Here is a 42567-nt window from a genome sequence, read left to right on the forward strand (position 1 = left end):
CCACGACCCCCGCCCCCGACGTCGACGAGTGGGGACACACCGCCGAGCTGCGCGCCGCGCAAGACGCCGTGAACGCTGCCGCCCAGACTGGCGAGATCCGCGCCCTGCACGCCGCGGTGCGCGTGCTCTTCACCGCTGCCGCCCGGCACGCCTGGCCGACCGCCACGGCTCTCGTGTTCAAGCGCGAGAGCGTCGGCACGTTTTCCGGATACTGGGCGCTCTGCCGCGTCACCGACGCGGGGCATCGGGTCCTCCGCGAGTGGGAGGACGAGCCCGACGAGATGAGCGACGAGAGCGACGAGGAGCGCGTCGCGCTCGACCTCATCACGAATAGCCACGAGACGCAGGACTACGCCGACACCTTCGGCCCGCTCCGCGAGGGCGTGGCGGTCGGATACCACCTCTACATGCTCTGAGCACGCGCCTGCGGGTCGACCCGAAACGGGCCGGCCCGCACGAGGGGGAGACCCCCCTCGACCCCCCCGATCACACGCGTGGACCGGCCATTCGCGCTCGAGCGGTGGTCAGCGGCGGGGCCGCGGTTTGCGCGTCTTTCCCGCGCGAATGTTCCGGTTCTCGATGACGCCGACGACGGCCAGGCCGATCGCCACCGCAACGAGGAGCACCCAGCCGAGGACGTTGAACCACTGCCCGGTGAATGCCGCATACGTCTGCCCCCCGGCGATGCTCGCGAACATCAGCGACAACCCGAACCAGACCATGCCGTTGCTGATCAGCGCCGCACGCGCCAGGGGATTCCGGGGAGTGGCCATGGCGTCACTGTGACACCGGCGACTGGGACTGCCCCCAAAGCGGGCAGCGTTCTACGCTGACGAGGCGGCGTCGAGCGGGACCGCACGTCCCGGCTCCGCTGCCGCGGACCCCGCCATTCGCCCCGGTTGGCCGAGGGACCGCCAGTAGCCCCCGGCGCGCACTCCGTTTCGCGGCCCGCCGGGGGCTACCCGCGGCGCCGCTCCACCGAGCGTCAACGGTGACGCCGCCCTAGTGGGCGTCGTCGTACGCCTTCTGAACCTCAGCAGAGATGCGGCCGCGATCCGACACGTTGTGCCCGTTCTTCGCCGCCCACTCCCGGACCGCCTTCAACCGCTCCGGGTCGCTCTTCGCCCGAGCGGGAGCCGAGGAGCCGGCGTTACCGTCTCGACGCACACGACGGCCGGCGTCCACGTACTTCTCGAACACGGAGCGCAGCTCGGCCGTGTTCTTCGCCGATAGATCGATTTCATAGTTCGCGCCGTCAATCGAGAAGGTGACGGTTCCACCGTCACCCTCAATTGCAGAGCCGTCCAGGTCATCGATCAGAGAGAGCTTCTGTGCCATCGGGTATCTCCAAGCAGAGGGAATCAGTGATCGCTCTGTTTCTACCAGCCAGCCGCTTACAGGCGGCGCACCATGAGCGAGTGTCTGGCGTCCGCGCTCACCCCGCCGAGAGGCCCCGGTCAGGGGTAGTAGATCGACCACTCCGTCTCCGGGAGCTCGCGCACGTCATCGATGACCCGCACCCGCCAGCCGGCGTCCGTGCGGTCCTCGATTTCGCCGCGCACGATCTCGGGCGTCCACCCGTCACGAGTGCTCACGTACCGCACGAAGCGCATGTGCTGGCCCGGCATCGGGTTGGTCGGACCGCCTCTAGACATGGCCTCATTCTCGGCAACCCAGGTTTCGGAAAGCTGCGTCGCGGGTGCTGCTCTCGGCCGCGCCATGCACGCGGCCGAGAGCAGGGCGGCACCGGAGCCCCTTGCACCGGTATGGCCGTCGCGGCGTCAACGAAGTCCCCACTTCTCGACCGCACCGCACCATTAGACACGACGTGCCAACACGACGACGCCCAGGGGAGCGGGTCGAGCAGGTGGGGTCCGTTGTCGCGGACGCTGTTCACATCTCGAGAAACCTCGTAGTGCTCGAGGTCGAACGCGACCGCGCTCGACTTCTACTCGAGCAGCTCCTTCAAAGCGTCGACGTCCAGGTGCCCACCGAGCCAGTCGTCGTACCCGTCCGGCGTGGTGCACGCCGGCATCCGGTTTTGGACCTCACCCGGCGCCAAATGCGAGTCGCGGGTGACGATCGCCGTCGACAGCCGCAGCACTACAAGAGTTCGCCAGCGAGGTGGACAACCAAGCCAAGAACGAGGAGGAGAGCGCACGCTACAACGGTCAGCCGATCGGTCCGCGGTCGCGACCCCCGCGGGCAGGCCGAGCGTGCTCGCGCGATCGTCGCTGACATTGATCGCCAGCTCGACGCGAACACCGCCGCCGGCCGACGGTCTAGGTAGCGGGTCGTCTCGCGTCCGATAGGGGCGTTACTTGGTCAACTTAAAACTCCGCGGACGGCAACGCGGTCCAGATGATCACTCGACTGGCAGCGAGTTGCCAATGAGGCATTTACCCGTCGAGATGGGTTGGAACAGCGCCCCGACATATTTATTGTCGCCGTCTTCCCCGGAAGCTTTGTGACGATACTGACCGACGAAGCAGGAACCATTAGACTTAACCGCGATAAAAATCGCGTCAGCTGTTTCGCCCGCGGTCGTCGTTTCGACAGTCGTCTCCATTTGCGTCTGGTCGAACCCGCTGTTGATCAGAGCCTGTGCTAAGTCCGTCCCGTTCGGATCGCCGACTGACGCGACCGTTCGCTCGTTGACCGAGTTGAAGACGGCCAGATTTTGATCGGTGCTCTGACTGGGATCGTAAGCAGTCGCAGTCGCCTCGGGAGCTGCCGATGACAAGGCCGGGGCGGATGCCGATGCCGAGTCGGACGTGACGTCTCTGGGTGTGCAGCCAGAGAGGATCGCAATCGTCGCTGCAATTGTGGCGATGGTGCAGAGTGTCGTTCTTCGGGAATCCACACTCTGATCCTGCCATGCGGAAGGCCCGGGCCGATCGCCGAGGCGAGCGACCCGGCCTGATCCTGTCATGCGGAAGGCCCGAGCCGATCGCCGAGGCGAGCGACCCGGGCCTTCCGCATGGCCTAACCCTTCGATGCGTCCACGAGGTAGCCGTACCCCGGAACGTAGGGGCAGTTCTTGAGAATCGTCCACCCGTCCGCACGATAGGCCTGAACCTCGGCACGGCAGGCGGAGTATGTAGGGAAGTACCCTCCGCTGTACTGCACGGCGCTGGCCGGCGTCGCCGTCGCGAAGAGAGCGGCGCCGGCCAGAAGACCGGCCGCCGCTGCCATGGTCATCTTTCGAGTTGTGACGAGTCGCATGGTTTGTCCCCCCAAGGCTGTGATAGGTATCTCCTATGAGCCCTGATGTAGACAATATCCCAAAATCATCAAACGCGACGCGAACGGCCGGTCACAAATTGATAACGTAGCTGTCTTTTATTCTTTCCGAGCGGCCGCATAGTCGAGGCCGCTTCTGGCAAGAAGCGACCCCAACCCATTGCAACAAATTTTCTTGATTGGAACTAATCTGTTGCAGTGGCCTCTAGCATCGCGACATCATCATCGTCCATCGGCCCCAACGGGCCACGCATTGCAGTCTCTTCTCGAGCGCAACAACAGATCGGAACCGTCTCGTATGGGAATGGTTGATTGAGTGTCTAGCTGCGGAACGGCAAAGAAGGGGGGAGGGGAAGCGCGAGCGCTTCCCCTCCCCCCTTCTTTGCCGTCTTGCCAGACGTCTAGGCGCAGCTTCCCTGCTTCACGATCGCGTGGGCGCCCGCGTCATCGATCTTGTGCCACCGGCTGGATGCCTGTCCGACGCGGCTTTCGGTGCTGCGGAAGTAGTACCCGGCTCCGGTGTAGAAGGTGCCGCAGTAACCCGCGGGGATGAGCACCGCATCCCAGTCGTACGGAGCGCCGGCCTCCACATTGGGTGCGATCGTCTTCTGCACCGCACCCGCGGCGACCTGCCCGTTGGTCGTGTAGTCGGTGGAGACTCGGAAGGAGATGGACCCCTTGTTCACGATCCGGCCGCACAGCGGCTTCGTGCAGGTTCCGCCCACCGCTGCGGCCGACATGCCCTCGTCGTATTCGATCCACTCGGGTGCGCCCTCTTGAAGGTACGCGGCCGGAACTTCGGTCGTGAATCCCTCGTCGGTGGTGAGGTAGCCGACCGCGGATGAGCCCTCAGGCGCCGGAGCCGGAGCGGCCTGGGCCCCGGCCGGTGCCACGGTCGCGAGGAGTGCGAGCACTACACCGGCGATCGCAGCGCGTCCCATGAACCGCTTGCTGCGTGTCGTTTCGGCGTGACGAGCGAGTGAAATTGACATCTGGAAGTCCCCCAACTTTGAGTCTCGACGGCGGCATTGCCGTCTGAGACATCAGAGTGGAGGGCAAGGACGCTCAGAGGAAGCTTGCCTGAAAAAGTTCACCGACAGTTCACGGCCTGAACGTAAGGTGGGGCCATGACGCGACTCAGGAGCTACTCACGGGCCGTCGGAACGCTCCTCATTTCGGCGGGAGTCGTCGGCGCTGCCGCCTTCTTGCTGCACTGGGGGCAGTGCTTCGGTGGCCTGACGGACGGCTGCTACGCCGCCACCCAGTCCGACTTCCCTTGGGTCGCGATGTCCGTTCTCTGGGTGATCACCTTCCCTCTCGCCATCGTCGGCGCGTTCCTCTTCTCCCCGAAGCAGCCCATCACGCTGATCGGGGTAGTGCTCCTCATGCTGATCAATCCGCTGACCGACCATGGACTCTTCTTTGTCCCCTGGGACGTGGCCGACACCCTGCCGTTCACAGGTTTGACGATCGCCTTTGCGGCGATCGCTGCGGGAGCACTTCAGATCGTCAGCTCGCAGAGAGTTGAGCAACCGCTGCTTCGCGGAAGCTCGCCAGAACAGCACCAGGGTCACCCGTCATACGGCGAAGGTACCCCCGCCTGAAGGTCTCGCCTACCGGTCCGTCGTCGTTCGCGGCGATGATTGCGGGTAGCTGTACTCGGCTGCGATCTGAGTCTTCAGCGCATCAAGGTCCCAAACCGCTGCCCACGATGTGCCAGCCAGCAGCTCCACAAGTTCAGCGTGCTTCTCCAGCGCGTCGGCCAGCTTGCGGTAGGCGGATTCGATCTTCTTCGACATGCCTCCATCTTCCCGTGCTGACGTTGCGCAGCTCAACGCGCGACCGTCCGATGAGGGATGGGTAGACGGGACGGTGCTCGACTCAGCTCTCGGTGGTCGGCTTCGAAGCGGCTGAGCCCGACGAAAGGCCGAGCACTTTCAGCGGTCCATCGCCGAGGGCACCGAGGGCGTCTGCAACATCATTGGTGAGCAGGGAGTCGATCAGTTCCGGGGCCAGTGGGAGATCCCCGGAATCGATCTGCTCGAGGACGCGGGCGCGGACACGCTCGCGGAAGATGATGCCGTTTTCGTACTCGCGGACTGCCGCTCGGTTGAGCTGTTGACGGTCAGGCCAGTCACGGAGTAGGCGGAGCAGCGCGTAGACGACGGTTCCGCCGGCGAGGATCACCAGTTCGAGCGGGTTCTCGTACCGGAGGCTCTGGACGGTGATCTGAGCGTTTGCGTCCGCTTCGCGGCCAGCGATGCGCTCGAACTCGTCGATCGGCTGAGGAAGGTCTACGGGTTCCAGGGCCGCGAAGAAGAGCGAGCCATCGCTCCAGGCAAGGTCACCAGCGCGGCCGAGTCCGCGCCGTCGCGAACGCATTCGCGCAGCGATGAGCGCGCCTCGATCTGTTCGGCGCTGCAGGGCGCTCGCGAACTCGAGGACACGCCTCACATCATCGACCGCCGCCCCAAGCGCGGCGATGGACGCGTTCGGGCCGAGATTCAGGGTCAAGGTGATCGTCTCTGCCATGGGATGAACGTAGCGGGGCTGGTCGAGTGCTGCTGTCGTTCGACTAGGGGCGAGAGCTACCAGCGGCGGGACGTCATGCTGAGTTCGTCAGCCTCTTCCTCTGTGAGGACTCCGACGAGCTCGGCGATCTTGACGATGATGCTCTCCATCGGCTCCTCCGCCGTGCTGAACCCGCCTCGCGACGCGAGAGTCGGCGTCACCTGGTCCAGCTCTTCGAACGTCACGCCGTGCATCACTGGCACCAGAAGGCTCCGCCGGAGGAGGGCGCTGAGTTCGTTGCTCGCGATGCTCCGATCGGTGCGCAGCTTCTCGAGCATCGCGGGCGTGACCAGTACGATGCCCATCCGAGAACTGACCAGACCACGATCGATCGCGACGCGCATGTCTGTACCAGGCCGGAGGCTGACCTCGCTGAACCAGACCGTCACGTCGTTCGCGAGCAGCTGCTCGTAGACGTCTTGTGCGTCGGCCTGACGATCCGGCCACGCGTGGCAGAGGAACACATCGTTCTGCTGAACCGTGCGCACGACTGTTGCCTGACGAACGGGCTCCAGGTCGCGGACCTGCTGCGGCGTGTACGAGACGGTCGACGTCCTCGGCTGCCACGACGGACGAGCACTGCGCCCGCCGCCGCCAGACACGCTCCCGCTCCGGCGCACGGGCGCCGGAGCCGCAGGAGGCGTGTGCGGCCGGTAGGGCCGCGGCTGCTCGTAGTAGCTGTAGCCGCCGCCGCGACCGTGAACTGGGCAATCGGCGCCGCCGCCGCGAATGTGGCCCCGTACGGGCGCTGTGCACTGAGACATGTCGCAGATGGTAGCTCCGACCTCCGACATGCTCAGAGCGGTGTGGGAATGGTGTAGCAGGCGCCAAGGGAACGTCCACGCCTGATCGGGAGGTCAGCGCTGGTTCTGCCGCGCGAAGGCGAGCGCGCTGAGTGGAACGCAGGCGGCCTGATCGGCTGCCGGGTGATACCAACGCCCACAACCGAGTGCGATGATTCCAACGACACTTTAAGCTATAGGCGAAGGAGCCTCATGATTAAAGCACTTTCATCAACCGCAATGTTTTGGATTGGCATCGGCGGCATATCGTTAGGTTTATTTTTCGGATTGATAGTGCCGATCTGGATCGCTCCCTATCAAGCTGACGGGTCCCCTACAATCAGCCAAATTCTTTCAACGGTCCCAGTTCTTACTCGCATAGCTGAGGGAATTGGGTACTCTTTCATTGCGGGAGCTTTTGTAGTACGTCATTTCGAAAATTGGCAAGCTACAGATGCTCGTCGATCCGTTCACTTCGTCGGACGCGCAGCCCGGAAAGATGAAGATTAAGGATTATGCGCCGTGCTAGCAGTATTCCGCTTAGCGCCAAAAGATTCTGCACAAAATGACTTGATGTCGGAATCATACTTCGTCAGTGCGGCTGTGAGAAGTAGGTCATCCTGTATGGCGGCTTCCGCCCCGTCGCGAGTGGCCTTAGATGCCACAGACGAAACGAGGTCATGTAGACCCGGGTAGCTGGCGTAATATTGCTGGAGGTCGACAGTGTCGCCAGTGTGTAGATACTGTGTTGTGACGCCGTAACTGATAGAAGAACACAAGGCCAAATTTGCTTCAGCGGAGGTTGGCTTTGTACCGGCCGGCGCAAATGTCTGAGGCCCGCGAGGGTTAAATTCACCGAAGAGAGTTTCGAGCGTCGTTGCGGGACCTGTCGCAAACCAGTAATCGCCGTAGACTAATTGGTTATCCTCAGTAATGAGGGCAGACCAATCGTCAATAAGCTTGAGGGTGGCGTCCGGTTCATCATAAATTCTTAGAACAACGCCAGTCCCGGATTCGGGTAGGCAGTACAACCCCGCTGCCGATCCCCAATAGTCAGGGTCTCCGCCCATCAAGTGAGGGTTCGAACATGCGTTATTGCTGGCAATTTCGCCAATGTCGCTCGTCGTCAGGCTCTTAGTTGTACTTGAAGATTCGGCGCATCCGACTAGGGCGCACGCCACAACGAGGCTGCTGACCGAAGCGGCCAGCAGCCTCGTCGCGATGGAGTGAGTCACTTCCAGCGGACGTACCCGATTGTTCCCGGGGCGCTCGAATACCCACGGATCTTGGCCACGGTCGCGCGGTTCCCGATGAGGGCGTTTGCTGAGCCGGAGCCACCGCAACCGGCCGTGTACCACACCGGCGTCGAGACGCTCGGCGTTACCGAGTATCCACGGCCCTGCACACAAGAGGGGCCGCTGTTGAAGGCGAACTTGTCCTGTGTCCAGGAATAGCTCCACCGAGCAGTTGAGTCATAGCCGATGATGCCGCATCCGTCAGTGGATTCCACCCATCCCGACACGTTGACGAATGAGGCGTTTCGGTAGCTGCACGCTGCGGCGACCTGAGCGGACTCGTTTCCGGCCGTACCGGAAGTTCGAGCCTCACTTGGAGCGTCATCTCCGATGACCTCGACGGTTTCACCCTTCGAGCCGAAGACGATGACTGAATCGGAGCTGAGAACTGCATCATCCGCGATGACGATATCGGGATGCTCTTCGAGATATTGCGAAACAGAGTCTGTGTTTCCTGTGCTTATCGTTTCGGCCGCGTTGACCGGCGATGACGTTGCGATGAGCGCCGCGGCTAGACATGTAGCTGCGGTCATCGCGAATCGAGTGCGCATTCGTTCCCCATTGAACATATGGACTACTACAACCTTAGTGATCTAGAATAGATTCACTCGTCGGCGAGGTTCGCCCCCAACCCCGTAGGAGCAGGAGACCATGATTGAGGCCAGCGCGTCAAGTCTTTTTTCGGTGTCGTCAGTGCTCAACGTCGTTCAGATTGGGTTTTGGGTCTTGTTTGCTATCGGTGTCGCCGTACGCGCTGTACGAATTTTGGTCCTCAAGAGAGGTGACCGACTGCGGAACGTCGCGCGACCGTTCGCCGACGCCGGTGCGGTCCAGTCGAGTGCGTTCGGTTGGGCTCCTGGCGAGCAACTGCGTGCGGATGGAATCTCAGCGCCTGCAGAGAGTGATCGAGACGTGGATCGAGGGCGGTCGGGTAACTCGTCGGTCTGAAAGTACGGACGGGTGATCTGGCCACCGGAGCGTAGTCTGCCCAGGGGCTCCTGCCTGACGGCAAGCGCGGGTCTTCGAGCATGGTCTGGTTAGCCACGCCGCGCTTCACGGCCTCGGTTGCAGCGCCCGTGCTCCGGTTTCTCGCCGGCAGATGACCCGTCTGGTGGGGAGACCGTAGCTGGACCCGTCCTGTAGGGGAGGGGGCGGACCGGCCATTAGCGATCCCGTCCGGTTGGGCCCATGAGCACTGACGTCTGGCGGTGTCCCATTAGGGGGTCGTTGACCGGTCGCGCGCAAGTCGGCTGTGGGGCCGCGCAGTGGCGCTGGGGGTGTCGTCTCGTTTGACCCGGCCGTTAGCAGTTCCGCTGAGGGGGCGTGAAACGAGGCGCGGGGCCCAGGTTGTCTACTCCGGGTCGGGTGGTTGTGGGGCTGTGTCGTTGAGGCGGCGATAGTAGGCGACGTCGAGTGCGCTGAGGTGGGTGAGGAGGCGTCCGGCGCGGTCGTGCATGGTCATGGAGCCGTCGTGGAGGCTCGCGATGGCGCCGATGCGGTGCAGCATCAGTACCGTGGCGAGGCGTTCGGCGTAGTGCAGTTCCAGGAAGTACACCAGCGGCGGGTTGCCGGTGCGTCCCGGGGTGAAGAGGGCGGTGGGCTGGTGTCGGGTGACGCCGGTGTCGCGGTTGAGTTCTCGGAAGATGTATCGGTCGCGCAGCCACGGCCCGCCGAGGATTGCCGCAACGATGACGACGGCGCCGAGGATGACGAACGGGTTGAGGAGAACGGCGAGGTCGTTGCCGGTCATCATCCGAGCATGTCCCGGGTGCGGTCGCGGTCCTCGGCCGCTTCGGTGTCCGCGGCGAGCTGCGCGACTCGCGCTTCGATGTAGACGGTGCGCATCGTGGCGTCATGGTCGAGTTGCAGGACTCGCAGGAGGCGATGCAGTTGTACGGTGCCGGCCGAGGTTTTACCGGTCAGGATGCGTCGGACGGTGCGCGGTCGGAGCCGTGCGAACACGGCTACCTTCTGTGCGCTCCAGCCCTGCGCCTGCATGGCTGTGGTCAGTACCTCGCCGAGCGCGGTGTCAAAGTGCTGGGGCGTCAACCCAATGAAGTCCACCCGGCCAGGGTAGCCAGCACCGCGCCAGCCTAGGCGGAGGGCGTTTCACTGGTACGCAAGTAGGCGTAGACGGTCTCTCGGCTGATGCCGTATTCCTTCGCCAGCGTCGTCTTCGGCACGCCAGCGGCAGCACGTTCGTGTAGCTCGGCGATCTGGGTCGGGGAGAGCGACCGGCGGCGCCCGCGGTAGGCGCCGCGTTGCTTGGCGAGGGCGATGCCCTCGCGTTGACGCTCCCGGATGAGTTCGCGTTCGAACTCTGCGAACGCGCCCATCATGTTCAGCAGCAGGTTCGCCATCGCACTGTCCTCACCGGTGAAGGTGAGCTGCTCCTTCACGAACTCGACCCGGACCCGCTTGTCCGTCAGTCTGCGCACGAGCCGGCGAAGATCTTCGAGGTTTCTTGCGAGCCGATCCATCGAGTGCACGAGCACCGTGTCTCCGTCGCGGACGAACCCGATCATCTCTTCGAGCTGCGGACGGTTCACGTCCTTGCCGGAGGCCTTGTCCTCGAAGACTCGATCCAGCGTCACGCCGTCGAGCTGGCGCACCGTGCTCTGATCCAACGTGCTCACCCGCACGTACCCGACCCTCTGACCCGACATGCCGCCTCCGACCGCTACTTGTCCAGTTGAAGTCTAAGAGCCGCAGGTGCAAGTGTCAGACAAGGCCCGACATGGCCCTATTCGGACGCGCTTCGGCGATGGTGCCTGACGTCCGGTTGGGGTGTACCTCAGGTTGGCGGGCAGGGTGGCGGCGCCGCCGGGACTGGGCATCGCCACCCATGCGGGATACGACTACTAGCTCCGTCGCTGGTTGAAGGTGAGCGGCACGAGCACCAGGCCTCGCGGCAGGACTGCTACGAACGGTCCCAAGTCGCGTCGACGTCGCGGCCACGATCTTGCACGATGTCGTTGATAGCGAACCCCAAAACGAGCCACCCCTGCGAGCTGTCGTCGGTCAGGTCGCCCGAGTACTTCCGCAGGAGGTCAGCGACGTTCGCCCACGAGGAGAGGTAGTCGGCCACGTCCTCCTCAGCAGTGGCGAGCGACGCGATGAGGGACGGATCGGCGCCCACCCTCTCGGCGGTGTCCCGCAGCAGCGAGAAGAGTCGGCGCTCCTCCATCGCACCGAGCACTTCGTCTGGAGTCACTGCCGCGGCAGGGTTGGCTGCTAGTTGCAGGGTGAGAAGGTTGAGGAGCGAGTACTGGCCAAGAGTCGTCATGGGTTGACCGTAGCGAGCCCGAGCAGCGACACGCCGTGATCTGTGAGCTGCCCATCAGCCCCGCGAGGAGCTGGCCGTACGTGCCGCGGAGCTGCGCTCTCGGGGCTGAGCACGCACCGAGTGTTCAGGCGTGACGTCACTGTCCGCCGGTCGGCGGTGTATCGAGTGGCTGCGCGGTCGCGGGAGTCGGGGGATAGGTTGTCGGGTCGTTCGCTGCGGCCGTAATGGCCGCCCATTTCTTCGGCAGTGAAGAGGTTGGGATACCGAAGCCGGGCATGTCCCAGAGTTTGCGTGTGCGGTCGGTGGGGCCGGTGTTGGGCCAGAATCGTAGACGCCATATGTCTCCTGGTGTGGTGGAGCCTGGCCAGCCGTAGTTGACGAAGCCGCGTCCGCTGATTTCGACCCAGTAGCTTCCTTTCGCCAGCTCGAAAGTTGTACCGGTCATCGTGGGACTGTCGAGTCGCACGGTTGGTGCGGTGAGGGTGATCGTTTCGACGGATATCTGTTCCCAGTCGTCGGTGTCGGACTGGGGTCGAGTGGCCCACCGCTCGATGGCGATCGCCGTCTGGAAGTTGTTCTGGTGCGGGGATGTGACGAGCACGGTTTGGCCGTCGCCGGCCGAGGGCGGTGTGGTCAGTGCATCTTCCAGGAGCGCGAGTTCGTCGGAGTCAGGCATGCCACTGGTGATGGTGAATTGTCCGTAGTCCATCGCGAGGGTGACGGTGGATGTTGACAGCGGTTGCGCGGCGCTCATGCGACAGAGACTACTTCCGCATACGGCGGCCGTCATGCGTCGGCATGCCGACCGAGGCCGGCTCCCCGCTGCGCCGTTCGCCGGGGTGCTAGTGGTGCCCCAGGGTGAGGCCTTCCCTCCGATAAGCAGAGCGTCGGCCGGAGGGAGGAGGGTGTCAGGAGTGCCCCTCTGGGGCATCCCCGAAGGGGACGCGGAGCGCTCTTGACGCCCTCGTCACGAAGGCCAGAGTGGAGCGGTCGGAGGGACGGCCGGACGTGACGTGCGTTGTCACGCTGCGGCGCTCGAACCGTCGTGCTCGTCCTCGTCATCGGTGGACGTTTCGTAGCGACTGTCACTGCTGTAGTACCACTTGCGGTAGTCACGGCGTCGCCCGGCGAGGTAGAAGTAGACGGGCGCTGCGATCACGAACACGGCTACTGCAAAGAGCGTCAGGATTCTGACGGCGTATGGGTGTGGCGGAAAGATCGTGAAGGTAGAGAAGACGGTCCACGCGAGGACTGTGAGGATGACGGCGGCGCTGCTGAGGGCGAGGAGTCGAACGGGCGTCCAGGCCAGATCATCGATGCGGTGTTGCTTGCGGTAGGTGGCGTCGATCTGTCGTCGTTGTTCATCTCGGAGAACCGGTCCGAAGTCATCGGTGTAGGCGCGCATGTTACGCACGTCGGCCCACACTCTTTCGCGTCGCTCGGGGTCGTAGGAGGAGGCGACTATTGCGTCGATAAGCCAGGCGGGTCGACGGTCGCCGCGATACCCGGCGCTGCTGTTCGCTGCGCGGTCGGCGGTGTCCGGGTGGAGGTCGAGCTGCGGATCGTGCATGCGGTCGACGAACACCGCGTCTTGACGTCGACGGTTTGCAGTTCCGGTGAAGGGGATGCCCTCGCGGAAGCGAGGTGGGTAGTAGAGGTTCAGCTCCTCTAGGAGGACCAGCGCTTCGGGCGCGATCCTCTCCCGAAAGGATGCGGCGTGGCGGGGCAGGGTCACTCCTGCGGCTCGTGGTGGGAGTCCCCGGAGGATCCCGTGTTCGGCTGCTCTGTCTGGGGAGATTCCTGGCGCGGTGTCGTCGCTCGCGGTCGGGACTTGCGGACGCGAGCGGGGCCGGGTGCGCGGGCTCCTGTGGCGCGGAGGTCTTTGTCGCTCCATCCCGAAGCGAGGGCGGCGTCCCATGCTTTCGAGTGAGCGTCGCGTGCGTCTCGGGCGGCGGCATCAGCGGTATCGACGTCGTTGATCGCGGCGACGAGAGTCCGCACGGCAGCTACACGATCCTCGACGGATCTCTCGAGGAGGGCTCGGGCTGATGTGGCGGCGGATTCGGGATCGATCGTCTTCTCAGGCATACCGTCAGATTAACGGGCGCCGCCGTCGTCTGCCAGTCCTCGATCCTGCTTCGCGGATCGGGACCCGGCCTACCGCTTCGCGGTCCGGTTCGTGAAGTTTCAGAGTCAGCAAGCAATAGACATGGGTGCCCCATGTCGCACGCGTCCCTTCCGCTGCGTGGAGGACCGGGGCATACTGGTCGTATGGTCCCCGCCGGTTGGCGGGTTCGCTGCGCTGGGCCTTGAAGGGATGGTGGTTCTCGTGTCCGAGTCGGAGGAGAAGCGGCCGATCTTCGGGCGTAAGCGCCGTCCGAACGTGCCGGAGGGCCGGCGGGAGAAGCGATACGTGGTGAAGGTCACGGCCGAGGAGGATGCACAGTTGCGTGCCCGGGCGGAGGTCCGAGATGTGACGGTGGCGCGGCTGTTGTTCGAGTCCGCGATGGACGCGAAGGTGGTAACTGCGAAGGAGCGGAAAGAGGCTGTCGCGATGCTGTTCAAGTTGCAGCGCGAGATGGCCAACGCGTCGAACAACGTCAACCAGATTGCCCGGTTCGCGAACGCGGAGGGCCGCTACGTTGCGGAGGCCGTGGAGGTCACGGCGGAGTACCGGCGGGTGGCGGGTCTGGTGTCCGAGGCGCTGTCGGTGGTGAACCGCACGTGATCGCGAAGGTGACCCGTGGCGCGCAGATGAGTGGGCTGATGTCGTACCTCGCGGGACGCGGGTTTGCGAACGAGCACACGGAGCCGCACCTGGTCGCGGGGGATGCGGCGATCATGGCGCTGTACGGGTACGACGAGTTGGACCGCGCGACCGCTCTGGCGATCGCTGAGAGCATCGATGAGCCGCGCAAGCATTTCGAGGTCGACGTGCTGCGCCAGGTGTCCAAGCGTGACCCGGAGACGGGCGAGGTGGTGAAGGTTCGCGAGGAGGCGAACGTGTGGCATTGCTCCCTGTCTCTTGCGGCGGAGGAGGGTCAGCTCACCGACGAGAAGTGGGGGCAGATCGCGCAGGATTTCGTGGACCGGATGGGTTTCACGGAGGCCAGCGGGAAGGCCGCGTGCCGGTGGGTCGCGGTGCGTCACGGCGTGTCCTCGAACGGCAACGATCACATCCACCTGGCGGTGTCTCTGGTGCGTGAGGACGGAACCAAAGCGTCGACGCATAACGACTTCCACCGGGCCATGAAGGTGGTTCGTGAGCTGGAACACGAGCACAAGCTGGCGCCGATGATCGCGGCGCAGCAGCCGGAGTTGTTGCAGCGCGAAGAGCGCCGGCCGGCGCGCGAGGCGGCGCGGCGGCGCGGTGCGGTCGAGGTCGATGCGAAGCGGTTGGAGAGGGCGGTGCGGGCCGCGGCTACAGCGTCGGTGGATGAGGGTGAGTTCGTGCGCCGGATGAAGCGAGAAGGTGTGCTCATCCGTCCCCGCTTCGCCGCCGGGCGAGACGATGTGGTGACCGGTTACTCGGTGGCGCTGCGCCCCGCGAAGGGTGAGCAGCCGGTGTGGCACGGCGGCCTCCGGCTCGCCCGTGACCTGTCGCTCCCCGAGCTTCGGAAGGGCTGGCCGGACCGCCCGGAATCCGCGACCGAAGCGGTCGCAGAGTGGCGCGCGTCGAGCAAGAACCCGTGGCAGTACCGGCCGGTAAATCCGGGCCGGGAAGAGGCCGAGATGAACCCGCAGTTCTTCGACCTGTACGCACGCGATATGACGCGGCTGCACGAGTACATCAAGACGATTCCGCCGGAAGATCACGCGGCGTGGGCGCACGTCGCCCGCGAGACGGCCGGCGCCTACGCGGCATGGTCAAAGCGGTTGGAGACGACGCCCGGGCCGCTCGCGGATGCTGCGCGCACGCTCGCCCGGTCGGCGCAGTTGCGGCCGTCCGAGAGCCGGCCGCGTCCGGTGGCGATGCCGTCGATGAGCAACACCACAGCGCTGATCCTCGCGCAGGTGTCCAAGGGGAAGAACGCGACCGCGGAGGCGCTGCTGTTCCGGCAGCTCGCGACGACGACGAACTCGATTCGCCGTGCCGCGCAGGCCGCCGGCGACGCGCGACGCGCAGCGGAGTTGTCCGCGGCGCTGCGTGAGCGGTTGACGAAGGTTCGTGACGCTTACACGGCGCAGGAGCACACGAACGTGTTGGCCTCGTTGTCGCCGGAGCAGCGTGCGACCGCGGAGCGCGCCGCGCTGGCCGCGGGCCGCTCCGGTGTCGGGTCGCCGGTGCCGACGACGTTGCCGCCGCGCACGAGCGGGCCGGTGGTCGTGCCGACCACGACGACAGGTCCGGGATTGTCGAACACTCCCGCGCAGCAGCGCGACGAGTTGGAGAGGTAGGGGAAGGGGCTCTCATGGCCGAGGAACACGACGAGGTAATGAACGACACCGGGCAGGCGCTCCGGGTGGCGATCGCGGTCGCCGCGCAGATGGCGGACAAGTTCGCCCGCGCCCGCGAGGAAATGGCCCGCGAAGCGCAGCGGCGCAGCGAGCAAGAGCAGCGCGGGTTGCAGCTCCGGTTCGAGGGGGAGCGGGACGTCGCCGCGAACCGGCTCGCACTGGTCGAGCGTCCCGAGTTCTGGGACCGCGCGAACGTCGACCAGATCGCGCGCATGCACGAGACGGCTCAGCAGTGGAAGGACTTCGACCCGCGCGCCGAGGCCGCGTCGGAGACGATCGCTCGAGAAGTGCAGGAGCGGTACGGCGTCGACGTGAACAGTCCCGGAGCCGCCCCGGAAGACGTTCGTGCGGCTCTGGCGCGTGCGGAGCTGAACCGGGAGCAGGCGGCGTCGGAGAACCTGTCCACGAGCGAGCGGGGCTCCGCTGCGGTGGAGTTCGTGGACGCGGTTGACGCAGTGCGCGAAGCAAACCGGCTGGATGATCGAGCAGACAACTCGCTCGCCCGCGCCGACGATGCACCCACCGTCACCGATGCTCCGACGCCTGATCAGTTCCGCATCGATCAGGCGGCGGCGTTGGAGTTGCAGGCGCGCGAGTACGACGTGACCGCCGAGCAGGGCGGCACCAGCGCTCACACGCCCGACGAGCTGCGAGAGCTGGCTACCGATGCCCGCTCCCAGGCGCAGCTCTACCGCGACGAAGCCCCCACCCCGACCGCAGAGCCGGCTATGGCCGCGCCGGCCGCTAGGAGCGCCGCTGAGACGTCCGCCGCGTCCGATCAGGGACGCGCGAGCGCTGAGCGCAACCACGGCGCCGCAGCGTACGACAGCGCCGAGCACCGCACCGCAATGGCCGCTGAACTCAAAGCCCACGGCATCCCGCAAGAGGCCATCGACGTGCGCATGCGCGCGACGATCGCACAGGGCAAGCCCGTGTCCGAAGCGGTTCCCGCGACGCCCGGAGCGCACAAGGTGAACGTCCCGCAGACCACTCCGAGTCGCACGGCAAACCGCTCCCGGCAGACACCGGAGCAGAGTTTCTAGGAGCTGTACGCAGCCCGACACGTCAGAAGGAAAGGTCTTCTAATACTTCGCCGGTCTGATGAACGAAACCCGCGTGGTCCCAGCTGATGAGGTTGCTACCATTCGGGCTGATACTACTAACACCGATATGCCGCAAGGCATCTTGAAGCGCACGCCCAAATATCTTGCTATTAGCGATTGGAAACAGTTTATCTAAAATGAATGTTTATTCAGTAGATGAAAGAGATTCTTCGACGGAAATGACAGCAAGTGGTTACCGGATTATGATTGTAAATCCGGGGCGGCGCATCAGCGCCTTCAATCTCGATGGAGGATCGGCTTCAGAGGCTTTAGAGTGGGCAAAGAAAAATGCGTCAGACGGCGGATTTTCGGTTGCGGCTCGCTTTGATGAGGATGGGGGCGGCGTCACGTTGATCTGGTTGACGCCGCCCCCGGAAGTTGTTATGGAGCGGATCGGCTAAGAGCAGACTGCCGTCTGAGTCGTCGGCTTGCAAAAAACAGGAGACGATATGTCGGATCCAGTTTTCTGACCTGTGGGGGTAATGATCTCGATGGTCGATGAACCCTGATAGTGGCCCGTCAAGGTGGAGCCGGCTTTATCGGCTGCAGGCGTGTAGAAGACGTTTCCGGAGCCATTCACCTTGACGGTGCGCGGTTCGTCGTTCGATTTTACCTGCTGCCAGTTCACACCGTTGCTGGTGTCTCCGTTGTAGGAAGCGCTGTCCCACATCAGGCCACTTCTCACTCTGACTGAGGCCGTAGGGGGGTAGGAGCCGGTGCCGGTGCACTTCACGTTGGTCTTGTAGATCACATAGATTTGGCCCTTCTTGCGGGCGCCTTCGGAGATGTGCGGGTTCTGCGCGTCGACCGTGCAGGTGATGGTGAAGGACGCAGCGCGCAGTGACGTTTGCCCCGAGGATGAGGGCGTCGCTTGAGCAGGTGTCGCGGCCGGGTCGGAAAAGATCAGAGAATCACCGATCTTCGTGTCATGTAGTACTTCGGGCGAGAGCGTGCTAGTGGTGGCGCTTGTCTCGGCTTGCGCAGGCCCTGATGCGATCAGGCTTGTCGCCAGGAAGAGGGCCACTCCGAGTAGTGAAGCGGCTTTACGTCGTGCGTGCATGGAAATCCCCTAATTTCGAGTGCTCACAGTCATGAGTTCCTCGCACTGTAGGCACATCTGCATCCTGGATCAAATCCTCATTCGGGGGTCAAATCTCGACGGGATACCATGTCTCGCCGTGGCGATTTTGGTGAGTGTCCATAGGCAATTCTGCTTGTTCGAGCACGCCACATGCACCATGGCGGCGCCCTACTTCTATTGAACTGCTTTTAGTTCACTATTCTTGTAAATCCCATGTGCCGCATCCATTGGAGCTGAAGGAATAGGCGTCACTTACTACGACCACTTCCAGGCGAAGCGCTGAAGACACGAAGTTGTTGTCAATGATATTTCCGGCGCTGTCGAGGAGCTCCCAATAGCAGTTGCTAATGCTTCCCTCGCTCACATAAGTCCCTGGAAGCACAGGTTCCCCCACCCGGTACGTGCCGTCTCCGACTCGCCTTCCTTCGGCTCGCAAGCGAGCATCATCAGCCGCCGCCGAGGCTGCGTCTCTCTCGGCCTGCTCTTCGCCGGCAACAATCTGCGCGTACGGAGCAGCTCCTGGATTATTGGGGCAAAGTTTCACTGCAATAAGCCGATTAGCGTACTCGCTTTTGCTCAAAGCGGCCGGATCAGTCGATCCGAGTGTCGAAGAGGTGCAGTATTTGTAGTAATCCTTTAAAAGCTTGTCGTATGCCGCATTATCGAAGTCATATGTGAAGATGCTCTTTTGTGCCTCGGACGGCGCTACGCCGCTCACGCGAATAGTCTCACAGTATGAAAACTCTGTCCCAGCGGCCCAAACCTCCTCAAGCGAATTGAAGATCGTCGACGCACCCGAGCACTTGAACTGATAGATAAAGCCGCCGACCATCGACTCGGTCAGCACATGCGTCGGCGTCGGCGTTGGTGTTGGTGTCGGAGTCAGAGTCGCAGACCGAGTAGGACTCGCGGTCGCGGAAGCAGAGCTTGCAATGGGATCCTCGGCGGTAGCGCAGCCAGACAAGAACAGCGCCACTGCCACTCCTACCGCTGAGGCCAGTACTCGGAAATGACGGGCTGCTTCCATGCCTCGGAGCCTAGCGCCGAGCGCGACCAGCAGGAGAAGACGACGCGTAGGGCGCACCCTCACTCCGGTTCAAGTTGTCCAGCTCGTCGGTTGTGCGGAGAGAACAGCGGTAAGCCGGTGGCGGTAGGCGGCGAAGCAGCGTCCACAGCCCCGATAGGCGGCTGCACATACGAGAGGGAGGGCAGCGCATCATGCGCTGCCCTCCCTCTCATTTTGCCCCGGGTCAGTCGGGTTGTCGGTCCGGCGGGAACAGGTGATCCGGCGGCCGGCTGTACGGCAGTGCTTCGCCAGGCTCGTTCTCGTCCGTGGACCCGGCGAACGGCCCATCGTGAGACAGCAGCACGGCCATGTGCGGGCCAGCGTGGTTCAGCCACCAGGCGCTCAACGGCAGACCGGGTTCCCGGCGTGCGTCCTCCCAACTCAGCCACAACGTCTCCAACCGCTGCACGGCCTCGTCACTGTTCCACCACTCGGCTTTCCACCGTCCGGTAGCGGGACCTTTCGCGGACACGCGGCGGCGGTAGGAGAACCGCCAGTACTTCCGCAGCCACTCATCCACCGATCCGTACACCCGCTCCGCCCCCGGCTCCTCTGCCGGTGCCGACACGTCGCTCGTCGTCGGCACCGGAGCGGCGACGGTCGGCGCCGGTTCAGTGGGTGCCGGGTCCGGTTCGGTGGTCGAGGGCGTCTCGCCTCCGGCGAACGGGTCTTCCTCATCGAACGGGTCAGGCAGGGGCATCAGCGCGGTCCTTCGCCGTGTCCGCGTCCTTCGTCCGCAGAAGGTCCCGCAGCGCTGCGCCCTCCGCGGCCGGAGCGCCCGCCGCCGCCGCGGTTGCCGGAGCGACGTTCTCGCTGTCGGCCGCGGCCGACGTGTCCTCGCCCGCGGCCGTGACCGTCGAGTCCTCGACCACGGCGGTTGCGGTGTCCTCCACGGTGGGCTCGGTTGCCGTGGGGCCGGCCGCCGCAGCCGGGGCGGTTTCCTCGACCACGGCAGGCTGCTTGGAGGGGTCGTGCGCGGCGATAGAGGCCTTGATCGCGGCAACTTGCTTCTTCGGTCCCCTGAACCACGGGATCGTGCGCAGCATCGCCGCGCGCGCGCCGGAAGAGAGCATGACCGCGTAGCCGCGAGGCAGGTTCGCCAGCTCGTCCACTTCCAGGATTGGCTCACGCTTCAACGACGTCGACGTGGACCGCACGCCCTTGTTGAAGCTCTCCGTGGACGCCTCCCGGTCATAGGTGCCGACCAGCTCAGAGAGGTTCTTCAAGAAGTCGTTCTCCCGGACACCGCCGGCATAGATGAACACGTTCGACGCGCTGCGCAGCTTCTCCATGCCTTCCTTCCCGAACACGGCCACGCCCTGCGAGTAGGACTGGAACACCGACATGATCGGAATGCCCCGGGACCCGAAGTGCGAGTACAGGTCGGGCAGGTCCGGCCACCGGCACACGTTCGCGGCCTCGTCCAGGATCGCGACCAACGGAGTCTGCATCCGCCCGCCCGCGGACACGTCCGCGAGGTCCGTCGCCGCTTCCAGCGTCGCCGCGGTGAGCGCGGTGACCAGGGGGCCGGCGGTGCCAGCTCCTTCCTTGGAGAGGCTGTAGAGGGTGTTCCGGCCACGCACGAAATCGGCGGCCTTGAATTCCGGTCGCGTCTCATTTTCTCGAGGATTGATCCAGTCGGACACGAACGTGTTCTGCAAGCTCGACGCCATCTCCTGCGCGGTGACGAAGTAGCCGCTGCGCGGCTTGGGGTCCGACTGCAACAGGCCCAGCAGCCCGTCCGCCTGCAACGGGTAGCCGCCCTTGCGGAGAATGCGCACCGTCTCCTCGTTGGTGGGCTCCGTGGTCCACGTGTACACGTCCCGGATTGGCCGGCCCGAGACGGCCGCGGCGAGCAGGAAGCTCGCCAGCAGCAGCTTCCCGTTGGCCTCGAAGTGCGCGTTGTCGCCACCGGACGAGCCGGCCTTGCGGCTGCCGGCCGCGAAGTAGCCGGCGAGCTTCGCCGCCCGAGTGTCATCCGTCACGTAGGTGAGCGGATTCCACCACCAGGTCGGTTCCTCCCGCGCGACGCGCTGAGGATCGAACACCCACACCTGACCGAACGCGGCCCGCACGTCGCGAGTCGCATCGAGCACGTCGCGCTTGTTCGAGGTGGTCACCATCGCGCCAGGAGCTGCCATCACCGCGGGGATGACGAAGCTGGTCGACTTCCCCACGCGAGGACCCGCGATGAGGGTGGTCATGTCCTCGAACGACGCGAACACCTGCTTCCTGTTCGCCGGAGCGATCGTCCCCAATGGGATGCCGGGGCTGTTCTTCACGCCCAACCGTCGAGATTTCGCGGTCGCCTCCTTCACCCGCAGGTGCTCCAGGTCGCCCTCCGTGGCCATGTGACTAGCGGCACGGTTGGCGACAGCTCGCGCCCGGCGCTCCTTCCGGCCCGACAGGCGTGCCCACAGGAACAGCGTCCCGAACAGGGCCACCACGGCGCCCACCACTGCGCAGATCAGTATTGCGGTGGGCGGCCACACCACCGTTCCGTCAAACAGGCCCACGATGACGCCCAGCGGCTCCAACGTCCCGATATCGGGATTCACGCCGTCCTTCTCGGACCCGTACCGGACGGCAACGAAGAGAGCGATCGCTCCCACGAACACCACCGCCACCGGGTATGTCCACCACGGGGTGCCGGATCGCCCCGGCTCGCGCTTGCGATTGTTCGACGGGCTCATGGCGTGACTCCTTCGGTCGGTGCTGTAGTGAGAGGGGCGCGAGCGGGGATCGCGTGCTCCACGGCCGCGGTGAACGCGAACGAGGCGGCGGTGGCCACGAGGACCGCGACGGCCAGGAGCCCGGCGATCGCGCCGACCTGACCGAGCGGCCCCCGCAGGAGAGCGGCGATGGTGCGGGGCATGGTCACGACGTCACCAGCTCCGCCAGCGGAACGGGCGCAGGCAGAAACCGGCGCGGCTCGCAGCATTCATAGATCGGCCCGTCATAGCGGGGCGTCGTGTCGGCGGGTGCCGCCTGCCAGCTAGTACCCCAGGTGAGGACGGCCTGGCCGTTGTCGGCGTACTCGCACGGAAGGTCCGTCATGTGGTCCCTGTGCGGGCGCATCGTCGTCATCGAGCAGCCCCAGAGGTAACCGTCGTAGACGACCGTTGAGGGACAGGTCATCCGGTGATCACCATCCAGGCGGCGAAAGCCATCCAGCCTGACGCGGCGGCCAGCAGCAGCGCGGATGCCCCGTGCAGCAGATGCTCCCTCGTGACCTCTTCGCGGAGGTTGATCACGTCAAGGATCACATTCCCGGCCGAGCCCACGAACATGCATGTCCCCCCGATCGCCGCGGGGATCGCGAAAGACTCAGTGAGGATGTTCACGGCAGAATCTCCACGACCACCGGATCGGTCGCCAGAGGCTCGTTCGCCCGTCCCGCGCGGGAGGTGGTGTGCCAGAGCTTGTTGGTGTCGTTGACGTCCAGCTCGGCGGCGGTGAGCTGCACCCGGATCGGGATGCCGGGCCGGCCGCCCACCTTGATCAGGAACCGGCCCCGGCCGGGAGGCTCCGACTCGTGTCCGGATACCGGGTCCCACGCGGGCGGGTCCTGCCAGGACGTGAGCATGTTCTGTTCCGCGTTCGACAGAGGGACGGCGGAGGTCAGGAGCGGCATCTCCGCACCGGGCAGGCCTCCGCAGATGACCATGCCGGAGCGCTCCACGAACCCGCGGGCTTTCATCTGGTCCTCCTGCGAGGCCAGGGCGAGGAGGTCGCTCATGGTGTGGCTGATCATCGCCAGGCCGACACCGCGGGCACGGTTGAGGCGGGTGAGCGCGTCGACGCGATCGACCATGCCGCGGCCTGCGCGCAGCGCCCGCCACAGCTCGTCCAGGATGACGAAGTAGTGCCGGCGCGGCTCCAACCCCGCCTCTGCGAGAGCGGACGCGACGTTGACGGTTCCGAACCCGGCGGACCAGCACGCCAGGAGGATGCTGGCCTGCAGATCGCCCTCAGAGTCATCGATCGAGGACACGTCGTAGACCACGGGCCGGTCCCGCCGCATCGGGGTAGTGGTCTGGCGGGAGAAGATCTCCCCCAGCCGGCCACCGGTCGTCAGACCGATCAGCGAGGCTTCGAGATTCTCCGTGATCGCCTTGTACCGGTTGAGGTCGTTGCGGTCGAGCGCGACCTGACGAATCTCCTCCGGCGCCGCCTGGATCACGGCCAGGAGGTCCGCGAGGACGGGGATGCCCTCGTGCGTCTCGTCCAGGTACTTCAGCGCCCGGTCGATGATCGTTTCTTCGCGGTCCGAGGGCGGCTCGGAGCGGAGGATCGTCAGTAGCGCTGCGATCATCGTGTGCCGGCGGCCGTGCGCGTCCGCGAGCACCTGAGATGCGAGGCGCTGCGACTTCACCGCGTGCTTGCGCTCCTCCTTCGAGTCCTCCCCGCGGGCGTCGAGCTCCGCCGCGCGCGCGAGCGCCCGGTCAGCGTCCTCGCGGAGACGCTGCGCCGCCGTCGTCGCCTCTCCCGGATCGAGGATGTTCAGATACCCCCGGCCGCGGCCGAGGGTAATGACCTGCCCATCCATCGCGCGAATCAGGTCCACGTAGTCAGGCTTCAAATCCCCCAGGACCAGCGGCAGAGTCCCGTAGCCGGCGAGGCCGGTCGCCATGCGGCGGGTCAGCGAAGATTTCCCCAGGCCCGGCTTGCCGAGGACGAACATCGAGGGGTTGGAGATGAGCTGCGCCCGCTGAAACCACGAAATCGGGTCACACAGCACCGACGCGCCGGTGGCGAGGTTCTTCCCGAGCGGGACGCCGATCATGGGTGTTCCGGTGCCGACCGAGAACGGGTACAGCCCGCACACCTGCACGGTGGTCGCGCGGAACTCATCGGCGGGCTGGACCGACACGGCCTGCCCTCCCCCGCGGCCGAGCCATCCCGTCGACGTCGGCCGCAGCGGGCGCTTAGGCGTCGGCTCCTTCTCGATCTTCTGCTTCCCGCCCTGGTGCGGAATCGCCCGCTTCTTCCGCGACCGCTTCGAGGGCTTCTCGCGCGCCAGCGGTGACGCGGCCGCACGTGCGGCCGCGGCCTCTTCCTGCACCCGTCGCGCGCGGCGAGACCCGGCGCGGCTGTCCGTCGACGCCGCCGCGGCCTGCGCCGTCGACGGGGCACCGACCGCGCCCGTGGGCACGGCCGTGTCGATCGCGTCGACGTCCACAGCCTCCGCGTCCTGGTCGACGTCAACGGCGCCGGTGGGCAGCTCGTCCCCGTCGACAGCAGCGGGGACGTCGACGGGGTCGGGCTCGTCGCGGTGGCGGGAGAAGAGCTTGGTGGTGATGCTCACTGGGAACCTCCGGCAGTGATCGAGGCGGGAAAAAGGGGCTTAACCGGGGACGGCACCGGACACTCGTCCAGTGCCGTCCCGGATGCGGTGGCGATCGTCACAGGGCTTCCCGGACCTCGTTCGGGATGCGCAGATGCCGCGGCAGAACGAGCCCCAGCGGCAGCGCCGCGGCGAACGCGGAGTCCTGCGACCCGAACGCCGGCCGCATCCGCAGCCGGGCGGCCGAGGTCAGCGAGTCGACTGCCGCGCGAGCCTCCGGCTCCTGTGTGCGCTGCATGGTCGTGGCCGTGACGATGAGGCCGAAGTTCATCAGTCCGGCTCCGGCGGCTTCTTCCGCGGCCGTGGCCTGCGCAGAGCGCGTCGAGAGGGTGGAGCGCGCCGTGGGCTTGGTGGACGCGGAGGAGTTGAACTGCGCCGCGTTGAGGTCCGCTTCCACCAGCGCCGCGGCGCGGGCGGGGTCGATGGGGCGGTAGAGCAGTGTGACGCGCTTGCGAGCAATATCCCGGTGCGGTGCCAGCAGACGAGCGAGGATGCCCGCCTGAACCACGCCACGCGGGGGCGCCGTCATCGTCCACGACGTCGACACCGCACCGTCGTGCCGGTACGAGTCCCAGTGCGCCTCTGCGGCGGCAGGGCCGACATCCGTCCACGACAGATCGGCCGTCTCCCCTTCCGCGCGCGCCTGATCGATCAGCACGGCCGCGTCGGGATCGTAGGCGGTGCGAATGACCTCGCAGATTTCCTGCGCGCCGAGCGGGCGGGCTGCGCCGGCCCCGGTGGCGGCGAGGGAAGACGTCAAACCGGGGATGCGGGCGGAGAGGTCGGAGGCGACTTCCTGTGCGTTGCGGCGCTTCCCATTAATCCGAGCATTCGCGGTAAAGGTGAGCGCGATGTACGCGCGGATCGTTGCGGAGCCCACCGGGTAGGTCTCCACGACCTCCGAGAGCATCGCTCGAGCAAATAGCGGGGCGTCCGGGTCCATCGACCCCTCGACCTCACCGCGCAGGCGCGTACCCGTGTCGGGCGCCGTCTCGACCGTGACCGACGCGGCCTCGATGCCCGGTTCGTCTCCGAGGTTCGCGAGCCAGATGCCGTACTCCGCGACCTGGTTGTTGATCTGCTCCTGATCCACCAGCGCGGCGCCGTCCGGCTCGGTCGCGAGCACGATCGTGAAGTGGCGCGTGGCGGGCGTGCTGATCAGCGCGAACCGGCGGCCGTGGGAGTCCTCGTGCTCCGTGAGCTGCGACGCCGCCGCGAGCCCGGGGAGCTGGAACGTTCCCCACTTCGCGCGGCCGATGGGTCCGGAGCGGTAGATGTTCGCTCCCTTGCTCTTGGTGCGCCACCAGTTCACGCGGACCACCGTCCTTCCCAGGGCTGACTGCCCGTGCTTGTCCTTGACCGAGACGCTCAGGAGGATGCCGCCGAAGATCCCGGCGACGACTAGAGCCGGCCCCAGGCCGGAGAACATGGACGCGATGATCGAGGACACGATGCCCACGAACATCACGAGGGTGGCGAGCTGCCCCAGCCCGCCGAGACCGGCGGTCTGCGGCTTTCGCCAGTTGCCGTAGGTGCGGGCCTTCACCGGATCGGTGGCAGTTGCGTTGCTCATGGGTTAGCTCCCGTTCTCGTTGCTACCGGTCGCCTCTTCGGTGCCCGCCTTGACCGCCTGCGCGGCATGCTTCGCGCCCTCCGCCGCCTTCGTCGCGACGGCAATCCCGGCGCCGATCGGACCGGCGGCAGCCGCCGCCCCGCCCGCTGCTGCGCCTGCCCCGGCGCCGCTCGACGCTCCGGCTCCTGCACCACTGGTCGCGGCACTTCCCGCACCCGCACCCGCGCCGCTACCCGCCGTTGCCGCCGACCCGGAAGGGTCAGCGCCCGGGGATGACGCGGGAGAGCCCGGTGACGATGTGCTGCCGGTCGGTCCGTCCGTAGACGAGCTGTTGCCGCCACCGCCACCGCCTCCCCCGCCGCCGTTGTTGCTGGCACGGATCGCGCCCGTCGCGACGTCACCCGCGGCCGAAAGGGCCGCAGCTCCCAGCAGCAGGCCCGCGGCACCGCCCCCGCCGACCGACGCAACGGCCGGCACGAGGAAGCGCATCAGCGCGGGCAGGGCCACGAGCGCGATCAGCATCAGGGCCAGGCCCGTCACGATCTGGAAGAGCCCCGTGCCGTCTGACTTGAACAGGTCGGTGCCGGTCATCCGGAAGGCGATCGCGTACACGATCGCCGCGGCGGGCTTGTAGAGGATGAAGGCGAGGGTCCAGGCCATCGCCTTCTTGAACCACTGCCGACCGATCTCGGTGTTCGTGAACGAGGCGGCGAGCGGGAAGATCCCGGCCAGGACGACGAGCATCGCGCCACGGAACACCATCAGCGCGATCTGCACGTAGGTCATGAACACCGCGAGCATCCCCAGCAAGAACAGGCCGATCAGACCGATTCCGGAGGTCGCGGTGAGTGCGATCATCGCGAAGACGTTGGTGCCGAAGCAGTTGCTCTCGCCCTGCTGCGACACGTCGCAGTCGGTCGAGTTGTTGAGAATCCAGATCGAGAACTCATCCCCCGCTTGCGTCGCCAGGCGGATGACGACCAGGCCCGCGCCGGCCACAGCGATCAGCGTGATGACGGACCCAGCCAGCTCGCGCAGCGGCAGAGCGCGCTGCGTCCACACCATGCGGCCCGCCGCGACGAGGATCGCGAGGATCGCGAGGCCCCCGGTGTACCACTGCAACTGCCCCTGCACCCAGCCGACGACCGAGGAGGACTCGTTCAGGTGCATCGCCAGCGGCAGGAACCCGGTCACGAGCGCCGACGCCGAGGACAGCAGCAGTACGGCCAGGAGGATGACGCCGATGCGGCCCATGTGAGCTTCGCCGTCGCCGTGCCGGCGACGGCTCGCCATCATCACGCCAGCGACGATCAGGGACATGACGGCCAGGCCCGCGGAGACCCACGTCACGTAGCCGAGGATCGTCTCGAACGCCTCCGGTAGCGGCGGTGTGCCGCCGCCGTTGACGCCGCCGCCCTGGTCCACGACCGTGACCGGGGAGGGCACGTTCATCCAGACGGTGCCGAGCGAGGCGATGGCCTTGCCGTAGCCCTCCAGTATGTTGTTGACGAACTGCTGCAGGGCGTCGTTCGACGCCTTCGAGACGACGTTGCCGATAGCTGCGCCGGTCCAGCAGAAGACGTCCGCGGGGCTGCAAGGCTCGCCAGTAGGTGCGGGGGTCACGAGACGCCACTCCACGTCACATAACCGCCCAGGCTTTGCAGGGCGACAGGGCGAAAGGTGGGATCGCCTTCATCGGTGAGGACGATCTTCCAGTCGCCTTCTACCCACTTCAACGCGTAGGCGAAGCTGAGGAGAGAGCCGTTGCTTACCTGGAAAGCAGTGTCGACTGTCGCATCTGTACCCGAATAGGACAGCAGCTTGAACCCGGCGATCTGCGCGCTCAAACCCGTGTTGCTCTGGGTTGTGTCTTTGGCCAATGCTGCGTCTCGCCCGGCACCTGGCACCGTGAGCTGTGCGGTCACCAACGAGGACAGGCGGGCGTCAGTTCCCATTGCCCAGACGTTGGCAATCGCGAACAGGGCTCCCTCAGGCGTGTGGGCGTAACAGGAGCGCACCCCATCGGTGCCGGTAATTCCGGGACCGACGACCGCTGACTCAGGAGCGGCCATCGTGCCGACGATGGTCCACTCAGTTGTCGGGGCGGCGGTAAGCGTTCCGGTCTCCTCGTAGCCGGGGAGCCCACAAACGCTTTCGGCCTCCGCCGAGAGGGTGGAGCTGGGGTTGGGGGTGGAGACGCCGGGGTCGGCGGTAGTGGTTCCGCCTCCCCCGGCGTCCAGGGACGTCACGCCGAGCACGATGCCTGAGAGGGCGAGTACTCCGACGACGGTTGCTCCGATGATGAAGCCCTTCGTGGTGAACGGGTTGCGCGGTTCGGAGTCGTTCATGACGTCCCTTGCCTTCCTGTTGGTGGTGTCGTGGTGGTTTCCCGGGACGCTACGCGCCCATCAGGAAGCCGACGACGGTGAAGGCGGCGGAGATGATGATCACGCCGATGAGCAGGCGGCCGAGCCAGCCGCCGATTTCGCCGCCTTCGCCGCGGCGGGCGGAGACGGTCATGGTGACGCCGAGGATGATCAGGCCGACGACGGCGACGCCGAGGCCGACCCACTTGGCCCAGCCCATGACCGTGGTGAAGGCCTCGAACCCGGGCGGCATGCCGCCGGGACCCGGGTCCGGCACGACCGCGCCGAGCGCGCCCGCGGTGGTGAGGATGTCGGTGGTTGCTGCGAGCAGGGCAGACATGGTGTGCTCCGTTTTCTGTGTTGGGTGGTGCGGGGTGATCGGCGCCGCGGGTGCGACGTCGAAAGGGTCCGGTTATCCGGTGGTGAGCGGGCCGTCGGCGTAGGCGACGTCGAAGTGCAGGTGGTTCGGGGTGTCACCGAACTGGGTGATGTGCTGATACGTGGTCGAGCGGCACTGGATCTGGCCGGCTCGAGAGCCCTGGGGCACCTGAGGGTCGAGGACGTCGAGGAGCTGGAGGGCGTTGGGGTCGCAGCCGGTTGTGGCGGTGCCGGCGAAGCTGTAAAAATCCACGGCGTTCCCGCCGCCGTTCATCCAGTGGGAGGAACCGGTGCCTGCGCCGAGCAGGCTCCCGGTGCACTGGCGGTTGAGGTCGGAGACGCCGATCTTCCCGAACGTGTTCAGGGCGATCGTGATGATCTGGAGAATGCGGACATCGATCGCGCAGTTCTCCTTGGGGGTGCCCGCAGCCATGTCGCGGATCTGCTGCGCGTAGCGGTCCTCGAGAAGGGTCAGGTTGCCAGCGTCCATGGCCACGACGAGGTTCGCTGCGAGAGCCTGCGCATCGCCGGACACGGCGACGCATCCACCGACCGGCGCCGGTGAGGCGGGCGCGGTGCCGATCGGCGTCGACGGGGCACTCACCGGTGCCACCGTCGTCGTCGCGGTCGTGCTGCTGCCGAGGCCGATGAGGTAGGTCATGATCGCCACGGCGTCGGCGCGGTACTTCGTGTAGTGGTTCGGGTCGGCGTTGCGCTGCACCCTGTTGATCGCGATGGACGGCTCCATCGCCTGCCAGCCCTCGACAGCCACGAGGCGGTCGTAGAAGAAGCCCGCCGAGGTCGTCGGGTCCATGCGCTGCTCGACGGTGCCCCAGCTCGACTGCTGCTGGAACAGGCCGATCGAGTCAGCGACCGAACCGTCCGGGTTGATCGCTCCGTCCCCGTAGTTGATGTTCACCAGGGAGGACTCCCCGATCGCCGTCTGCACGCCGAGCGTCTGCCCATCGGCGCCGAGGCCCTTCGCGGCGCCCGCGTTGACGATCAGCGCAGCGTTCACGAGCTGGTCGTGCCCGTAGGCCCCGACCTTCGCGTCCGCGGGGATCGCGGACACGTTCACCGGTCCGCCGCCAGGCAGGCATGCTGCGGCCGCATCCTCAGCGGCGCCGAAGAACAGCAGCCACAACAGCAGTGCAATCGCGAGAAGCGGTGCCAGGACCGCCGCGAGAACCCCCATTCCCCCCTTCGCCACCGGGCTACTCCGACGCCAAGGGGGTGATCTGCTCGACAGCCCACGGACCGGTCTCGACGGTGCGGTGGACGTACACGGAGTACTCCCCCGCATCCGTGGGAACCCGGATCCGCATCGTGAAGGCGCCGTCCCCGTCCCGGACCGACGCGGCACCAATGACGGTCGTGCAGGGCACGTTGGCAGGGTCGACCGTTTCGTAGGCGACCGCCGCTTGCTGGCTGAGGAACGGGTACAGCTCAGCGATCCACGTGTCGTAATCCAGGGAGGGCCGGCAGAACGCCGTGACAGCGGCCGTGGCGGTCGCAAGAGTGTCGGCCTCGACACTCGGAGCCGGAGCCGGCTCGGCGTCGACCGGCGCCGCCTCGGTCGCTGATGCGGCCGGCGCCGGCGAACCCTCGGCGGCATCAGAACTGGTCGAGACGGCCGGCGTCTGAGCTTGCGAGTTCTCAGCAGTCGGAGGGGCAGCGGGTGGTGAGCAGGCCGAGAGGAGTCCTGCGATCGAAACGGACACCCCAAGCAGCCATGCGCGTGCGCACCGCTCGCTTACGGTCCGCTGGTGAACTGCACTCAAGTTGTGCCCCCTGCGAGATGAGCAGGAGCGACAGCCACCCCCACACCTCGAAGATATCACTTTTTGGGGTCATGATTGCATGAGTTGACATCCGGAACTCAGCCGGTGCAGTCTTACTTGCGCATCGATACCCGAAGATGTCTCGGCGGGGACCCCATACGCCATGATGTTGTGATGACCTCCGAGCCCGGCACCCCCGATGTGCCTGCCTTGCCACCGGAGGTTCTGTTGACTCAAGCCGTTCTGGCGAAGAAAAACGGCGAAGTCATCCGCGCATTGTGGGGCGAAACCGGAATGTACTTCGGAGATTTAAAACGTTCCGTCGATATGACCGACGCATCGCTCTCGCGCTGTCTCTCAACGCTCGAAAGTGCCGGTATCGTCCGCGTGAGTACTCATCTTCCACCCGGTGGACGTCGCGGGGTATCGGTCATGTACTCGATAGACACCGAGCGATTCGATGAAGTACTCGACGGCTTCACATCGTGGATCAAAAGCAGTCACACGCCCTAGCACATTTATTCCGCTTCAAGCTCCGCAAGGATGCGTTCCATTGCCGCCTCTGCTTCGGGTGAAATCTCCCCGATAGAGCGCATTTCTCTTCGGACTCGATTTCTCCGAAGGTCGAGGACGGCCGGCATAGCCTCTTGAAGCTGCGGCGGCACATTTTCTTCGGCCCGATAGAAAAAGGTGGAGGGGACGTCAAACAGATCGCCCAGCGCCTCGAACACGCTAATGTCCTTTGCGAGGACGTGAGAGCCGGACAGCATGTAGTGCCATTTGGTGCGAGAGAGGTCGACCCCCGCGGCCTTGACGTGTTCCTCCACCACGGCCCAGGACGGCTGACGCCCGTGCATGGTTTCGTACCGGTCGGTTGCGAGTCGCAGACGCTGCGCCAGCTCCTCCTTCGAGACGGTGATCCCACCGGGGCTCGTTGGGGTGCCCGCTCCTGACTCGGAATCAGTCATGAGGTACTCCCTGTCGTTCGTGCACGTAGGCGCGGGCTTCTTCTAACACTCTGTACTGGTCGCCAGAGAGATTCGCATGAAGTAATAGGGCGTCCTCGCACTCGGAGAGGTAGCCATACAGCTCGCTGTAATCATCATCATCACGGCCACCGTTCCGGCGTCGCGCCGCCGGAATTTGCGTCATGAGGTCCGTCCAGATCGGCCTCAGTCTGACCAGATGGTATCGCTCGCGCTGGTGCTGCTGACGAGCCCGCCACCGGTCAGTAATCGGTGCGTAGCTGAAGCCGGCCGCGAGGAAAGCCCCGCCCGCCAGCGACAGGGCCAGATCCATCCCTTTGGAGATGTGGACCGAATCTACCCAGCCCCTAGCAACGAGCAGAGTCACTAGCAGCACTCCGAAACAACCGATGGCGATCAAGTAGATAGGCAGCCGTCGATGAAAACCGAAGTGAACACGGATGTTCCTACGGCAGGCAACAAGCCCCATACTTGCTGTCGTGATGAGAGAAAGCCAAAGCACCGATTTGAACGCGAGCGCCGACGTTTCGCGGTCATAGTAGATAAGCTCGACATCGGTAATAGGCCAGCTGCTGGCCATAAAGACCGCCACCTGTAGGCACGCGCCCGTCAGACCAAGCAAGTAGACGGTGAACCGCAAGCGCGTCCGGATTTTTGTTGAAGTGGCGGAACGAATAATTATGTCATCGAAGATGATGGTTGCGACGAGTCCAGCCATGTGCATTAGCAGAACGGCCCGGTTGTGGCCGCCTACAGCCTGATCGATGACTGTGTAGAGAAGCGTGTTCTTTAGGGCAAGGAGTATCGCAAAGCCCACGCACCCTATCGTCAACAAAGGATATTTGAAGGCATTTCGTGTCGCAATTAGGGCGATGACTGGAAGAGCGCTTGCTGCAACGATGACCCACTCGAGAATCATCACCATAGCGTTCCGCCGAAACCTATGTTGCGTTGCATCGACTGGTCCAGCGCGTCAGCCGCTTGAATTTTCGCGAGGGCGTCTGCGATGGCCTCCGCTAGATCCTCCCGATCGACTCCAATCGTTACCCCCTGTTGATCGAGGAAGAACCACATCAGCACGTGTCCGTATTCATGTTGCAGGTTGTGCTTGCGGTGTAGACGCGTCGTGTCGTGGGGAATGTACATGACGTTCTTATTGCTACTTGTCCGCTGCCAGTAGCTCACCACTCCCCCGTGCAGGAGAGCGGGAGGCGTGTCACGAAACACGATGTCTCTTCCGCAAAGGTCCTCCATGTAGGCGAGCAGGCTCTCCGCGGTCAGGGGTCGCGGAAGCTTCGCAGCGAGCATCACCCTCGACACGAGGGCGCGTACCGGTTTTGACCACACGGACACATTATGGTTCATTGAACACGTACAACACTGGTCGTTAGCGGCCAGACGGGGGGTGGTTTCATGCACGCGTCGCACGCCGCACGGCTCCGTGCGCTCGCGGCTGCGCCGCGGGAGGCATGGGCCGACACCTACCGTCAGCTCGTGATGTTCGATCTGCCTCGCGACGCGCAGATCGGTCTGATGCTCAGTTACTACCGGTCCTTCGCTGTCCCGTCGATCGCTCGGACGCTTCACCGTTCAGGTGCTATCAAGTCGGAACCCAGAAAACGCTCAGTAGACACTGCGCTCATTCTCTACGAACTCATCGACGGAGAACTTCAGTCAGATCGCGCGCTCGAAATGATCGACCTACTTGTCTCGGCTCATCGCCACGTGAAAGCGCCCAGCGAAGATTTCCTCTATGTTCTCTTCAGTCTTGCAATAGTACCGATGCGGTGGATAGAGAAGCATGGGTGGCGTGAGCTGACGTCGGCGGAGCAAGTTGCAACAATCGACTTCTACGCGAATCTTGGCCGCGCAATGGGGCTCAGTAATGTTCCAGAGGACGTAGATGCCGCAAACTCCTTCTATCGCTCCTATGAGGAGGATCGGATTGCCTGGTCGCGTGAGGGGCAAGAGTTGACCGACTGGACAGTCGGAGTCATCCGCTCAACTATGCCGACGCCTGTCCGCCCCTTCGCGCGGCTGATCCTCAGCACATGGATTGGCGATAAGCGTGTGAGTCAGGCGCTGGGACTTCCTCGAACCAACGCCTTTGTCTCGGCGCTTTCCGCTGCTGCAATGAGCGTGCGGAATCGCCTCACGGCGCGCGCCCCTCGTCCCGCAAGTCCGCGATTTGTTCAAGGCGTAACGGGGTCGGCCCAGTACCCGCACGGATATTCGTTGACAGATTTGGGGGCGCATCGATGATGAGCACTAAAGCCTTTGGCCCCGGGAACGGCACTGATGCGCTTGGAGCTATTCAGACGCTTGTCGAGCCGGACATGACCCGTGTGCTGAGCTTCCTCGCGGACACGGCGGCATCGCCGGAGCTGCTGGCGCGCGCTACTCGCCTGCGGCCGTCCGCGGTGCGCCTCAAAGTCGAAGCGCTCGACCGGTTGGGGCTCCTGATCCATCTGGGCGAAGATCTCCGCGTCGACCCCAACTCGATCGCGTCGTTCGTGGTCGCCGCGCGACGCTCGCTCGACCTGTGACGGCGACACACCGGGCAGCGCGTCTCGCGATCGCTAGCGACAGCGGTATGTTTTCAGGCATGGCTACTCCCAGGCGACCTCGCGGCTCGCTCAATGACGCCGTAGCGACCGGCTGGAAGGTCGAGCGCGCGGCGAAGGACCGTTTCGATCAGCTCGCGCGTCACGCCAATGTGTCGTCGGCTGTGTTCTTCGAACGCCTGGTAGAGAGCATCGAGGTCGATTCTCGAGGGCTGCCGGTGTGGTGGACCTCCGAGACCGAGCCGAACGAGGAGTTGCCGATCACCACGACTTAACGCATTAGGCCCGCCGCTCACGCGACGGGCCTAGAAGCTCTCGCTTCACACCCTCGCTTACCAGGGCTAACAGGTGTGAAGCAGTTCCAGAAGTACCGGTTTCTCAGGCCGGGCCTTCGTCATCCCCACCCGAGGGAGGAGAAGTGACCTCATCGTAAGCCACATTGCTGTGTCTGCGCACGCCCAAAACGCCGAAGTTGACCTCTTCTCGGCGCCGTGGACGCTGACGCGCCGGCTGAGCCCCCGTGCCGCGGTGCGCACGATGCGCCCGGACGCCTACGGGCGCCTGGACGAGAACGCCTATCCGGCCGCGTTCCCCGTCTCCCCCGTCGCGCCGGCCGCGCCGTGGGCGATCTACCTCACCGATGACGCTGGAGCGTTCCGGCTGCTGTGCTTCGACTTCGACGGCAAAGACTCCCACGGCGTCGACGCCGAGCTCATGGAGCAGGCCGCGGACGACTGCGACGCGCTTTCCGCTGTCCTCGACGCCCACCAGGTCGCTCACATCGTCTGTCAGTCCTCCGGCACCGGAGGCCGCCACCTGTGGGTCGCTCTCGCGGAAGCCGCCCCAGCCGAGCAGGTGGCCCGATTGGCGATCGCCGCTCGAGCAAACTTCCGCACCCTCGATCACGGGATGCTCCGCAACCCGCGCACCGGCGCCGCCCGTCCGCCGCTCTCCCCGCACCGCGACGGCAGCTTCTCGACCGTCCTCCGAGGCCGCGCGGAGGAGCTGCTGGATACGAACGTCACCGCGGCCGCCATCGATGCCGTCACGGTCGCGCTGGAAGAGTCCCGGCCGCCGCTGCGCGTCGACGCCACTCCCCCAGTACCCACCGCCACCGCACACCAAACGCACCGGACGCTCAGCGCTGCCGGCGCCGCGCACATGGCCACGCCCGGCGGCGGCGCGAATCCCTCGTGGACCGCGTTCATGTGCCTGCTCTCCGCTGCGCACGCCGGCTGGTCTGACACCGACGTCGAGCACGCCGCCCGGACCGCTCCCGGGATGGAGCACTACCGGACCAAGAACACCGGGCGCGGCCACCGCCGGCCCCGCGCCCGCGACGAGGCTGCGGAGCGCCTGGCGCGGCAGTGGGAGAGGGCCCGCCAGTACGCGGCGCTGCACGCCGTTCTCCCGCCCGAGCGCGAACCGGGCGACCTAGCGGAGCTGGACAGCCTCGTCGGCGCCGTCAGCGCCCTCCTCGACCGGTTCCGGGTGAGCCCGGGCCGGTGGGGCAGGACCGAGCGGGCGACGTCGGAGAAGACGATCCTCACCGCCCTGGCCTACCTCACCTTGCACACCGGCAAGCGCACCGTGGCCGCGTCCATCCGCGACCTGGCCCTCCTGGCCGGCCTGGGCCGCACCACCGCGGCAAGCGCCCTGCGGACGCTGCGCGAGGACGGCTACGTGCAGCTCGTCGTCCGCGCGGACGGATCCAACGCCAGCGAATGGCGACTGTCCGAGCACTTTTCCACAGGCTCCCTGCAAAGTCCGGTCACAACCACTAATAACCCCCGCCCCCCCGGGCCGCTTTTCACCGAACGAGCCATGCTGCTCACCACGCTCGAGGCGGACCTCACGGACACTCGGCACGACCTCTTCACTCGCGCCGGCCTCGGACACCTGGCAGGCAAGGCGTACGCGCTCTTGCGCCGAGAAGGGACCCTCGCTCTCGACGCCGCAGCCACCCTGCTGGGAGTGACCACCCGCACCGCCGCCACCGCCCTCTCCCGCCTGCGCACACACCGGCTCATCGTCAAGCACACCAACGGCTGGACCCAGGCCAAGCGTGACCGCCGAACCGCCGCCGCTCGTGCGATCGGGGTCGACGGAGCGTTGACGGATCGAGCGCACCGCTACGACGTCGAGCGCGAAGTGTGGGCCTGGTGGCAAGCCGAGCTCGCGCACCGCTCCTCCTCCCCCAGGCAACGCCCGCGACGCCGACACGTGTCGAGCCGTCCCCTGTTCGAGGACAGCACCGCTGGCGAGCGCGTCTGGCCGCTCTACCCCCGCGACGCCGCCGGCCGCGGCGATCACCGCGAGGCGCTGCACTGGGGACGCACCGGCATGCTCGCCCCCGGCTCGCTCTGGTGGTCCTCGACCGCCGCATGACGTCGACCGCACGCGTTCGAACATATGTTCTACTGGCGGCGTGGGAACGAACCGACGCTACGAGCGCCACGTCGGCGCACAGATCGATCGACGCATCGAAGAGACAGCCGGCCGCGGCCACCCCATCGGCCTGACCGACGACGAGCTAGACAAGACCCGGCAGCGGCCCACCTGGGCCGCCACTCCCCTGCCCGTCTGGGCTTGGGTCCGCTACCCCGGCACCCCCGTTCGCGTTGAGGGCTTCGCTATCGCCTGGACCGCCCGAGCCGTCATGGTCGAGTGGCAGGACCGCGACGCCAGCCGCCGACTGTGGGTCTGGGCGTCCGCCGTCGAGCGACGGCCCCAGTAACCGCGCATCCCCCAAGTCAGCACGTCAGCATGTTTACATGTCAGCATGCAGACTGGTAGTCTTGTCATCATGATTACAGCGGTAGTGAACCTGAAAGGCGGGTCGGGCAAGACCTCGACCGTCATCCATCTCGCAGCAGCGCTTCGCGAGACCGGGGAGAGCGTGCTCATTGTCGACGGCGACCCGCAGGGCAGCGCGCTCGACTGGGCCAACACCCTCGGTTGGGACGCGACCGGGCTGCCTCGCAACACGATCCACAAGCAGCCCTGGTTGAGCAGCAGCCACCAGAACGTGCTCATCGACACTCCCCCGGGCGACCTGGGTATCACGACGTCAGCAGCTCGAGCCGCTGACCTGATCCTGATCCCGATCCAACCCACCAGCGGCGACTTCTCCCAGTACGCGGAGACGGTCAACCTCATCGAGCAGGTTCAAGCCCTCACGGACGCGCCGGCCTTCACCCTCCTCACCCGAGTGGTCAAGCGCACGGTCGCCGCTGGGCAGATCCGCGACGCGCTCGAACCGTTCGGCGTCCCCGTCCTGACGAGCGAGATCCCGCAGGCGCAGGCTCTCGCGATGGCGTACGGCCTGCCGATCACCGATCCTGGCCAGTACCGAAACGTGCTCGCGGAGTTGAAGGGAATCGTCAAGTGAGCGAGAACCGCTTTGCGGCCGCGGGCCGCGCAGCTCGACCGAAGAGAGCCCAGGCGGGCGAAGGCACCTTCGTGCCGCCGACCCAGCTCGCCGTGTTCTCCGTCCGACTCCCCCAGGACTCGATCCGAGCGGTGAAGATCCTGGCGGCCGAGCAGGGCGTCCCCGTACAGGTGCTCGCTGCGGAAGCCTTTCAACTCCTCCTCGCCCAGTACGAGGGACACAAAGCTGATGACAAGTAAGCATGTAATCAAGTCAACTTCCCTACATGCCTACCGGGCCGTCCGGCCCTCCCAGGCCGTCACTCGCCATCCGCGGTGACCCCGTGATTGGGAGCAGCCGGCAGACGCGGGATCGGATGACCCACGAGCTACTGCGCGTCGGCGCCGCTATCTTCCGGGGGACCTGCGCGGTGGCGGCGGCGCTGTTCGAACCCACGGCTCGGCAACTGTGGTGACGGACGTTCGAGTCCCCACAGCACGTGCTGACTTGTAGGCATGTTTACAAGTCAGCATGTCGCGGTCGACGGTGGGGGAGGGTCGGCGTTGCCGCCCCATGAGGGGTAACCCCTCACGCTCCCCGGTATCCCGTTCCGGGGCGCGAGCTGCACTCGCGCAGCAGCGACGGAGCGCCGCCCAGAGGTTCGGCCGGCGGTGCCGGCCGCTGATGTTCGCCCGTTGGGCTCACGCTTCTTTGCCGTGAAGCCTTCGGCGGCTCCCTCCGCTTCGCTGCGCTCGTAGCTACCTACGGGCTCCGTTCAAGTGGCTGCGCCACCGACTCCTCCGAGACTTTCGGCACGCGGTCGCGGCGCTCCCTTATTTCGCGCCGAAACTCTCTCCCCCCTCGCCCTGCGGATTGCACTGCGCCCTCCGGTTGCTAAGGCGGAAAACCGCCTTCCTTACCGTTATTTCCGTGGATCCGGGGCAGTTGTAGGCTCCGGAACGCGCCAGGGATCCCGGGTATGGCTGACCGCCTTCAGCCGACTGATGGCACGCCGTGATTAGCCGCCCGGGACCCCGCAACGGCAGGACCGCTCATTGAGAAACGCGACCAGATCGCCCCGTAAGGACATGCCGGCAAGGTCGTTCATCGCGCACCGCACCCCTCAACGGAAGGACCCTGCATGCCACAACTCTGGGCCGGTATCGACGCCGGCAAGACCGAACACCACTGCGTCGTCATCGACGGCAACGGAACCAAGCTGCTCTCGCAGCGCTTCAAGAACCGAGAGTCAGCGATCCTGACCCTGATGGGCGACGTCGCCTCCTTGCCGGGTGGCACCGACGTCGCGTGGGCGACGGACCTCAACCACGGCGGAACGGGGCTGCTGCAGACGCTGCTCAGCTCCCACGCGCAGCCGCTGTTCTACATCTCGGGCCGGGTCGTTCATCACGCCTCGGGCGCCTACCGAGGCGAGGCAAAGACGGACGCGAAGGACGCGGTCATCATCGCCGACCAGGCCCGGACCCGACGAGACGTGACGCTGATGCGGCAGGCCGACGACGTCACCGCGGAGCTGCGCCTGCTCTCAGCCCGGCGCGAGGACCTGGTGCACGACCGCACCCGCGCCGTAAATCGGCTACGCGCCATCCTGGTCCACTACTTCCCGTCACTCGAGGGAGCGTTCAACTACGCGACGACCAGGGGACCTCTGGTGCTGCTCACCCGGTACGCGACGCCGTCCGCGATCAGGCAGACGGGGGAGAGCCGTCTGGCGTCGTGGTTGAAGGGGCAGGGCTGTTGGAAGTCCGCGGCCGTCGCTAAGACGGCGGTGGAAGCCGCGCGCGAGCAGACCTCGGTCGTCGCGGGGGAGGATGCCGCGGCCCGGCTGGTGAGCCGGTCCGCCCGCGATCTGCTCCGCATCCGCGACGAACTCGCCGAGCTCGAGGCCGAGATCGACGCCGTTCTACAGGACAGCAGTTCTGCGGATCTGCTCGTGTCGCTCCCCGGATTTGGGCGCAGGCTCGCCGCGGACTTCCTCGCCGCAACCGGTACTGACCTCGCCGCATTCGAGACGCCCGACCGGCTGGCCAGCTTCGCGGGCCTCGCTCCCGTGCCGCGCGACTCCGGGAAGATCTCCGGCAACCACCACCGGCCACGGCGCTACGACCGGCGGCTGTTGAACGCCTGCTTCCAAGCGGCGTTCATCGCGTCGAGGAACTGCCCGGTCTCTCGCTCGTTCTACGAGCGAAAACGTGGCGAGGGCAAGTCGCACAAGCAGGCACTGATCGCACTCGCCCGACGCCGCATCAACGTCATCTGGGCAATTTTCCGCGACCAGACCAGCTATCACCCCACAGGCGCAGAGCCCGCCGCGTTCGCGTCAGGGACGATCGCAGATGGGTCGGCGGCTCGTGGTCTCGGTGCTGGCGGGAATCCGTGGGAGGGCATCGGCAACCGTCACTCGTGGTGAACCACCTCGCTGCGGGGTAATCCTGGTCAGGGATTCTGCGCGCGATCGACGCGCGCGACAATCGCGCGCAGTGCTTCGACTTCGATGCTGAGGGCGGCGGTGCCCTGAGGAGTGAGAGCGACCCAGTTCTTGGCTCGGCGGCCGTCGTAGCCCCGTCGTGTGGTGATGTGACCGGCCCTGAGTAGGACTTCGAGGTGTCGCCCAAGGTTGCCGTCGGTGAGGTCGAGGGTCGCGCGCAGGAACCGGAAGTCGGCTTCGCCAGCCTCGTGAAGGATGGTCAAAATCGCAAGACGTGTTCGTTGGTGGACGGCATCGTCCAAGGACGCGAACTCGTCGTCGGTCGACTCCTCAGCGCCTGGTGTCACGGGCACGTCCCGTCTCCTGCCGGAAAGCAGTAATACCCAGAACGACGACGGTGATGCCGGCGATCGCGAGAACGACGCCATCGATCGACAGAGGCGTGGAACCGTAGGAATCACCCGGGGTCAACCCGCTCTCGGCGGCGGCGCCCTGCAAGAAACTGTTGAAGAGGAAGGGGGAAACTACTGCCACCCCGAGGCCAGCAAGCCACTGGCTGCGATTCTCGAGTCGCCAACCGATCGCGAACAGGAGCACCCCGACAAGGAATGCCGGACCGACGAACTCAACGAGGAAGGCCGGACCGGCGAACATCGTGGGCAGAAACGTCAAGATCGAGATAGTGGCGATGACAGCCGCGACCGGCCCCATGCGCTCGCGCCCCATTCCCACACCTGCGTGAGCAGCAGTAGCCCTCAACACGAGCCAGAGAGCGATGCTCGTGAAGGCAGGTATCAGGAAGCCGACGGTGAAGAGCGTCGAACCGGCCAGGGGCAGCAGTCCGGCTGTTACCACTCCGACGCCGGAGACGATCAGCGGAAGTGATGACACGTGCCGCGCGTCTCGGACCCGTTCTTCTAAGGGCGTGCGAGTCAGCGACATGATGCTCCGATCACTCTGTGGTGTAGAGCAACTGTACTCTGCATTGCAGAGCGGTCGCTAGGACGTCCAGCGTCGGGACCGTTTCGAGCGGCCGCAATTCCGCGCATCAGATCGCGAACAAGCGGACGCCGACCTCAGGCCGGCGCGGTGTCGTGCGCTGCGCGAATTTTTGCCTGGAAGCCTTCGGCAGCGTACGGGCCTCCGGCGTCCACGCAAGCCGCTGCGCGGCCGGCTCCTCCGAGCTTCTCGGCACGCGGTCGCTGCGCTCCCTCCCATCGCGCCGACAACCTCTCCTCCTCCGCCCTCCGGGTTGCGCTCCCACCTCCGACCCTGCTCGGCACTACGTGCCTTCCAGGCAAAAAAACGCTGGGAGAGAAGGAAGAACGATCCGGCCAGACCACCCCCGCTGGCTTGACAAATCTGATTGAGAATCACGGCAAAAAAACGAGGGGGAGGGGCAGGGCAGGACTACCGCCCGGGACCCGACGACGAGAGGACTTCACCATGACCGACACCGCCACCACCGAACCGCAGACACCGACCCTCCCGGAGGCGGTGGCCGAGTTCGTGTCCGTGTTCTCCCACGGGGACACCGCCGACGATCTGGCCGTCCGGATGAGCTGCTGCGAGGTCGACGCGTTGGCCGGACTCCTGCGAGCATTCGGACGAGACGAGGCCGCCGACCTGTGGATCGCGGAGCACGCGACCGACGACGACGAGGGCGACGCGCACACCCCGGAAGGAGCGAAGCGATGACCGAGCAGCCGAAGGCCGACGCAGTGACGATCTATCTCGCGGCGGCGGACGCCTACGACGAGGCGGTGACCGCGTTCCTCACCGCGGGCGCTACCTACACCGCGGCCCTCGCGAATTTCCGCGTGGCGATGACCGTCTCGCCCACTCTCTCCTGCGAGAAGGTCAACGTGATCGCGCAGATGCTCGACAAGGCCGGTGACCGCGACGCGGCCGGGTGGTGGATCCACGCGCACTGCGCCGAGGAGAAGCGCGAGGAGTTCGAAGCGCACATGGAGTTCTATCTGGAGGATTCCTCATGGCTCTGACCGTCTACTCGAAGCCGTCGTGCGTGCAGTGCACCGCGACCTACCGAGCCCTCGACGCGAAGGGCATCGAGTACACGACTGTCGACGTCACGACGAACCCCGCAGCGCTCGCCTACGTCACGGAGGAGCTGGGCTACTCCGCCGCCCCGGTGGTCGTCGCGAGCGACGAGGATCACTGGTCGGGGTTCCGCCCTGACCTCATCGAGAAGCACGCAGCGTGACCGGCCCGAACGTCGAGAGCGACGAGTACCGGGCAGGGTATCTCGCCGGGCGCGCGGACCGGCAGGGCGAGGTCGACTGGGCGGAGAACGAGGCCGATCGGTACTACCGCCTCGCCTACGGCGACGAGCGGCGTCTCCCGGCCTACGCCGTGACGCGCGCCGAGCTCGAACAGCGCAGGGCGCTGTCCGAGCCGCCCGTCGAGGTCACCCGACGCGACGCTCTCGCGTCCTGGGGCATAGAGCCGCGCCCCACTGACAACCCCGCGGCTGACGCCACAGACGAGATCCCGCCGACGTCGACGGGACGACCCACGAACCGAACCAGCAGGAGAAGGCAAATGAGTACCAGGACCATCACCGGCAACCTCGCCGCCGACCCCGAGGCCGTGCAGGCGGGCCGCGTACAGATCGTGAAGCTGCGCGTCATCGAGAACACCGGCGAATACCGCGCGGGGGAGTGGACCCCGCACGACGCCCCGACCACGCACTACGTGGAAGCGAAGTTCGAACTCGGCGAGCACGTGCTCGCCTCCCTCCACAAGGGCGACGCCGTGATCGTCGTCGGCTACGAGCGCACCGTCGCCTGGGGCGAAGGCGAGAACCGCCGCACCGGCCGCGTCCTCGAAGCCGACGCCATCGGCCCC

Annotated in this window: 52 protein-coding genes and 1 pseudogene; 20 read left to right on the top strand and 33 right to left on the bottom strand. The window is 65.6% G+C overall.

Annotation, left to right across the window (positions count from 1 at the left end):
• On the top strand, nucleotides 1–416 hold a 416-nt coding region (locus C5C99_RS17205), incomplete at its 5' end, for a hypothetical protein (RefSeq protein WP_181074612.1).
• A 108-nt stretch (nucleotides 417–524) separates the two neighbouring features.
• Here the strand turns inward: C5C99_RS17205 and C5C99_RS13540 are convergent.
• The 5 genes from C5C99_RS13540 to C5C99_RS13555 form a co-directional block, all read right to left on the bottom strand.
• Nucleotides 525–773 (bottom strand): hypothetical protein, encoded by a 249-nt coding sequence (locus C5C99_RS13540; protein ID WP_146083206.1) that lies wholly within the window; start codon nucleotides 771–773, stop codon nucleotides 525–527.
• Between the two features lie 229 nt (nucleotides 774–1002).
• Nucleotides 1003–1338, bottom strand: coding sequence for an Lsr2 family protein (locus tag C5C99_RS13545; RefSeq protein ID WP_104256244.1), 336 nt, complete (start codon nucleotides 1336–1338; stop codon nucleotides 1003–1005).
• Nucleotides 1339–1457: 119 nt separating this feature from the next.
• Complete coding sequence (locus tag C5C99_RS16830; protein ID WP_146083205.1) at nucleotides 1458–1655, bottom strand: hypothetical protein; 198 nt, start codon at nucleotides 1653–1655, stop codon at nucleotides 1458–1460.
• Between the two features lie 710 nt (nucleotides 1656–2365).
• The gene (locus C5C99_RS16835) at nucleotides 2366–2863 is read right to left on the bottom strand and encodes a DUF6993 domain-containing protein (protein ID WP_146083204.1); all 498 of its coding nucleotides are present in this window, start codon (nucleotides 2861–2863) and stop codon (nucleotides 2366–2368) included.
• Nucleotides 2864–3644: 781 nt separating this feature from the next.
• Nucleotides 3645–4235 carry a hypothetical protein gene (locus tag C5C99_RS13555; protein ID WP_146085516.1) on the bottom strand — a complete coding sequence of 197 codons (591 nt, stop codon included), beginning with the start codon at nucleotides 4233–4235 and terminating at the stop codon, nucleotides 3645–3647.
• Nucleotides 4236–4370: 135 nt separating this feature from the next.
• Here C5C99_RS13555 and C5C99_RS13560 point away from each other — a divergent pair, with 135 nt between their 5' ends.
• On the top strand, nucleotides 4371–4847 hold the full coding sequence (locus C5C99_RS13560; protein ID WP_104256241.1) for a hypothetical protein: 477 nt from the start codon (nucleotides 4371–4373) through the stop codon (nucleotides 4845–4847).
• Nucleotides 4848–4856: 9 nt separating this feature from the next.
• Here the strand turns inward: C5C99_RS13560 and C5C99_RS13565 are convergent, their stop codons facing one another.
• The 10 genes from C5C99_RS13565 to C5C99_RS13605 form a co-directional block, all read right to left on the bottom strand.
• Nucleotides 4857–5042, bottom strand: coding sequence for a hypothetical protein (locus tag C5C99_RS13565; RefSeq protein WP_104256240.1), 186 nt, complete (start codon nucleotides 5040–5042; stop codon nucleotides 4857–4859).
• An 82-nt stretch (nucleotides 5043–5124) separates the two neighbouring features.
• Nucleotides 5125–5775 (bottom strand): hypothetical protein, encoded by a 651-nt coding sequence (locus C5C99_RS13570; protein WP_104256239.1) that lies wholly within the window; start codon nucleotides 5773–5775, stop codon nucleotides 5125–5127.
• A gap of 56 nt (nucleotides 5776–5831) precedes the next feature.
• Nucleotides 5832–6578, bottom strand: coding sequence for a toll/interleukin-1 receptor domain-containing protein (locus C5C99_RS13575; RefSeq protein WP_104256238.1), 747 nt, complete (start codon nucleotides 6576–6578; stop codon nucleotides 5832–5834).
• 1249 nt (nucleotides 6579–7827) lie between these two features.
• Entirely contained in the window at nucleotides 7828–8424 is a 597-nt protein-coding gene (locus C5C99_RS16840) for a hypothetical protein (protein ID WP_146083203.1), read from the bottom strand.
• An 818-nt stretch (nucleotides 8425–9242) separates the two neighbouring features.
• Nucleotides 9243–9641, bottom strand: coding sequence for a hypothetical protein (locus tag C5C99_RS13580; protein WP_104256237.1), 399 nt, complete (start codon nucleotides 9639–9641; stop codon nucleotides 9243–9245).
• Nucleotides 9641–9955 carry a helix-turn-helix transcriptional regulator gene (locus tag C5C99_RS13585; protein WP_104256236.1) on the bottom strand — a complete coding sequence of 105 codons (315 nt, stop codon included), beginning with the start codon at nucleotides 9953–9955 and terminating at the stop codon, nucleotides 9641–9643. The genes C5C99_RS13580 and C5C99_RS13585 overlap by 1 nt, the downstream gene beginning before the upstream one ends.
• A gap of 29 nt (nucleotides 9956–9984) precedes the next feature.
• A complete protein-coding gene (locus C5C99_RS13590; RefSeq protein WP_104256235.1) occupies nucleotides 9985–10557 on the bottom strand; it encodes a recombinase family protein in 573 nt (190 codons plus the stop codon).
• Between the two features lie 254 nt (nucleotides 10558–10811).
• Nucleotides 10812–11177, bottom strand: a complete 366-nt coding sequence (locus tag C5C99_RS13595) for a hypothetical protein (RefSeq protein ID WP_146083202.1) — start codon at nucleotides 11175–11177, stop codon at nucleotides 10812–10814.
• Between the two features lie 136 nt (nucleotides 11178–11313).
• Nucleotides 11314–11931: a hypothetical protein gene (locus tag C5C99_RS13600; RefSeq protein WP_181074614.1), complete on the bottom strand. Its 618-nt coding sequence runs from the start codon at nucleotides 11929–11931 to the stop codon at nucleotides 11314–11316.
• Between the two features lie 267 nt (nucleotides 11932–12198).
• Nucleotides 12199–12912, bottom strand: coding sequence for a hypothetical protein (locus C5C99_RS13605; protein WP_104256233.1), 714 nt, complete (start codon nucleotides 12910–12912; stop codon nucleotides 12199–12201).
• Nucleotides 12913–13103: 191 nt separating this feature from the next.
• Between C5C99_RS13605 and C5C99_RS17555 the strand changes: the two genes are divergently transcribed.
• The 5 genes from C5C99_RS17555 (at nucleotide 13104) to C5C99_RS13625 (ending at nucleotide 17139) form a co-directional block, all read left to right on the top strand.
• Entirely contained in the window at nucleotides 13104–13226 is a 123-nt protein-coding gene (locus C5C99_RS17555) for a hypothetical protein (protein WP_258063701.1), read from the top strand.
• A gap of 268 nt (nucleotides 13227–13494) precedes the next feature.
• Nucleotides 13495–13905, top strand: a complete 411-nt coding sequence (mobC, locus tag C5C99_RS13610) for a plasmid mobilization relaxosome protein MobC (protein WP_104256232.1) — start codon at nucleotides 13495–13497, stop codon at nucleotides 13903–13905.
• Complete coding sequence (locus C5C99_RS13615; protein ID WP_104256231.1) at nucleotides 13902–15575, top strand: relaxase/mobilization nuclease domain-containing protein; 1674 nt, start codon at nucleotides 13902–13904, stop codon at nucleotides 15573–15575. The genes mobC and C5C99_RS13615 overlap by 4 nt, the downstream gene beginning before the upstream one ends.
• Nucleotides 15576–15589: 14 nt before the next feature.
• Nucleotides 15590–16678, top strand: coding sequence for a hypothetical protein (locus C5C99_RS13620; RefSeq protein WP_104256230.1), 1089 nt, complete (start codon nucleotides 15590–15592; stop codon nucleotides 16676–16678).
• 197 nt (nucleotides 16679–16875) lie between these two features.
• Nucleotides 16876–17139: a hypothetical protein gene (locus tag C5C99_RS13625; protein WP_104256229.1), complete on the top strand. Its 264-nt coding sequence runs from the start codon at nucleotides 16876–16878 to the stop codon at nucleotides 17137–17139.
• Here the strand turns inward: C5C99_RS13625 and C5C99_RS16845 are convergent.
• The 13 genes from C5C99_RS16845 to C5C99_RS13685 all read right to left on the bottom strand — a co-directional run bounded on the left by C5C99_RS16845 (nucleotide 17136) and on the right by C5C99_RS13685 (nucleotide 30270).
• Nucleotides 17136–17762 carry a hypothetical protein gene (locus C5C99_RS16845; RefSeq protein ID WP_146083200.1) on the bottom strand — a complete coding sequence of 209 codons (627 nt, stop codon included), beginning with the start codon at nucleotides 17760–17762 and terminating at the stop codon, nucleotides 17136–17138. The genes C5C99_RS13625 and C5C99_RS16845 overlap by 4 nt on opposite strands.
• 253 nt (nucleotides 17763–18015) lie before the next feature.
• On the bottom strand, nucleotides 18016–18795 hold the full coding sequence (locus C5C99_RS16850; protein WP_146083199.1) for a hypothetical protein: 780 nt from the start codon (nucleotides 18793–18795) through the stop codon (nucleotides 18016–18018).
• A gap of 274 nt (nucleotides 18796–19069) precedes the next feature.
• Nucleotides 19070–19585, bottom strand: a complete 516-nt coding sequence (locus tag C5C99_RS13630; RefSeq protein ID WP_104256228.1) for a DUF4913 domain-containing protein — start codon at nucleotides 19583–19585, stop codon at nucleotides 19070–19072.
• A complete protein-coding gene (locus tag C5C99_RS13635; RefSeq protein WP_181074616.1) occupies nucleotides 19572–21578 on the bottom strand; it encodes a type IV secretory system conjugative DNA transfer family protein in 2007 nt (668 codons plus the stop codon). The genes C5C99_RS13630 and C5C99_RS13635 overlap by 14 nt, the downstream gene beginning before the upstream one ends.
• Nucleotides 21575–21760: a hypothetical protein gene (locus C5C99_RS13640; protein ID WP_104256227.1), complete on the bottom strand. Its 186-nt coding sequence runs from the start codon at nucleotides 21758–21760 to the stop codon at nucleotides 21575–21577. Before C5C99_RS13640 ends, C5C99_RS13635 begins: the two co-directional genes overlap by 4 nt.
• Nucleotides 21761–22019: 259 nt before the next feature.
• Entirely contained in the window at nucleotides 22020–22229 is a 210-nt protein-coding gene (locus tag C5C99_RS13650; protein ID WP_104256225.1) for a hypothetical protein, read from the bottom strand.
• Nucleotides 22226–23908, bottom strand: a complete 1683-nt coding sequence (locus C5C99_RS13655; protein ID WP_374953325.1) for an ATP/GTP-binding protein — start codon at nucleotides 23906–23908, stop codon at nucleotides 22226–22228. The genes C5C99_RS13650 and C5C99_RS13655 overlap by 4 nt, the downstream gene beginning before the upstream one ends.
• 382 nt (nucleotides 23909–24290) lie before the next feature.
• Nucleotides 24291–25805 (bottom strand): SCO6880 family protein, encoded by a 1515-nt coding sequence (locus C5C99_RS13660; protein ID WP_181074617.1) that lies wholly within the window; start codon nucleotides 25803–25805, stop codon nucleotides 24291–24293.
• Between the two features lie 3 nt (nucleotides 25806–25808).
• Nucleotides 25809–27428, bottom strand: a complete 1620-nt coding sequence (locus tag C5C99_RS13665) for a hypothetical protein (protein ID WP_104256224.1) — start codon at nucleotides 27426–27428, stop codon at nucleotides 25809–25811.
• Nucleotides 27425–28153 carry a hypothetical protein gene (locus tag C5C99_RS13670; RefSeq protein ID WP_104256223.1) on the bottom strand — a complete coding sequence of 243 codons (729 nt, stop codon included), beginning with the start codon at nucleotides 28151–28153 and terminating at the stop codon, nucleotides 27425–27427. The genes C5C99_RS13665 and C5C99_RS13670 overlap by 4 nt, the downstream gene beginning before the upstream one ends.
• A 49-nt stretch (nucleotides 28154–28202) precedes the next feature.
• Entirely contained in the window at nucleotides 28203–28511 is a 309-nt protein-coding gene (locus tag C5C99_RS13675) for a hypothetical protein (protein ID WP_104256222.1), read from the bottom strand.
• 72 nt (nucleotides 28512–28583) lie between these two features.
• Nucleotides 28584–29744, bottom strand: coding sequence for a hypothetical protein (locus tag C5C99_RS13680; RefSeq protein WP_146083198.1), 1161 nt, complete (start codon nucleotides 29742–29744; stop codon nucleotides 28584–28586).
• Nucleotides 29745–29763: 19 nt separating this feature from the next.
• Entirely contained in the window at nucleotides 29764–30270 is a 507-nt protein-coding gene (locus tag C5C99_RS13685; protein WP_104256220.1) for a hypothetical protein, read from the bottom strand.
• 234 nt (nucleotides 30271–30504) lie between these two features.
• Between C5C99_RS13685 and C5C99_RS16860 the strand changes: the two genes are divergently transcribed.
• Nucleotides 30505–30843 (top strand): helix-turn-helix transcriptional regulator, encoded by a 339-nt coding sequence (locus C5C99_RS16860; RefSeq protein WP_146083197.1) that lies wholly within the window; start codon nucleotides 30505–30507, stop codon nucleotides 30841–30843.
• Nucleotides 30844–30848: 5 nt separating this feature from the next.
• On the opposite strand, the gene C5C99_RS13690 is transcribed toward C5C99_RS16860, so the two are convergent.
• From C5C99_RS13690 to C5C99_RS16865, 3 genes are read right to left on the bottom strand one after another with little or no spacing between them, the layout of a single operon-like run.
• Nucleotides 30849–31298, bottom strand: a complete 450-nt coding sequence (locus C5C99_RS13690; RefSeq protein WP_104256219.1) for a hypothetical protein — start codon at nucleotides 31296–31298, stop codon at nucleotides 30849–30851.
• Complete coding sequence (locus tag C5C99_RS13695) at nucleotides 31291–32235, bottom strand: hypothetical protein (RefSeq protein WP_146083196.1); 945 nt, start codon at nucleotides 32233–32235, stop codon at nucleotides 31291–31293. Before C5C99_RS13695 ends, C5C99_RS13690 begins: the two co-directional genes overlap by 8 nt.
• Nucleotides 32235–32462: a hypothetical protein gene (locus C5C99_RS16865; RefSeq protein WP_146083195.1), complete on the bottom strand. Its 228-nt coding sequence runs from the start codon at nucleotides 32460–32462 to the stop codon at nucleotides 32235–32237. The genes C5C99_RS13695 and C5C99_RS16865 overlap by 1 nt, the downstream gene beginning before the upstream one ends.
• Nucleotides 32463–32810: 348 nt before the next feature.
• Between C5C99_RS16865 and C5C99_RS16870 the strand changes: the two genes are divergently transcribed.
• The 8 genes from C5C99_RS16870 to C5C99_RS13730 all read left to right on the top strand — a co-directional run bounded on the left by C5C99_RS16870 (nucleotide 32811) and on the right by C5C99_RS13730 (nucleotide 39681).
• Entirely contained in the window at nucleotides 32811–33578 is a 768-nt protein-coding gene (locus tag C5C99_RS16870) for an oxygenase MpaB family protein (RefSeq protein WP_146083194.1), read from the top strand.
• 74 nt (nucleotides 33579–33652) lie between these two features.
• Entirely contained in the window at nucleotides 33653–33862 is a 210-nt protein-coding gene (locus tag C5C99_RS13705) for a hypothetical protein (RefSeq protein ID WP_146085237.1), read from the top strand.
• Between the two features lie 59 nt (nucleotides 33863–33921).
• Nucleotides 33922–34155, top strand: a complete 234-nt coding sequence (locus C5C99_RS16875; RefSeq protein WP_146076972.1) for a hypothetical protein — start codon at nucleotides 33922–33924, stop codon at nucleotides 34153–34155.
• 169 nt (nucleotides 34156–34324) lie between these two features.
• Nucleotides 34325–36268, top strand: coding sequence for a hypothetical protein (locus C5C99_RS13710; RefSeq protein WP_104256215.1), 1944 nt, complete (start codon nucleotides 34325–34327; stop codon nucleotides 36266–36268).
• A 40-nt stretch (nucleotides 36269–36308) separates the two neighbouring features.
• Nucleotides 36309–36617 carry a hypothetical protein gene (locus tag C5C99_RS13715; protein WP_104256214.1) on the top strand — a complete coding sequence of 103 codons (309 nt, stop codon included), beginning with the start codon at nucleotides 36309–36311 and terminating at the stop codon, nucleotides 36615–36617.
• A gap of 69 nt (nucleotides 36618–36686) precedes the next feature.
• Nucleotides 36687–37271: an AAA family ATPase gene (locus C5C99_RS13720; RefSeq protein ID WP_181072910.1), complete on the top strand. Its 585-nt coding sequence runs from the start codon at nucleotides 36687–36689 to the stop codon at nucleotides 37269–37271.
• Nucleotides 37272–37342: 71 nt separating this feature from the next.
• Complete coding sequence (locus C5C99_RS17210; RefSeq protein ID WP_181074618.1) at nucleotides 37343–37510, top strand: ribbon-helix-helix domain-containing protein; 168 nt, start codon at nucleotides 37343–37345, stop codon at nucleotides 37508–37510.
• Between the two features lie 881 nt (nucleotides 37511–38391).
• Nucleotides 38392–39681 (top strand): IS110 family transposase, encoded by a 1290-nt coding sequence (locus C5C99_RS13730; protein WP_258063702.1) that lies wholly within the window; start codon nucleotides 38392–38394, stop codon nucleotides 39679–39681.
• A 26-nt stretch (nucleotides 39682–39707) separates the two neighbouring features.
• Here the strand turns inward: C5C99_RS13730 and C5C99_RS13735 are convergent, their stop codons facing one another.
• Both C5C99_RS13735 and C5C99_RS16880 read right to left on the bottom strand, forming a co-directional pair.
• A complete protein-coding gene (locus C5C99_RS13735; protein WP_258063703.1) occupies nucleotides 39708–40052 on the bottom strand; it encodes a transcriptional regulator in 345 nt (114 codons plus the stop codon).
• Complete coding sequence (locus C5C99_RS16880) at nucleotides 40030–40641, bottom strand: hypothetical protein (protein ID WP_146083192.1); 612 nt, start codon at nucleotides 40639–40641, stop codon at nucleotides 40030–40032. The genes C5C99_RS13735 and C5C99_RS16880 overlap by 23 nt, the downstream gene beginning before the upstream one ends.
• Nucleotides 40642–41145: 504 nt before the next feature.
• Between C5C99_RS16880 and C5C99_RS13740 the strand changes: the two genes are divergently transcribed.
• The 4 genes and pseudogenes from C5C99_RS13740 to C5C99_RS13755 all read left to right on the top strand — a co-directional run.
• Nucleotides 41146–41397 carry a hypothetical protein gene (locus C5C99_RS13740; RefSeq protein ID WP_104224211.1) on the top strand — a complete coding sequence of 84 codons (252 nt, stop codon included), beginning with the start codon at nucleotides 41146–41148 and terminating at the stop codon, nucleotides 41395–41397.
• Nucleotides 41394–41702, top strand: a complete 309-nt coding sequence (locus C5C99_RS13745; RefSeq protein ID WP_104256210.1) for a hypothetical protein — start codon at nucleotides 41394–41396, stop codon at nucleotides 41700–41702. Before C5C99_RS13740 ends, C5C99_RS13745 begins: the two co-directional genes overlap by 4 nt.
• Nucleotides 41693–41923, top strand: a complete 231-nt coding sequence (nrdH, locus tag C5C99_RS13750; RefSeq protein WP_104224209.1) for a glutaredoxin-like protein NrdH — start codon at nucleotides 41693–41695, stop codon at nucleotides 41921–41923. The genes C5C99_RS13745 and nrdH overlap by 10 nt, the downstream gene beginning before the upstream one ends.
• Nucleotides 41920–42567, top strand: a pseudogene (locus C5C99_RS13755) (single-stranded DNA-binding protein); the annotation flags it as partial. The gene nrdH and the pseudogene C5C99_RS13755, both read left to right, overlap by 4 nt.

The sequence above is a fragment of the Rathayibacter sp. AY1C4 genome (assembly GCF_002932195.1).
Taxonomy (GTDB): Bacteria; Actinomycetota; Actinomycetes; order Actinomycetales; family Microbacteriaceae; genus Rathayibacter.

Coding starts and splice junctions, on each gene's coding strand:
- C5C99_RS13675 (WP_104256222.1), bottom strand. CDS start 28,511: ATGTCTGCCCTGCTCGCAGCAACCACCGACATCCTCACCACCGCGGGC.
- C5C99_RS16840 (WP_146083203.1), bottom strand. CDS start 8,424: ATGACCGCAGCTACATGTCTAGCCGCGGCGCTCATCGCAACGTCATCG.
- C5C99_RS13595 (WP_146083202.1), bottom strand. CDS start 11,177: ATGACGACTCTTGGCCAGTACTCGCTCCTCAACCTTCTCACCCTGCAA.
- C5C99_RS13680 (WP_146083198.1), bottom strand. CDS start 29,744: ATGGGGGTTCTCGCGGCGGTCCTGGCACCGCTTCTCGCGATTGCACTG.
- C5C99_RS16880 (WP_146083192.1), bottom strand. CDS start 40,641: ATGTCGCTGACTCGCACGCCCTTAGAAGAACGGGTCCGAGACGCGCGG.
- C5C99_RS13625 (WP_104256229.1), top strand. CDS start 16,876: ATGAATGTTTATTCAGTAGATGAAAGAGATTCTTCGACGGAAATGACA.
- C5C99_RS13600 (WP_181074614.1), bottom strand. CDS start 11,931: ATGAGCGCCGCGCAACCGCTGTCAACATCCACCGTCACCCTCGCGATG.
- C5C99_RS13570 (WP_104256239.1), bottom strand. CDS start 5,775: ATGGCAGAGACGATCACCTTGACCCTGAATCTCGGCCCGAACGCGTCC.
- C5C99_RS13635 (WP_181074616.1), bottom strand. CDS start 21,578: ATGAGCCCGTCGAACAATCGCAAGCGCGAGCCGGGGCGATCCGGCACC.
- C5C99_RS13620 (WP_104256230.1), top strand. CDS start 15,590: ATGGCCGAGGAACACGACGAGGTAATGAACGACACCGGGCAGGCGCTC.
- C5C99_RS13630 (WP_104256228.1), bottom strand. CDS start 19,585: ATGCCCCTGCCTGACCCGTTCGATGAGGAAGACCCGTTCGCCGGAGGC.
- C5C99_RS13670 (WP_104256223.1), bottom strand. CDS start 28,153: ATGAACGACTCCGAACCGCGCAACCCGTTCACCACGAAGGGCTTCATC.
- C5C99_RS13740 (WP_104224211.1), top strand. CDS start 41,146: ATGACCGACACCGCCACCACCGAACCGCAGACACCGACCCTCCCGGAG.
- C5C99_RS16830 (WP_146083205.1), bottom strand. CDS start 1,655: ATGTCTAGAGGCGGTCCGACCAACCCGATGCCGGGCCAGCACATGCGC.
- C5C99_RS13575 (WP_104256238.1), bottom strand. CDS start 6,578: ATGTCTCAGTGCACAGCGCCCGTACGGGGCCACATTCGCGGCGGCGGC.
- C5C99_RS13540 (WP_146083206.1), bottom strand. CDS start 773: ATGGCCACTCCCCGGAATCCCCTGGCGCGTGCGGCGCTGATCAGCAAC.
- C5C99_RS13695 (WP_146083196.1), bottom strand. CDS start 32,235: ATGATTCTCGAGTGGGTCATCGTTGCAGCAAGCGCTCTTCCAGTCATC.
- C5C99_RS13545 (WP_104256244.1), bottom strand. CDS start 1,338: ATGGCACAGAAGCTCTCTCTGATCGATGACCTGGACGGCTCTGCAATT.
- C5C99_RS13690 (WP_104256219.1), bottom strand. CDS start 31,298: ATGACTGATTCCGAGTCAGGAGCGGGCACCCCAACGAGCCCCGGTGGG.
- C5C99_RS13720 (WP_181072910.1), top strand. CDS start 36,687: ATGATTACAGCGGTAGTGAACCTGAAAGGCGGGTCGGGCAAGACCTCG.
- C5C99_RS13730 (WP_258063702.1), top strand. CDS start 38,392: ATGCCACAACTCTGGGCCGGTATCGACGCCGGCAAGACCGAACACCAC.
- nrdH (WP_104224209.1), top strand. CDS start 41,693: ATGGCTCTGACCGTCTACTCGAAGCCGTCGTGCGTGCAGTGCACCGCG.
- C5C99_RS13705 (WP_146085237.1), top strand. CDS start 33,653: ATGACCCGTGTGCTGAGCTTCCTCGCGGACACGGCGGCATCGCCGGAG.
- C5C99_RS13660 (WP_181074617.1), bottom strand. CDS start 25,805: ATGAGCAACGCAACTGCCACCGATCCGGTGAAGGCCCGCACCTACGGC.
- C5C99_RS16865 (WP_146083195.1), bottom strand. CDS start 32,462: ATGTACATTCCCCACGACACGACGCGTCTACACCGCAAGCACAACCTG.
- C5C99_RS16860 (WP_146083197.1), top strand. CDS start 30,505: ATGACCTCCGAGCCCGGCACCCCCGATGTGCCTGCCTTGCCACCGGAG.
- C5C99_RS13565 (WP_104256240.1), bottom strand. CDS start 5,042: ATGTCGAAGAAGATCGAATCCGCCTACCGCAAGCTGGCCGACGCGCTG.
- C5C99_RS16875 (WP_146076972.1), top strand. CDS start 33,922: ATGGCTACTCCCAGGCGACCTCGCGGCTCGCTCAATGACGCCGTAGCG.
- C5C99_RS13590 (WP_104256235.1), bottom strand. CDS start 10,557: ATGTCGGGTCAGAGGGTCGGGTACGTGCGGGTGAGCACGTTGGATCAG.
- C5C99_RS13555 (WP_146085516.1), bottom strand. CDS start 4,235: ATGTCAATTTCACTCGCTCGTCACGCCGAAACGACACGCAGCAAGCGG.
- C5C99_RS13560 (WP_104256241.1), top strand. CDS start 4,371: ATGACGCGACTCAGGAGCTACTCACGGGCCGTCGGAACGCTCCTCATT.
- C5C99_RS13640 (WP_104256227.1), bottom strand. CDS start 21,760: ATGCCCCGCACCATCGCCGCTCTCCTGCGGGGGCCGCTCGGTCAGGTC.
- mobC (WP_104256232.1), top strand. CDS start 13,495: ATGGTGGTTCTCGTGTCCGAGTCGGAGGAGAAGCGGCCGATCTTCGGG.
- C5C99_RS13745 (WP_104256210.1), top strand. CDS start 41,394: ATGACCGAGCAGCCGAAGGCCGACGCAGTGACGATCTATCTCGCGGCG.
- C5C99_RS13580 (WP_104256237.1), bottom strand. CDS start 9,641: ATGACCGGCAACGACCTCGCCGTTCTCCTCAACCCGTTCGTCATCCTC.